The following is a 55,160-nucleotide window of genomic DNA, read 5'->3' as shown; positions in this document are numbered from 1 at the left end:
TTCGGGAAGTAGCTCAGCTTGGTAGAGTACTTGGTTTGGGACCAAGGTGTCGCAGGTTCGAATCCTGTCTTCCCGATATTATTGAAAGGTCATATGACCTTTTTTGTTTTGTAAAGAAAAAAGGCCATTAGGCCTTTTATTTTATAAGAGTTGGTATTCATCAATCAGCATGATGGTTTCTCGTCCTTTGTTATCAACGATTCTGACTTGTCTTGGGTAGTAAGGGTCGAAAGGGATAAGGAAATCTACAGCGATTTCTAAGGGGAAGTCTTTTTGACTGAAGCGCAGGGTTGTTTTCCCTTTTCGATTGATGAGTTCAAATTTTAAAACGGGATTTAAGGGATAGACATGTTTAAGGTAGTTGTCAATGACAAACCAGAAACTATCGATGATATCATCCGGTAAGCTGGTTACGACCCCAAAACTTGCATAGCGGCCTCTTGTATTTGTAAACGCCATAGTGTCTCCCTTCCTGTTTTTATTAAGTACATAGTACTTGTTTTACTTGGATATTGCAAGTATTAAGTTCGAAAAAAAGAGCTTTCGCTCTTTTCAACTTTATTTATTTCGCAGTTCAACATAACGGTTGTACCAAATTTTAATGTATTCCTCAGAGAATGGACCTAACTGGTTGTTAATCCAGTCTACAAGGATTTTGACATTTTCTTTTAGGATAAAGTCAATGTCATCTGAATAGTTCATTTTGCGTTTGTGCTGTTCGTATTCTTCTACGTCCAGCAGTTTCTTATCACCATCTGGAAAGACTTTGACATCAAGATCATAATCAATATACTTTAGTGCCTCTTGGTCCATATAATAAGGACTGGCAAGATTACAATAATAGGATACTTCATTATCTCGGATCATAGCAATGATATTAAACCAGTACTTCTTATGAAAGTAGACGATTGCTGGCTCTCGTGTAATCCATCTTCTACCATCGCTCTCTGTAACGAGAGTATGATCATTGACGCCGATAAGTGCGTTTTCCGTAGTTTTTAGTACCATGGTGTCCCGCCAGGTTCGGTGGAGACTTCCATCATGTTTATAACTTTGAATTGTAATAAAGTCGCCTTCTTTAGGTAGTTTCATAACTTACCAACTTTCTACAATCTAAGTACATCCTCTATATTGTATCATATTTTCATGAAAATAAGGGATTTTCATGTGATTTTTTATTTAAAGGAATTCGCGAAGTGCTGTAGAAATGTCTGAGTAGTCGTATCCCTTGCGCGCAAGGGCTTGAGTGAGGCGTTGTTTAAGCTCGTAGCCCTCGTATTTTCGGGAGTATTTCCGGTGCTGTTTTTCTAGTTCCTTCATAATCAGGTCAAGAGTTTGTTCCTCGTCTTGTTCGATATCTAATTGGTGATAGGCTTGCTTGGCAACTTCATAACTAAAGCCTTTATTGATAAGAGTTTGTGTGATTTTATCTTTTAAGGCTCTTGGTGGAAGTTTCTTAACGTATTGCTTAGCCAGTTTCTGGGCAGTTCGTTTAGCCACCTCGGAAAAATCAAATTCTGAGGTGATTTGGTCGATATAGTGGGAAGAGACACCTTTTTGAATGAGCTTTTGCTTGAGGAGATAGGGGCCCTTGTCTCCTGAGAGGTGATTGGATTGAAAGATAGCGCGAGTATAGGCAAGGTCATCGATCCATTTGTCTTCTTTTAGGGTGTTAATGACGGTTTCGATGGTAGATTCGTCGATTTCGTGCTTGATTAAATAGTCTCGAACCTCGCGAGCTGTTCGTGCCTTAAAGGAAAGGTGATAGAGGGCCAAGTTTTTAGCATGGGAGAGCTGGGCAAAGGTTTGAATTTCCTTGAGTTCTTCCTGGCTAATTTCCTTGTCTCGTGAGAGCATGAAGCGGACGATGGTGTCTTCTGTAATGTAGAGGGATTCGGCTTGATCCAGCTCTAGAAGGTAGAGACGTTTTTTCTTTTCTAATTTGGTAATTTTCATAGGTTTCCTGTTTCGTTTGAGTTTTATTGCGGTAAATGATCAGTCTTTCTCTTTATATTATTCGTGGTCCTTTTGAGAAATGGTCCCTGATTCCTTGTTTTTCTTTTCAATTCTATCATATTCTAAACGAATGAGAAACTACATGGTATAATAGACATATGGATTTAAAAGTTAAACAAAGAATTCCTTTGAAAATCAAGCGAATGGGAATTAATGGAGAAGGGATTGGCTTTTACAAGAAGACCTTGGTCTTTGTACCTGGAGCCTTAAAGGGCGAAGATGTCTTCTGTCAAATTACGGCGATTCGGAAGAATTTTGCAGAAGCCAAGCTCTTGTCCGTCAACAAGGCTTCCAAGTATCGGGTAACGCCAACCTGTGATATTTATGAGACCTGTGGGGGCTGCCAAATCATGCATCTGAAGTACAGCAAGCAGTTGGAGTTCAAAACAGACTTATTGCAGCAGGCCTTGAAAAAATATGCTCCTAAAGGCTATGAAAATTATTTGATTCATTCGACGCTTGGGATGAAAAAACCTCAGTATTATCGGGCTAAGCTCCAATTTCAGACGCGTAAATTTAAGGGGCAGGTAAAGGCTGGTTTATACGCTCAAAATTCCCATTATTTGGTGGAATTAAGGGACTGTCTGGTCCAGGATCCGGTCATTCAGGAAATTGCTAATCACGTAGCTGAGCTATTGACCTACTACCAGATTCCGATTTCAGATGATCGGAAGCAATTGGGAGTTCGAACCATCATGGTGCGTCGGGCTCGTAAGACTGGACAGGTCCAAATGATCGTGGTGACGAGTCGACAAATTAATTTAACAGACTTGGTCGCAGACCTAGTAGAAAAATACCCTGAAATTGTAACGGTGGCAGTCAATCTGAACACTTCTAAATCAAGCGAGATTTATGGGGAGAAGACGCAGATTATTTGGGGACAGGAGACCATTCGTGAAGGGGTCTTGGATTATGAATTTTCCTTGTCTCCTCGGGCCTTTTACCAGTTAAATCCTGAGCAAACTGAAGTCCTCTATAGTGAGGCTGTCAAGGCCTTAGATGTATCACCAGAGGATCATTTGATTGATGCATACTGCGGGGTTGGAACTATTGGTTTTGCCTTTGCGGACAAGGTCAAGAGTGTACGGGGGATGGACATTATCCCTGAAGCGATTGAGGATGCTAAATACAATGCTAAGCAGATGGGATTTGATAACACCCACTACGAAGCTGGGACGGCTGAGGAAATCATCCCTCGCTGGTACAAAGAAGGCTATCGGGCGGATGCAGTCATTGTGGATCCACCACGGACAGGACTGGGTGTTCAATTGATTGATACCTTGTTGCGCTATGCTCCTCAAAAGATGGTCTATGTCTCTTGTAATGTTTCGACCTTGGCGCGAGACCTTGTAGACTTGACCAAGGTGTATGATGTTGTCTACATCCAGTCAGTAGATATGTTTCCCCATACAGCTCGGACAGAGGCTGTGGTGAAGTTAGTCAAGAAAGCTTAATAGAACAGGAATCAACAATGGATATTTGGGAAATCATGTATGAAAAGGCCAAGGCCCTCTATCGTCCCCATGAAGTATCTGATTTTGTCTATGCGCAACACGTGGTTGCAGCTATTGAGGCAGAGGACGGGCAAATCTATACAGGCTTTTGTATGGAAGGGACCTGTGGAGTCTTCCATTTGTGTGCGGAACGAGCGGCTCTCTTTAATATGTACCAAGCATCTGGTCAAACCAAGGTAAAACGAATTTTAGCCTTCCGAGATCGACCACCTTATGGCGGCGGCTCTGGAATGCCTTGTGGGGCTTGTCGAGAGTTCTTAATGGAACTTGATCCAGCCAATAGCCAGTTGGAGTTTATGGTCGATTATGAGAGTCGAAAGACTATTACTCTGGGAGAATTGATGCCCTTTTGGTGGGGAGAAGAACGGGCCAATCAGAGGGCTGAGGAGCTTCCCCAGGAGGAGTCTTAGTTTCCCAGGAGCTAAGATGAGAGAAGAAATGTGAGAGTGAGAGATGGACAATAAAATTGATGTATCGATTCCAGTGGCTCAAGTCATTGACCAACATCCAGAAGTATTGGATTTGTTGGTGGAATTGGGCTTTAAACCCTTAGCCAATCCGATCATGCGCAATACAGTTGGGCGCAAGGTTTCTTTGAAACAAGGATCAAAATTAGAGGGAACTCCCATGGAAAAGATTGTGCGAACATTAGAGGCCAATGGCTATGAAGTAGTGGGGCTAGACTAATGAGCGATGAACGAATTCATGTCTTGAGAGACATCTTATTAGACCTTCATCATGGAGCCTCTCCTGAGTCGGTCCAAGAGCGCTTTGATGCGACCTTTAGCGGGGTATCTGCGATTGAGATTTCCCTCATGGAGCATGAACTGATGAACTCCGATACAGGTATCACCTTTGAGGATGTCATGGAGCTATGCGATGTCCATGCTAATCTCTTTAAGAACGCTGTACAAGGGGTCGAAGTGGCAGATACCGACCATCCAGGCCATCCAGTTCAGATCTTTAAACAGGAGAACTTAGCCCTTCGGGCTGCTATGATGCGGGTTCGTCGCTTGCTGGATAATTATGAGACGACAGAGGATCCTGAGATGATCCAGGAGATTCAGAAAGGACTCTTGCGTCAGTTAGGCTTGGTGGGTCAATTTGATCGACATTACCGTCGTAAGGAAGAGTTGATGTTTCCTATTATGGAGCGCTATGGGCATGATTCCCCCCCTAAAGTCATGTGGGGAGTGGATGACCAGATTCGAGAACTCTTTGCGAAAGCGATGGACGCAGCCAATAAACTACCAGATTCGGGTATTTCTGAAGTCAAAGAGAGTTTTGAAGCCTTTGCGCAAGAGTTTGAGGCTATGATCTTCAAGGAAGAATCGATCCTCTTGATGATTTTACTGGAGGCCTTTAGCCAGGATGATTGGCTCTCCATTGCGGAAGAAAGTGATGCCTATGGTTATGCCATCATCATTCCGAGTGAGAAATGGGTGCCGAAACGCGTGGACTTCAAGGAAGAAGGAGCAAGAGAGACAGAAGATTCAACTGAACCACTTCCTTCTTCAGAAGGAGGCGAGGAGCACCGTCAGGTCATTGAGACTCCTGAGGGACAGTTTACGATCATCTTCACACCTAAGAAAAAAGAAGAGAGCTTCGACCGTCAGCAACCACAAGCTTTTGGCCATGGATTCTTATCTGTGGAGCAGGCGAATTTGATCTTGAACCATCTACCGATGGAAATCACTTTTGTCAATAAGGATGATATCTTCCAATATTACAATGATGCAGCGCCCTTTGAGGAGATGATTTTCAAAAGGACGCCGTCACAGGTAGGACGCAATGTTGAGCTGTGTCACCCGCCAAAATACTTGGAGAAGGTCAAAGCCATCATGCAGGGGCTTCGAGAAGGGAAAAAAGACAAGTACGAAATGTGGTTCAAATCCGAATCGCGTGGGAAATTTGTCCATGTCACTTATGCGGCAGTGCGTGATGAAGCGGGAGAATTTCAAGGTGTCTTGGAATATGTCCAGGATATCCAACCTTATCGGGAGATCGATAGTGAATTTTATAGAGGATTGGAGTAAGAATGAGCTACGAAAAAGAATTTATGAAAGAATTTGAGGCCTGGATCAAGACCCAGGTCATGATCAATGAGATGGCCCTGACAGAAAGCAAGAAGGTCTATGAAGAAGATCAGGACGAGCGGGCAAAGGAAGCTATGATCCGCTACGAGAGTCGCTTGGATGCCTATCAATTCCTTCAAGGGAAGTTTGCTAACTACCATGAGGGGAAAGGGTTCCACGATCTTCCAGATGGCTTGTTTGGAGAGAGAACCTATTAAAAGCTCTTTGTGAAGGCCTTTTACTGGCTGGATTTGGCTGAAAATAGTGCAATGACTTGATTTTTCGAGGGATTGTGTTACAATAAAAAAGTTGAACAGACGTCAACGAATTATCGAAAGTAATATTGGTGATGAAACCTTGTTGCCTTAGGGATTGATCACTGGATACGTAGGAGGAAAAATGGCAAAGAAGAACGTTAACCGTGCGAAACAATACAAACATCAAAATAGACATCTTTTGAAAAAAGCTGTCGCAACTGTAGGAGCAGCTGTTAAAGAGGCGCCTAAGAAGGTTGAGAAAGCAGCAAAAGCAGTAGCGAAAGAAGTGAAACAAGCAGCTTCTTCAGTAGAAGAATTCGCTGCAAGCTTGGAAGGTGTAGCACTTGATCGTGCGCAAACATTCTATGATGAAGGTATTCGCTCTGTTGCGGACTTCGCAAATTGGACAGAGAAAGAGTTGTTGGCCCTTAAAGGAATCGGTCCAGCAACCATCAAAAAATTGCAAGAACTTGGAGTCAAGTTCAAATAATTGCTTTTGTGATTTCTTGCTATTTCCAGGAAAACTTGATAAAATGAAGCTGTTAGAGGTGTTTTGAGTCCCACATTATACAGAAAGTGGCGGTGCTGAGAAGTCCACAAATGTGTCAAAACTGGTTGCTAATGGATGAAAATGAAATATTGAAATAGTCTTTTTGCTTCCTTTTAGGACTAGGCAGCGAGTTGCAGGCTGTACTCAAGTACACCAAAGCGAGCTAATGACGTCAAAAAAGAGAAACAAGAAGACGAGAGTTGCGGGCCTCTGCCCGAAATTGGGTGGTACCGCGGATAAACACATTCGTCCCTGTCAGATTAATGACAGGGGCGATTTTTCTTTTACCCCCCTATCCCTAGCTGAAGGAGCTTGTCATGAAACAATCTTTTAAAACCAGCAAACTCTACTATGGTTTTCCGATTTTCATCTTGGGGTATCAGGACCAGAACTTTGGGCACAATATCACGACCTGCAGTTCCTCTTATAGCCTTGGAGATTGGCTCGTCATCGGAGTTGGTGCTGAGGAAAATGCGGCTGACCAGATTAAGCATTATCAACAGTTCACCGTGAACATTCCTGCTGAAAACTTCATGCTTGAGATGGAGCAGGCTGGCTTTATCAGCCATCGGGAGAAATTGAAACACCTGGGGCTTGACTATGAGATTTCTGAACTGACCCAGGCACCGATTTTGGAGGCCTGTCCAGTCGTATTGGATTGCCAGGTAGATCGGATTATCGAGGAAGATGGCATCTGCCATATCTTCGCCAAGATTCTTGAGCGACTAGCTGATCCAGAGCTCTTAGATGACAAGGGACATTTTAAAAATGACCGCTTTGCGCCGACTTACTTTATGGGGGACGGTCATCATCGCGTTTACCGTTATCTAGATGACCGAGTCGATCCCATGGGAAGCTTTATTAAGAAAGCGAGGAAGAAGAATGACAAGAGCTGAACTGCCAGAACGAATCGAAACCGAGCGTCTAGTCTTACGAGTCCGTACAGTGGCGGATGCCGAGGATATCCATGCCTACGCTAGTCTCCCAGAGGTTTCTTACCCAGCAGGCTTCCCACCCGTCAAGACCTTAGAAGATGAGATTTATTATCTAGAGCATATCCTTCCTGAGCGCAATGAAAAGGACAATCTCCCAGAAGGCTATGGAATTGTGGTCAAAGGGACAGATAAAGTTATTGGCTCTGTTGACTTCAACCATCGCCACGAAGACGATGTGCTTGAGATTGGCTATACCTTGCACCCAGACTATTGGGGGCGAGGCTATGTGCCTGAAGCGGCGCGTGTTTTGATTGATTTGGCTTTTAAAGAACTGGGACTTCACAAGATTGAATTGTCTTGCTTTGGGTACAACCTTCAAAGTCAACGAGTCGCTGAGAAGCTTGGCTTTACTCTTGAATCTCGCATAAGGGATCGCAAAGATACCCAAGGCCATCGCTGTGATGATTTGAGATACGGCTTGCTGAAGAGTGAGTGGGAGGTGGATTGATGCATGTTTTCATCATTGGAGCTCCAGCTGCAGGGAAAATGACCATTGGTCAGGAACTTTCGAAACTCACCGGTGCGACTCTCTTTTTCAACCATCAACCAATTGATTTCGCACTCGAAATCTATCAGGATTTTACGGAAGAAATGTGGGAATTTGTTCGTAGCGTTAACTTTTCTTTTCTTGGAACAAGCGCCAGGCATCATCGGTCGGTGATTTTAACAGGTGTAACTGATTTTTCAAATCAATACCATCTGATGTATTTGAAGAATATTCAAGATTTATTAAATGAGTATCATCAAGAGATTCTCTTTGTTGAATTAGAAACGTCTCTTGAGGAGCGCTTACGTCGCAATCGGACGGAGAATCGGTTGAAATACAAACCCTTGAAACGGAATTTTGAGGTATCTGAAAGAGAAATTTTAGAGACTGATAAAACAGATCAACTTAATTCTCAAAAGCAACCGAGTGGTCTTCACCACTACCTGAAAATTGATAATACGAATCTGTCTGCAGAAGAAGTCGCAAAGCAGATTCAAGAAAAAATGAAAACAATAGAGAAAGGACAAACACATGTCTAAAGAACTTTCACCTAAATACAATCCAGCCGAGGTTGAGGCTGGTCGTTACCAAAAATGGCTTGACGAGGATGTTTTCAAGCCTTCTGGCGATAAAAAAGCTAAGCCATACTCTATCGTCATTCCACCACCAAACGTAACTGGGAAACTCCACCTCGGTCACGCTTGGGATACTACTTTGCAAGATATCATCATCCGTCAAAAACGCATGCAAGGTTTTGATACACTTTGGCTTCCTGGTATGGACCATGCTGGGATTGCGACTCAGGCTAAGGTTGAGGAGCGCTTGCGTGGCGAGGGCATCAGCCGTTATGATCTCGGTCGTGAAAAATTCCTTGACAAAGTCTGGGAATGGAAAGACGAGTATGCCACTACTATCAAGGAACAATGGGGCAAGATGGGGCTCTCTGTTGACTACTCTCGCGAGCGTTTTACGCTTGACGAAGGCTTGTCAAAAGCTGTTCGTAAGGTCTTTGTGGACCTTTACAAGAAAGGCTGGATCTATCGTGGTGAGTTTATCATCAACTGGGACCCAGCAGCTCGCACAGCCCTTTCTGATATCGAGGTGATCCATAAGGATGTTGAAGGTGCCTTCTACCACATGAACTACATGCTGGAAGACGGCTCATGCGCCCTTGAAGTGGCAACCACTCGTCCTGAGACTATGTTTGGGGACGTTGCGGTTGCGGTCAATCCAGAAGACCCACGCTACAAGGACTTGATTGGTAAAAATGTTATCCTTCCAATCGCTAATAAATTGATTCCAATCGTTGGGGATGAGCATGCTGATCCTGAGTTTGGTACTGGTGTCGTGAAAATCACGCCTGCCCACGATCCAAACGACTTCTTGGTTGGTCAACGCCATAACTTGCCACAAGTTAACGTCATGAACGATGACGGAACTATGAATGACTTGGCCTTTGAATTTGCAGGTATGGACCGTTTTGAAGCTCGTAAGGCAGTCGTTGCTAAGCTAGAAGAAATCGGTGCCCTCGTTAAAATCGAAAAACGTGTCCACAGTGTTGGTCACTCAGAGCGTACAGGTGTTGTGGTTGAGCCACGCTTGTCTACGCAATGGTTCGTGAAGATGGACCAATTGGCTAAAAATGCTATTGCCAACCAAGACACAGAAGACAAGGTAGAATTCTACCCACCTCGTTTCAACGATACCTTCCTTCAATGGATGGAAAATGTCCACGACTGGGTCATCTCACGTCAGCTCTGGTGGGGTCACCAAATCCCTGCTTGGTACAATGCTGAGGGTGAAATGTACGTTGGCGAAGAAGCCCCAGAAGGTGACGGATGGACTCAGGACGAAGACGTCTTGGATACTTGGTTCAGTTCTGCCCTTTGGCCATTCTCAACCATGGGTTGGCCGGATGTCGACTCAGAAGACTTCAAACGTTACTTCCCAACTTCAACCTTGGTAACTGGTTATGACATCATCTTCTTCTGGGTGTCTCGTATGATCTTCCAATCATTGGAATTCACTGGCCGTCAGCCGTTCCAAAACGTTCTGATTCACGGTCTTATTCGTGATGAGCAAGGACGCAAGATGTCTAAATCTCTGGGTAACGGAATTGACCCAATGGATGTCATCGAGAAATACGGTGCCGATGCCCTTCGTTGGTTCCTTTCAAACGGTTCTGCACCAGGGCAAGACGTGCGCTTCTCTTACGAGAAAATGGATGCTTCATGGAACTTCATTAACAAGATCTGGAACATCTCTCGCTACATCCTCATGAACAATGAAGGCTTGACCCTTGAGCAAGCAACTGCCAATGTGGAAAAAGTGGTTAACAAGGAAGCTGGAAATGTCACAGACCGCTGGATCCTCCACAACCTCAATGAAACGATCGGAAAAGTCACTGAAAACTTTGATAAGTTTGAGTTTGGTGTTGCTGGACACATCCTCTATAACTTCATCTGGGACGAGTTTGCGGACTGGTATGTTGAGTTGACCAAGGAAGTCCTTTATAGCGATAACGAAGAAGAGAAAGTCATCACACGTTCTGTTCTCCTTTACACTTTGGACAAGATCCTTCGTCTCCTTCACCCAATCATGCCATTTGTGACAGAGGAAATCTTCGGACAAATCTCAGAAGGCTCTATCGTGACAGCAGAATACCCAACTGTTAACCCAGCCTTTGAAGACTTTGCAGCTCACACTGGTGTCGAAAGCCTCAAAGACTTGATCCGTGCTGTTCGTAATGCGCGTGCGGAAGTAAACGTTGCTCCAAGTAAGCCTATCACCATCCTTGTGAAGACAAGTGATAGCGATTTGGAAGCCTTCTTTAACAGCAATGTTAACTACATCAAACGCTTCACAAATCCAGAACACTTGGAGATCGCATCAAACATCCCTGCACCTGAACTCGCGATGTCAAGCGTCATCACAGGAGCAGAAATCTACTTGCCGCTGGCAGACCTCCTCAATGTCAAAGAAGAATTGGCTCGTCTCGACAAGGAACTAGCTAAATGGCAAAAAGAACTGGATATGGTCGGTAAGAAGCTCTCTAACGAACGCTTCGTAGCCAATGCAAAACCAGAAGTCGTCCAAAAAGAACGCGACAAACAAGCCGACTACCAAGCTAAATACGACGCGACCGTAGCTCGTATTGATGAGATGAAGAAGTTGGTGAAATAAACACAGAAACACGGCGGAATGCCGTGTTTTTTTGGTATAATGGTGAAGAGAAACTTTCACTATATTGAAAGATATTATTACACAATAATAAATAAGTGAAAATCATATATTATTAACTATAAATTAGGTGGAATTATAGTTTTAAACTATGAAGAAAATAATATTTTGTTATAAAGGTAGGACAATATTATGTACAAGCTTGAAGATTACACAGACGTTCAATCGTATATTGAATTGTTGATTAATAATAAAAACAAAGAATATTCAAAAAATGATATCCTAGATCTCCCTATTGAACGTTATAAAGATTTTTTAAAAGAAGGGGATTGCCCCCAAGAAGCATGGAAAGAATTAGTAGAAGAGTTTTTTAAGCTATATGAAGATATAGATATTGTTAAATTAGGGAGAAATCGATCTGAAATAAGAATACCTACAAATAGAGGTTCTAGTTGGAAAAATTATGAATCTAGACTGAAAAAGCAAGGATGGAATTTGAATAGTATCGAGACTCTTAAAAAATCTACTGTAGAAATACTTAGCTACTTAAGCAATTCGAAAGAGAATAGTGGAATTTCGAAAGGTTTGGTTCTAGGAAATGTACAGTCTGGAAAAACTGCAAATATGTCCGGGGTTATTTCTATGGCTGCAGATTTGGGATATAATTTCTTTATTATCTTATCTGGAACTATTGAGAACTTGAGGAACCAGACTGCAAATCGCTTGTATAATGACGTTAAAGATACAAGAAATTTGAATTGGAGATTAGTAGATAGACCAAACTTAAAAAACAACATCGCTGATCATAAAATATCAACATTTTCATTGGAAGAAAATGCTAGAGATAGGTATTTAACCGTATGTCTAAAAAATAAAAGTCGCCTTGAAAATCTAATACGTTGGCTTTACTCAGATGAAAACAAGTCTAGACAATTAAAGATTTTAGTGATTGATGATGAAGCTGACCAAGCAAGTATTAATACTAATAATATCGAAGAACAAGATCCAACAACAATAAACAAACTAATTAGAAAATTGGTTAACAAAGATAATGTAAAAGCAATGAACTATATTGCTTATACAGCAACTCCATATGCAAATATATTAAATGAAACTACTGGAAATTCCCTCTATCCAAAAGATTTTATTGTTGTATTGCCTCAATCAAGTGACTACATTGGTCCTGAAGAAATGTTTGGAACATCAGAACCGGAACAAGTACAAAAAATTGATATCGTTAGAGAAATTAGTGATGATGATGTTCAAATCATTAGAAGACTAGGAAAAGGTGAAGAGATTCAAATACCAAAATCTTTAGAATTAGCTATTAATTGGTTTATCATTTCAACCGGTGCAATGCGTCATCTAGGATATAGAAAACCGATTAGTATGCTAATACACACCTCTTTTAAAGTTAGTGAGCATGAATTGATTGCTAATGTAGTTGCCTACTATATTAGAAAAGTTCGAAAGAATCCTTGTAAATTTTTCAAAAATCTAAAGAATCTCTATAATAATGAAAAAATAGACTTTAGTAAAGAGAAATTTTTAGAGAATATGAATAATTATAGTTCCCCAGGAGATGTACCGTCTTATCCTGAGTGGAAAGACATCAGAGAACAGATTGAGAGAATTTTCCGTTTGGATGATGATGAGTATCTAAGTCATGTTCAATTAACCGATGAAGGCGTTCCTAAATATCACGAAGGTTTTCATATTGCAATTGATAATAGCAAAATGACATCTGCTGATGAAATGATTAGATTAGTTTATCCAAATTCTATAAATGCTACTAAACTAGCTCCTGCTTTCATTGTGATAGGAGGAAATACTCTATCTAGAGGATTAACTATCGAAGGGTTAGTATCTACGTTCTTTTTAAGAAAAACTAATCAAGCAGATACTTTAATGCAAATGGGACGGTGGTTTGGCTATAGAAAAGGGTATGAAATATTCCCTAGAGTATGGATGGAGTACGACGCGTATGAACGGTTTCAATTCCTATCTCAACTAGACTATGAATTGAGGTCGAATTTAGTAGAGTATTCTAAAAGAAATCTTACTCCAATAGAAGTTGCTCCAAAAATAAAAAATTCTCCAGACTATCAGTTAGTCAGGATTACTTCAGTTAATAAAATGCAATCTGCTATTTCAGCTGAATTTAATTTTTCTGGCTTTAATTCTCAAACTGTTTTTTTTAAAGACGATATGGAACAATTAGCTCATAACTTCCGTTTAACTGAAACATTTCTAAATTCACTTGGAACACCTCAAAAGTCTACAGCTTCAGATTCTAAACTAGTTTGGAAAGATATTGACTCAGTCCAAGTTGAAAATTTTTTACAAGAATATCAGGTTATTTCCGAAGATAAACGGATGGCAACAATAAATAATCTAATTGAATGGTTGAAAGAAAATAATCATACAATTAATGACTGGAATATTGTATTATCAAGTAAAGGTAAAATTGAATTGGCAGATGTTGATAGCGATTGGAATATTCATGGTTATAATCCTAAGGGAGTAACACGGACGAAATTAGTTCCCGGTAGCAAAGGAGAGATTGTTTCAATTGGTGTATTGCGTCAACCTGATGATTTGATTGCTGATATTGATGAACTTAATCCTAATGAGAAGAAAGTTGTGAAAATGGATGATATTCGCGAGTTGAGAAATTCTAAAGGACTTGAGAAAACTCCTTTACTAGTAATTTATAGAATTGATAAGGATAGTGAACCAGCAAATAAACTATCCAAACGAAGAGAGAAACTAAACTTCAGTCATGATATAATTGGGATAAATATTTTGATACCAAGTTTTATTGATGTTTCAACAAAAAATATTACAACTCAATTGATGCCGTTGATTAAATCTATTGATGATTAAGGGAGACAAAATATTGAAAATAAAAATTGCTACAGATGATCCTCAAAGCATGGCTCAGGATGGCGCCTCGATATTGCGATCACTTCAAAACAAATCCATACCATTGCTTGATTTAATAGTGCGCGAATCAATTCAGAACAGTTTAGATGCTGGAATTGACGGTGTAGGAAATACAAGAGTTGATTTTCATTTTGGAGATTTTGATGCGGATAATTTAGCTAGACATCTTGAAGGAGTATCTGATGAACTTTTATCAAACTACTGCAATAGAACAAAATTTTTAGCGATATCTGATAAAAATACTTTTGGATTGACGGGAGCTATATCAGGAGACTATCATGATGATTTGGTAAATTCTAACTTTCACAAACTGGTTTTTGGAATAGGTAAGAATCAGGAGAAAGAAGGTGCAGGAGGAAGTTGGGGATTAGGAAAGACTAGTTTTTTTAGAATAGGAAATGGAATAGTTATTTATTATACCAGAATTAAAACAGCAAATTCTTACGAAGAAAGATTAATAGGTTCTTTAATAGAGAATAGTAAATTGGAAGAAAGATTACTACCGAAGTCAAACAGAGGAATTGCTTGGTGGGGTGAAGAGGGGGTTAATAATCAGATTCTTCCTGTTACAGATCCGGATAAAATAAAGGAGATTTTAAATCTATTTAATCTTAAACCTTATCAAACCAATGAGACGGGAACTACAATTCTTATACCTTATCTTAGAGAAGAAATTTATAATATGCAAGATCACGGCTCGTTACATTATTGGATGAGTGATTTGAAATCATCAATAAAAATGTCTGTTTTAAGATGGTATTTTCCTAGATTAATGAATATAACTTATAAAAGTCATTTTAAGTCCAATATGCTTGTGTGTTCAGTTAATGAAGAAATTATAAATGTCGAATCTGAAGCTATATTTAATATTTTTCAAAAGTTATATAATTCAGCATTATTAGGATATTCTGTGACTGATAAAGTTGTTGTTCATCCCATTAAACTTAGCAGAAAAGCTTGCGAAGATAACAGCAAACCTCTAGGTTTCATAGCTTATATAGAAGCTTCTGAAGAAGACTTAGAAATGGGTCCTCCAAATAATTGTCCTTCTCCTTTAGCATATATAGGCAAAAGTCCGTCGACAGAAGCTTCAACTGAAACTAAGATTTTCTCGTATTGTAGACAACCTGGAATGATTGTAGAATACGACTCAGATAATTCTTGGTTACCTAGTTCCAAAATTCTTGAAGATAGACATATGTTAATTTCAATTTTTGTTCCAGTCTCCAAAGAAAAACTTTCTCCTAGATTTTATCCCAACTTTCCTACTTTAGAGTCTTATTTACGAAGTATAGAAAATGCTGACCATGCTAATTGGCTTGATGAAAATGGGTTTACTCTTATTAAGAGATTAAAAGATGGAATTCGTAATTCTATTCTTACTGATTTTGAAGAAAATGAATTTTCAGAAACAGGAACTGAGACAAGTAGACTATCAAAAGTGTTAGGAAAATTTCTTCTCCCTCCAACAGGATATGGTAAAAATTCAAGTTTAGATATTAATAGCGGAAATCGACAAAGTAGGAATGCTGGACTCAAATGTAGTTTATCCATCGATTCTGTTAATATTGTCGATGGAATGAAAGTGATTTTGAAAGTTAAGGTTAGGGTGCCTAGAAATCATAAAGCAAAGGTCAAGCTTCTCCTTGAAACTCAAGACGGTCATATCGATTATAATAAATGGCATGATGACTTTGAGGATATTCCATATCCATTTAGTATTATATCAGTTAAAGACTTGAATAATTCTTATTTTAAAAATTTAAATGATTTTACAAATCAAGGAGAAGTTATACTTCCGCTTGTTGATCAAGATATTAGGACCGATCTAGAAATTATTGTCCTTAAAAATTCAAATCAGTATAGACCGACGATAATTATCACTCAGTAAAAGGGAGAAACAATATGAATACTTTTAACTTATTTAAACAAATTGATGAAGAGTTAGAAGAAAAAATTGGCCTTAATATCAGTGATTATTTTCTAAATTATGATACTGATGTAGAAAAAAAAGAAATTCTTAACTCTGTTGAGCCAAATACCATTCAAATAATGTCTGACCTTGATAGCAGTTGGACAGCAGATTATGACAACTTAACAATTAAGCAAACAATAAAAATTGAGAATCCTTCATACTTATTCGGGCCCGACGGAGTTACTTTGGAGAAAAACAAGCTTGGAATTGGGGTGCATGTTCATTCCAGAACTTCAATGTTTCAGGAAACTATTGCAATGGCTGAAGTTTGTAAAAATGATATACCTCTGTCATTTGATTTAGTTTATTCATTTCCAAAAGGGAAATTAAGAGGAAAAGTACATATAGAAACATTTTTTTATGTTAAAGAATTAAATGAGACTTATCCTACACATGCAGATTTACAAGGTATGCGAGTTTCTCAAAAGAATATTTCAGAACTCATCTTGATTATCGATGGCGCGGGTTCTATGTTCCCTATTGGAGAATTTGAAGAAAAGAATGGTCCTCTATGGAAATTAAAAATTAACAATTTCAATCCCGCTGAAGATTTATTTTCTACTGACAATATAAATTTGTTACTTAACAAATCCCATAGCCTATTTAAGCAATTTAAAGAACGCAAGACGGCTCTTAGTAGAGGACTTATGTCAGAAATTGTTTCTCAAGCCATGTCTCTCATTATCGACAAGGTCATAAAAGAGATTGAAGATGATGAGATTATTTCGGATTCAGCTGATGGAACTATTCTTTCAATTGTTAATTACTGGATTTCTGTTTTTGAAGTTGAAACTAGTGATAGTGTGCGTATTTCAAACTCATTAAAACTAGCCTTAGAACAAATTTTATCAGAGGAGTAATGAATGATAAATTGGGAACAAATTAATTATGATATTACCAAAGCTACTGTCGAATTTAATTCATTAAATAACATAAATCCAATTGCTATTACAACTAATTTGAGTTCAGAATTTAAATATATTAGGAAACTCTTAATACAAGCTCGAGATGACATTTTTGATGAGTATCATTTAGATGCTGCTGAAAAGTTGGGATATAATTTTGATTTATTGTTTGCAATTAAATTATATGAAATACTAGGGACAAATAATAATTTTTGTAATAGAGTAGCGTCAGATGATGACGTTTGGAGATTTTTATCAATCAGAGTTATTCCAGACATAGTTCATAGCCGATGGGGAATGAATGAAACAAGATATATAACTTCTAGAAGAATTTGGCTAAAAAATATATGGTGGTACATACACTTATCTTGGAATGGCAGTTCGAAAAGAACATATGAGATATTAAAAAATAATACTACAGATACGATTCAGCAATTAGTTGAACGGCCAGGTGTTGGTTACTACGTTTCCTTATATAGAGAAATTATGTTTCAATATTCTACAATCAATGATCCTAGTAGATTTTTGTTTCGAAAGGTTCTTAAGTTAAATACAGCACTTTTACCAGTAACATATCCTGAACTTATTCCAGGCGGTATTAAAAAATATGTAGGATATCTTTTTAGAAAGGTTCAATAGTTTTGCTAATTTTAAATAATATCTTTGAACATATTTTTTTGAAGAACGTTAATCAAATTAAACGAATACGTATTTTAACAGGATATACTTCAGGAATTTTTTTAAAGTTTTTTGTTAAAGAATTTCCCAATATACCTATAGATGTCTATATAGGTATGGCACAACAAGGGATTAAAAAGAATGATCATGATATATACTTAAAACTCTCTAAAGAAAGTAGTTTTAATTTGTACTATCAAGTTGCTGGAAAAGATACTCATATGAAACTATTTGAAATTGAATATTTTAATCATAAAGAGACATATGTTGGTTCAGCAAACTTTTCTTTCTCTGGGATGTTTGAGCAGAATGAGCTAATGACACTAGTAGATTCAGTTTGTGATTCATTATTTTTGGATCAATTTAATAGATCAATAGAAGTAAGTGATCCTAAGGTAGTTGGATTACTCTTAGATTGTGATGAAGATTATACTGGAACAGATGACATTTCAATAACTGATGAAAATCAAGTTAGGTACAGTCGTATCTGCAAACCTTATACTATATCATTTCGTCGTAATTCTGTCTTTTTAAGTAAGTTTCAAGTCCCCCTTGTTACAGATACACTTAACTGTAAAATTTATAATAAAGATGGTAAAACAATTATTTGTTTTCCAAGTAGCTTTAGAGTACGTACGAAGTTTCCAATCAATAAGAGAATTAGCTTATTCTATGAGAATATTGAATTACAATGTCTGGTTTATGGTAAATTCAATGGAAAGTTGCAATTCGAAAATCGAAAATTAGAAGAAATATTAATGGAAAAATTCCAATGTAGTTTGGATATGTTAGAACAAAGATTACTTACTTTAGGTGCTTCGAATTTACTATTTGAGAGGATCAATGAAACAGAGTATATTATCTCTTTTTAAATCAAAAATATAGTAAAAATTATAGGAGGTTTGTGAATTTTGTTAAAAATGATTGAGACATTCAGTGGTATAGGAAGCCAAACGCAAGCTTTAAAAAATTTAGGAATTGAACATAAAGTAGTTGCAATTGCTGAATGGGATATTAATGCAATGTATGCATATGATATATTACATAATGGAAAACAAGATATAAAAAGCTTAAGACACCATACGAAAGAATCGTTAATAAGTATCCTTTCAAAATATAACTTATCTAGCAATGGTAAAAATCCTATAACATTAAAGGCTTTGAAATCAATGTCTGTAGCTCAATTAAAAGCCATATATATTTCTATAAAAAGAAATAATAATTTAGTTGATATATCGGAAATACATGCTCAAGACTTACCAGATGCAGATATTTTGACTTATTCTTTTCCTTGCCAGGATCTATCTGTTAGTGGACATTGGCATAATAATACAAGTGGTATAGATAGAGATGCTGAAAATCGTTCAACGTTATTATGGGAAATCGAAAGAATCTTGAAAGAATATGTTGCATCTCAAAAGAAACTACCACGGTTTCTACTAATGGAGAATGTTAGTAATATTTTGTCAAAAAGGCATATTGATAATTTTAATGAGTGGAAAGAGTTTCTATGCAATATTGGGTATATAAATAAGGTCTACACTTTAGATGCTAGAAATTTTGGAGTTCCACAATCAAGAGAAAGAACGTTTATGGTTAGTATCTTATCCGAAAATTCTAAAGAGAATGAAGTCATAACGGATTATTTAAGTAAGAATGACTTACAAACATATAAAATTGATAAGTGTAGAAATTTACGTGATTTTTTAAGATTGGATTATTCTTTAACAAAATATAAACAAGAAGCAATTGAGAGTACTCCTAGGTTTACTGAATCAAGAAAAAAAATTTACAATGAAAATATTGTACTTGCCATTGGAACTGAAATCATAGAGTCAAATGCCAAAACGGTGACTACAAAGCAAGATAGAAACCCCAACTCCGGTATTATAAAATATGATAAAAATAATTATTTGGTGGAATGGAATACTTATTATAGAAACTTAACTCCTAGGGAGTGTTTTATGTTAATGGGATTTAAAGAAGAACAATTTGATTTGTTGATGTCTAATAATTTTGAGAATAAGAAAGGAACGATGTTTTTAACTATGAGTAAATTGAATAAGATGGCTGGAAATAGTATTGTCGTTCCGATTCTTGAAAAAATTTTTGAGCAACTAGATGATCTTCGGAAAGAAGTATTGTTTTTGAAAAATTATGAAAGTAGGGAAAAAGTATAATTTTAAAAATAAACCCTATTTCAGATACGCATATAGTTTTATTATATATAAATAAGAATTTGGTTTAATATTATGTTCATTTTTATTTGATTGTAATTTTATAGTTGGATGATCAATAGCTACTCAGTTAAGTTATTTAAATTCATGTATTGTTACTTTAAATGGGTAATTAAAGAATTAATCCAAATTCAAAAACGGTGAAATCGGCATTGATTTTATCTGGATTGATGTGGATAATCCTCCTGCAGATGCGATTGGTTGGGTTGCGAAAGCTTCTTCATCCACAGAATACAAAAGAACCTCCTAGTTTATCTAGGAGGTTCTTTTGTATTCTGTGGTGGTACTGTGGCCTAGGTAGGTATAAATCCGTGTCAGTGGAGATTGGGGATGGGTGGAGACGCGAAAGTGAAAGTAGTGGTCACGATGATCGCGACTCTGGGTGTGGTGGAGTCTGAAATAGTTGCGCTGGCCTGTCGACATGGATCTCAGCAGGTCATCTTCTAAAAAGACCAAGGGGGTAGCAGTCGTTGCCAATCGGTAAAAATCGTGCTCGAACTGCTGGTAATTGTCTGAAAAATAATCAAATTGGAGTTCGTGTTTATTCAGGGCTGGTTTCATAGCTAGAATCTCCTGGTTCAATAGAAAAAATAGTCGAAAGAAGGAGAGAGTGGTAGTGGTGGCCATTTTTTATGAGGACCTCGGAAGGGCTTAAGGTATAGACCTGGCCGTAGTAGACGGCGACTTGATTGTCCTGGAGGGTAGAGAGGGAGAGGGGAGTCTCTTGCTGATAAGCCTGCTCGAGGAGGTGACGGATTTCTTGGTTTGAGAGGAGGCGAAGCTCTTCCAGGGAGAGGTGGTTTGTTTGTAAGGCCGTCGAATGCTCAGAGAGGAAGAAGCCGGCCCACTTGGCCATACCTCGGTCTTGGAAGTCGCGTGCCGACTGATAGGGGAGATAAGAACGATCAATCATGCTAAGCCATCTAAACCTCCTGCAGAGTGGCCTCCGGTCAGCTTGCTTCGAGCCAGAGCGCGCGAATTTTCTAATAGGGCAGATCCCTTCTGTAGAGAAGCAAAGCCAAATCGGTCACGGATGTGGTCAATGGTCTCTTGGAGGGCCTCTTCTTTTTGGGTTTGTCCAGGGTCATCAAATAGGGAGATCAGCTGGAAACTCTCCTCTACGAGCTTTCCATAAAAGACTCCGATCTGCCGGATGGCTCCTCCCTGGTAGTGGGAACGAAAGAGTTGGATGACCTCCTTGGTTAATTGAGTGGTAGAGTTGGTCGGTTCAATCTTTCGCTGGCAGTGGATGGAGGGGAGCTGTTCCTGTTTGGAGTAGCTGGCGTGGATGGAGACCAATTGGGTCTTTTTCTTTTCCCGACGCAAGCGGATAGCGACCTGCTCAGCCATCTCCCGAAAGACCAATTCAATATCGCTTTGGCGGTGGTAGTCATGGGGAAGGATTTGCGAATTTCCTAGACCGTGAGACTTTGGCCGATAGGGGCGATGGACATTGCTTTCATCGATCCCATGGGCATGAAACCAGAGCTGGACGCCCATGACTCCAAATTCTTTTTTGAGCTGGTCTGGATTGGCCTGGGCCAGCTCATAGATGGAGTGAATGCCTAGTTTGTTCAGGCGCTTTTCTGTTCGATGGCCAACCCCCCAGAAATCGGTCAGTTTTTTTATCTGCCAGACACGACTGGAGACGTCTTCGTAAGACCAGTTAGCCCGCATGGTTTTCTGGTGCTTGGCTTCGTTGTCCAGAGCCAGTTTGGCCAGGAGCGGATTGGCATTGCTCATCCCGACAGTAGCATAGATCCCAGTTTGCTGCCAAATACGCTTTTGGATCCGAGCAGAAAGAAGATCCAGCTTGGAGCGTCGGTCTAGCTGAGGATCAGGAATAAAGTAGTTGAGAGAGCTGGTCAAATCGATAAAACCCTCATCGATGGAATAGGGGTAGATGTCATCTGGAGCAGCAAATTCTTGAAAGACTTGCTGGATTTCCATGTTGACCTGGATATAGGCATTCATGTGAGGAGGAACGATAAAGGTGCTCTTGGCCCAATTTTCGATATAGTGGACAAAGGCTGGATCTGTAGGTAGACCTTGCTTACGGGCCAGGTAGTAATTGAATTTCCTAGTCTTGAGATCAAAGGGCAGATCATAGCTACGTCCGACATTTTTCTTTCCAAAGACTTGCTTAAAGACGGGGGAACTGGCTAAGATGAGGCCAGCAGAATTGTCGCTCCGACTCATGACACAAAGAGAAGTCGTCAAGGGATTGAGACCGAGGCGGACGCATTCACAACTGGCATAGAAACTTTTCATATCCACAAAAGCAATGTCAGACCGAGGCTCACGTGAATAATCAAAAAGCATGTCTAGACCTCCAGAGGGAGGAAGTGGCCGACCACGATGCCGACGATTTTTGGTTCATCTTCGTAGGGTGCAAAAAGGTCATCATAGGCGGGGTTGATGGACTCTAGGCGGAGGCCCTCCTCTTCCCGATAGACTTTTTTGATATAGGTCTTTCCATTCCACATGAGGGCGTAGACCGCTCCATCATAGTCAAATCCAGTCTGTTTCATCAAGGCAACGGAACCGTTTGGATAGCTTGGTTCCATAGAATCTCCAGAGACCCAAGAGGCAAAGTCGTGTTGGATCTCTTGGTCAAAATAAACGGTCTCGTAGTCGGTCTCATTGTCATAAAAGGTATGACCATGTCCAGCCGCCAAGTCGATAGAGAGGACACGGTAAGGGATCAAAGAGACCACCTTTTCTTGCTCTGCTAAGAGTTGGCTGGCAAAGAAATCAACCTTCTTCTGATGGGGTGGGGTTAGTAAAGGGTAGGTGAAAAGCGCTGAGCTCTTGTCGACAAAGTAGTCCTCTTTAACGGAGAGGCGCTTGGCCAACCTCCTGAGGTTTTTATCGTGTGGCTCTGCTAAGCCATTCTCCCAACTAGAGTAGGTCTTGCGACTAATCTCTAAGGATTCATAGACCTGGGCTTGGGTTAGGCCGAGCTCCAGTCGCCGGTCTTTTAATTTTTTTGCATCAAACATCTGCATTCTCCTATGTAACGTTTTAAAAGTTACGTATAGTATAACAAAAATAAATTCGGACTTCAAGAGAAAAGTGAGAGGATTTTTCTTTAGCAGTGAAAGGGATTTGGTTCAGCAGATCTCAGATTGGAGAGGGTGGGTGTTTTTGTATCTTTTATCCAAATTTTGATATAATAATCTCTATGAAGATTGTATCAGGTACCTATGGAGGGCGTCCTCTTAAGACGCTCGAAGGAAAGACAACGAGGCCCACTTCAGATAAGGTGAGAGGGGCTATGTTTAATATGATCGGTCCTTATTTTGATGGGGGGCGGGTCTTGGATTTATATGCTGGCTCAGGTGGCTTGTCCATCGAAGCGGTATCGCGTGGGATGGAGCAGGCTGTCTTGGTCGAGAAAGACCGCAGAGCCCAAGGGATCATTGCCAGCAATATCCAAATGACCAAGGAAAGCCACAAGTTTCAATTGTTGAAGATGGAGGCTCACCAAGCTCTCGGCCAATTGCAGGGGACCTTTGACCTTGTCTTCTTAGATCCTCCCTATGCCAAGGAGCAGATCGTAGCCGATATTGAAACCTTGGCTGAACGAGACTTGCTGGGAGAAGAGGTCATGGTCGTCTGTGAGACAGACAAGGCAGTGGACTTGCCTGAGGAGATTGCTTGTCTAGGAATCTGGAAAGAAAAAATCTACGGAATTAGTAAGGTGACGGTTTATGTTAGATAAAATCGGATTATTTACAGGTTCATTTGACCCAATGACCTTGGGACACTTGGATTTGATAGAGCGGGCTAGTCGCTTGTTTGATTGCTTGTATGTAGGCATCTTCTTTAATCATGAGAAGAAGGGCTATTTTACCGTTGAGCAAAGAGAGGCCATGGTGACAGAAGCAGTGGCTCATTTGTCCAATGTAAAAGTCATTACTTCGGAGGCAGAGTTGGCTGTAGAAGTGGCTAGACGGTATGGGGTGACCAGCTTGGTTCGAGGCTTGCGCAATAGCCAAGACTTCCTCTATGAAAGCAACATGGACTACTTCAATCACCAGCTGGCTCCAGAGCTTGAGACCATCTATCTCTGTGCCCAGCCCCAGTACCAGGCCTTGAGCTCGACGAGAATTCGCGAGTTGCTGACCTTCCAGCAAGATGTCAGTGCCTATGTCCCAGAGAGTGTTATAAAGGAGATGAAATAAAAGGAATGAATGAATTTGAGAAACAAAGGGCTCAGTTACCAGAAAGCCCATTTGAACCTGTACGCAAAAAAGATAGTGTATGGAGAACCTATCGTTGGCCGATTATTGGGACCTTGCTTCTGATTCTGGCCTTGTTAGCTTTCTTTGTTCCCCTGCCCTATTATTTGGAAATGCCCGGGAGTTCAGAAGATATTCGCCAAGTGATGCGCGTCAACCAGAAAAATGATGAAGCATCTGGTTCGTATGATTTTGTCACTGTTGCCGTCAAGCAAGCGACCTTCTCGGATATAGTCTATGCCTGGGTGACTCCTTTTACAGATATCCACTCTGAACAAGAAATGACTGGTGGCAGTTCCAGTGAGGAATTTTTCCGGATTAATCAATTTTATATGGAAACCTCTCAAAATACTGCCAAATACCAAGGATTAAAAACTGCTGGTAAAGAGACAGAGATGGAATTCTTAGGTGTTTATGTCATGCAAGTAGCAGAAGACTCTACTTTCAAGGGCGTTCTAAATATTGCGGACACGGTTACGGCTGTGAATGACAAAACCTTTAAGAGCTCAAAAGAGCTCATCGAGTATGTTGGTTCCCAAAAAATTGGGGACAAGGTCACAGTGACCTACACAGAAGATGGCCAGACCAAGACAGCTGAAGGAAAGATTATTAAGTTGGTCAATGGCAAGAATGGGATTGGGATTAGCTTGATTGACCGGACAGAAGTGAAGAGTGACGTGCCAATTGAGTTTGCGACAGCTGGCATCGGTGGCCCAAGTGCCGGGATGATGTTTAGTTTGTCCATCTATACCCAGGTAGCGGATCCAGACCTTCGTCAGGGACGCCACATCGCGGGGACAGGGACCATTAACCATGATGGAACTGTCGGAGATATTGGAGGAGTGGATAAGAAAGTCGTGGCGGCAGATCGCGCTGGTGCTGAAATCTTCTTTGCTCCTGATAATCCGGTGACAGAGGAAGTTAAAAAGAACAATCCTAATGCCAAGAGCAACTACGATGAAGCGGTAGAAACAGCTAAAAAAATTAAGACCAAGATGAAAATTGTCCCTGTCAAAACCTTGCAGGATGCTATTGATTATTTGAAAAAGAATTAAGGTAGCTTGCTCGAAAAGAGAGTGGGACAGAAATCGGTCATTCGTTAGAATTCGATTTCGTCGTCCCACCTCCGCACAGTTGAGTAGGGCTGTAAAAGCTGATGAAATCAGCGTAGTAGAGCCCACTCAACCACTGCGTCTTGCTCGACAATCCAAAGAAAACATCGAGGCTAGGACTTTTGTACCAGCCTCGATCTTGGTAGATAGGGATATTCATCTCCCAATTAAATTCAAGTTTTTGCATATCAATCTCTCTATTTTTAGAGAGATTTTTTCTTTATACTAGTGTCAGAAAGTAAGGGAGGTAGTTGAAATGATTGAAAATAGCTTGTTTTCCATTTCAGTATTTTTAGCGGGAGTCTTATCATTTTTCTCCCCATGTATTTTGCCACTGATGCCAGTCTATGTAGGGATCTTATTAGATTCTGAGCATAAAAAAACGGTGCGTATTTTTGGAAGAGATATTTCTTGGTATGGTTTGGTCAAGACCCTCTGTTTTATTGCTGGTCTATCAACCGTATTTCTCATCCTAGGTTATGGTGCGGGTGCCCTGGGTCAGGTACTCTATGCTCCCTGGTTCCGTTACCTACTAGGAGGGATCGTTATTGTACTTGGGATCCATCAGATGGGAATCATCAATCTTCATCAACTGCAAAAGCAAAAGAGTATCCAACTGAAGAAGGACGAAAAACGCAACGAATTCTTCAATGCCTTTCTAATTGGAGTGACCTTTAGTTTTGGGTGGACTCCTTGTGTCGGACCTGTATTGAGCTCCGTTTTAGCGATTGCGGCTTCTGGAGGAAATGGTGCTCTACAAGGAGCGCTCTTAATGCTGGTTTACACCTTGGGCTTAGCTCTTCCCTTCCTACTCTTGGCCCTGGCTTCAGGCTGGGTCTTGCAACGCTTTGCCAAACTCAAGCCTCATATGGGGACCTTGAAAAAAATCGGTGGTGCTCTCATCGTCTTGATGGGCATCTTGCTCATGCTGGGTAATCTCAACAGCCTAGCATCCCTGTTTCACTAATCTTGAATGATTAAAGGAGAAAAATCATGAAAAAAATTCTTGCACTTACTATTGCTACCCTTAGCATCGTCACTTTAGCAGCTTGTTCTGGAAAAAAATCTGATTCAGATATGAAAAAAACGGACGATAGTAGTATGATGAAGAAGGACGATATGAAGGATTCGTCCATGTCCGATGATAAAATGAAAAAAGACGATATGAAAGATTCATCTATGATGTCTGACAGCAGTTCTGAAATGAAAGACGACATGAAAGAAGATAAGATGAAATCGAGCGATTCAGAGATGAAGGACGACATGAGTGACTCATCTGACATGAAATCAGACCAATAAAGGACAATAGGAAGAGGAGGTCGTCTGCTTGGGCGACTTTCTCCCAATTTAGAGAGGAGGAAGACATGAAAAAAATAGCCTTAATAGCGACAGGACTTTTCTGTGTTGGATTGTTAGGGGCCTGCTCCGCCCAGGGGATGGAGTCATCCAATAAAAGCGAGACTAAGCAGACAGCCAAAACGGGAGATTCAGAGCAAGCTGGCAAGAAGGTTCTGGATTTTAGCCTGCAAGGAGTAGACGGCAAGACCTACCGCTTATCAGATTACAAAGGGAAGAAAGTCTATCTCAAGTTTTGGGCTTCCTGGTGCTCAATCTGTCTTTCAACATTAGGTGACACAAATGATTTAGCAAAGGCAGAGGAGGGGAAAGATTATGTAGTTCTAACTGTTGTCGCTCCGACATTTAATGGGGAAAAATCAGCCGATGACTTTAAAAATTGGTACCAGGCTTTGGACTACAAAGATTTCCCAGTCTTGATGGATAGTAAGGGCGACTTGCTCAAAGAGTACGGGATTCGCTCTTATCCATCTGCTCTCTTTATTGCGAGCGATGGAACTATCGCCAAGACCCATATCGGCTATATGAGTAAGGAAGACATCGTCCAGACTCTAAAAGAAATGAAGTAAGGAGGACATAAAATGGAAACAAAATGGAAACTCATTTCCGTTCTTTTAGTGGGCCTGCTTTGTTTTGGACTCTTTTTCCTTATCAAAGGATCCATGGCCTTGGATACATCAGATGCGACGACTGAGCAGATCAAAAAAGCGTCCATGAGTCAGACACCAGTAGCAAACAAAAAGAAGGAAGAAAAAGTCAATCCAGAAGACCAACGAGAAATCTATCTAGCTGGTGGCTGCTTCTGGGGTGTGGAAGAGTATTTTTCCCGTGTTCCAGGCGTCATTGATGCCGAATCAGGTTATGCCAATGGAAAAGGGGATACTACCAAGTATGAACTGGTCAACCAAACAGGGCATGCCGAAACGGTACACATCACCTATAATGTCAAGAAGGTTTCCTTGAAAGAACTGCTTCTACACTATTTCCGGATTATTGATCCAACATCAAAAAACCGTCAGGGAAATGATCAGGGAAGTCAATATCGGACAGGAGTTTATTACACCGATCAAGCAGATTTGCCAACCATAAACCAAGTATTTGAAGAAGTGGCAAAGAAATATGATAAGCCTTTGGCTGTAGAAAAAGAAGAACTTGCTAATTATATCAAGGCGGAAGACTACCATCAGGACTATCTACAGAAATATCCGAATGGCTATTGTCACATTGATGTGAATCAAGCTTCTTATCCGGTTATTGACGCTAGTCGTTATCCAAAACCAAATGATGAAGAGATCAAGAAGAAGTTATCGCCCGAAGAATATGCAGTGACGCAAGAGAATGATACAGAGCGTGCTTTTTCTAACCGCTATTGGGATAAGTTTGAAGCGGGCATCTATGTGGATGTCGTAACAGGAGAGCCCCTCTTTTCCTCAAAAGATAAATTTGATTCTGGTTGTGGTTGGCCAAGCTTTAGCCGGCCGATCAGTCCCGATGTGGCAACCTACAAGGAAGATAAGAGTTTCAATATGACTCGGACAGAGGTTCGGAGTCGAGTAGGAAATTCCCATCTAGGCCACGTCTTTACGGATGGACCTAAGGAAAAAGGTGGCCTTCGCTACTGCATCAATAGTTTGTCAATTAAATTCATTCCTAAAGCAGAGATGGCAGAAAAGGGCTACGGCTATTTGTTGGACTATGTCTGAGACTTTTTGCGACCTACTTTGATATAATGAGTATAACAAGGATAAGTAGGTGAAACACATGTATTCAATCATGATTGTAGAAGACGAAGAGCTGGTTCGGCAGGGACTTACTTCTCTAGTGAATTATGAACAGTTTGGGATGAAGGTCATTGACCAAGCGGAAAATGGGCGAATAGCTTGGGAAAAATTTCAAGCACAACCGGCTGATCTTCTCTTAACTGATATTAATATGCCACAGTTGAATGGCTTAGATTTGGCCCAACTAGTCCGAGAGAAAGCTCCGTCCTGCCATATCATCTTTCTAACAGGCTATGATGATTTTGAGTTTGCTCAGAAAGCCATTCGACTCGGAGCAGATGACTATCTCCTCAAGCCCTTTTCAAAAACAGATATTGAAGAGATGCTGGGGAAAGTTAAGAATAAGCTAGACGAGGAAGGAAAGAAAGCCCAGGTTGAAACCTTGGTGGATCAGGGGCATTCGACAGAATTGGAAGAGGCTATTCATTCCCGCTTAGCGGATTCCCAATTAACCCTCAAGGACTTGGCTCTTCAACTGGGTTTTAGTCCCTCTTATCTGAGCGTCCTAATCAAGAAAAAATTGGGCCTCCCTTTTCAAGAATACTTGATCCAAGAACGGATGAAGAAGGCCAAACTTTTACTCTTGACGACTGATCTCAAGATTTATGAAATTGCAGCCCAGGTTGGCTTTGAAGATATGAACTATTTTTCTCAACGCTTTAAACAAGTAGTCGGTGTAACCCCAAGACAATACAAAAAAGGAGAGTATGAATGAAACGATACCCTTTGCTGATTCAGCTGATTGTCTATGTATTTGTCTTCATTCTCTTGCTCTTGGGTTTAGTCGGTAGTCTATACTATCAAACTAGCTCAGCAACCATTGGCCAACTGACAGAGCGAACAACCCGCAATAGTATCGACCAGAGTAGTCAGTTTATCACCTCCTATCTGAAAAAATTGAAGCAGACCACCTCGATCCTCAGTAAAGAAGAGACCGTTCGTCAGTTTGCTCAAGACAAGGAGGAGAGCCCAGAAGCCGTTCAAAGTCTGATGCGAACCATTATTGAGACAGACCCAGATCTGGTTTCGGCTGTCTTAGTAACTAAGGATGGACGCCTTGTTGCTACGGATTCTCAAATTAGCATGCAGACCTCATCGGATATGATGAACGAAAGCTGGTATCAGGAGGCTATCAAGAAGAGGGCCATTCCTGTCTTGACGCCAGCCCGGAAGGAATCTTTGTCTTCAGAGAAGGACAAGTGGGTGATTTCTATCACCCAGGAAGTGGTGGATGCTTCTGGTCAAAATCTAGGAGTTTTGCGCCTAGATATTGGCTATCAGAGCCTAGAAGCTTATCTGGATCATCTCCAACTGGGCAAAAAAGGCTTTAGTTTCATCATCAATCAGAAGCATGAATTTGTCTACCATCCTAAAAAGACAGTCTATTCTTCTAGTCAGGAAATGCAGGCCATGCAACCCTATATTGCTGTCAAGGATGGCTATGCCCAAAAGGGACAGAACTTTGTCTATCAAATTGCTATACCAGAGAGTGATTGGACCTTAATTGGAGTGGCTTCTCTGGAAGGTCTCCAGATGCTTCAGTCGCAAATGCTCTATTCCTTTATAGGTTTAGGAGCTCTCGTCCTCATCATGTGCTGGCTGGGAATCTGGTTCATTCTGCGCTTGTGGATTAAACCCCTACAAGATTTGCAGGCCGTTATTCTGAAAATAGGAGCTGGTGATTCCCACTTGCGGGCGACTACCAAGGGATCGCCTGAATTGGTAGATCTTGCTCAAGCTTTCAACCGTATGTTGGATCAAATTGAAAACCTTATGCAATTGGTTAAAGAAGAGGAACAAAATGCACGACGCTATGAACTGCGAGCTCTTGCAGCCCAAATTAATCCTCATTTCCTCTATAACACCTTGGATACCATTGTCTGGATGGCTGAGTTTAATGATGGTCAGCGGGTGGTTGACCTGACCAAGTCCCTAGCCAAATATTTTCGCCTTGCTCTCAATCAAGGACAAGAACAAATTAGGCTTCAGGATGAAATAGACCATGTGCGCCAGTATCTCTTCATTCAGAAACAACGCTATGGGGATAAGTTGAATTATGAAATTTTAGAAGAGGGGACGTTGGGAGATTATCAGCTTCCTAAACTGGTCCTACAACCCTTAGTGGAAAATGCCATCTATCACGGCATCAAGGAGATGGATCGGCCGGGCGTGATACGAGTCACTTCGGAAATCAGAGAAGAACAAGTGGTCCTGACGATTTACGATAATGGACGAGGCTTTGCTTTGTCTGAGTCGACAGACCAAACTCTTCTTCGACTAGGAGGAGTTGGTTTGAAAAATGTGGATCAACGCTTGCGGTTACAGTTTGGGGCTAGCTATCATATGGAGATTGATTCTAAGGCTAATAGCTATACGAAAATCACTCTTTATTTACCCCTCACATCACGTGATGAACATTCATAGGAGAGTGGGACAGAAATCGGTCATTCGTTAGAATTCGATTTCGTCGTCCCACCTCCGCACAGTTGAGTAGGGGTGTAAAAGCTAATGAAATCAGCGTAGTAGACCCCACTCAACCACTGCGTCTTGCTCGACAATCCAAAGATAATTGAGAGGCTAGGACTTTTGTCCCAGCCTCCTTTTTATTTTCCGTCTGAGTAAACTTTGAAAAAGACTGCTTTTTTTGATGAGACAGGAAGAAGAGGTAAATTAAATCGTCAGACTTTTTACAGATTTTCTCTTTTCCGTTGAAATTCTATCTAAAGCTAGGGATTTATGATAAAATAAAGTGTTACAACTAAAGGTATGAATAAAGGAAGGCTATGCGCAAAGAAATATCCCCTGAATTATTTAATTATAATAAATATCCTGGACCGGAATTTCGTCTGGTCGGCAATCAAGTGCTAGCAGAACAATTGACATTTGAGCTGGTTGAGAACCAAAATGATGCCTTTGATGCGACGGTCTTTGGTCAGCGTTTTTCAGAGATTTTAACCAAATTTGATTATATTGTCGGTGATTGGAGCAATGAACAGTTGCGTCTACGTGGTTTCTATAAGGACGATCGTCCGGTCACAGATGCAGAGAAAATCAGCCGCCTGGAAGATTATTTATTAGAATACTGTAGCTATGGCTGTGCTTATTTTGTCCTAGAAAATGCAGAACCCCGTCGAGCATCCTTTGACAAGAAATCTTCTCCAAAACAACAGGAAGAGGGCAACCGTTCTGCTAAGCGTGGCAGTCGTCAAAATCGCCGAAATCGCTCCAAAAATCAGCCACGAGAACGTGAACAAGAGCAAAAACAAAAGACTTCTCAACCAAAGAAAAAGAACCGTCAGCGGTCTAGAAAAAAAGATGCACAGGGTGGGCAAGAACGCCACTTTGTCATCCGTCAAAAGTAAAGAGAGAAAAGAGATAAGATGAAACCTTCAATTTATGGCCTGACTCGACAAGAACTGATCGAGTGGGCAGAAGAACATGGTGAAAAGAAATTCCGAGCAACCCAAATCTGGGAATGGCTCTATCGGAAACGTGTCCAGTCATTTGAAGAAATGACCAACCTATCTAAGAGCTTGATCGAAACATTGAATGATCAGTTCGTGATCAATCCTTTGAAACAACGGATTGTGCAAGAATCAGCAGATGGAACTGTCAAATACCTTTTTGAATTGCCAGATGGCATGTTGATCGAGACAGTTTTGATGCGCCAACATTATGGCTTGTCAGTCTGTGTCACCACTCAGGTAGGATGCAACATCGGCTGTACCTTCTGTGCATCTGGTTTGATCAAGAAGCAACGCGACTTGAACAGTGGGGAAATCGTTGCCCAAATCATGCTAGTTCAAAAGTACTTTGACGAGCGTGGTCAAGATGAACGCGTCAGCCACATCGTTGTGATGGGAATTGGTGAGCCGTTTGATAACTACAAGAATGTCTTGAGCTTTGTCCGTACGGTCAATGATGACAAGGGACTGGCTATCGGTGCCCGCCACATTACCGTTTCAACTTCTGGCTTGGCTCATAAGATTCGTGATTTTGCTAATGAAGGGGTTCAGGTCAACTTGGCGGTATCACTTCATGCTCCAAATAATGACTTGCGTTCCAGCATCATGAAAATCAACCGCGCTTTCCCAATCGAGAAATTATTTGCGGCTATTGAGTACTATATTGAAACGACCAACCGCCGGGTAACCTTCGAGTACATCATGCTTAATGAAGTCAATGATGGTGTCGAACAAGCCTTAGAATTGGCAGAACTCCTTAAAAAGATCAAGAAGTTATCTTATGTAAACTTGATTCCTTACAACCCAGTTAGTGAGCATGATCAGTATAGCCGGAGTCCAAGAGAGCGCGTGATGGCCTTTTATGACACCTTGAAGAAAAACGGAGTCAACTGCGTGGTTCGTCAAGAGCATGGTACGGATATTGATGCTGCTTGTGGCCAATTGCGTTCCAATACGATGAAGAGAGACCGGGAGAAAGCCATTGTTGAACAAGTTCAACCGTAACAAGGGGCTGATAGAACAAGGTCAATTAACAAATAAAGGAAGACAACTGCTACTAGGTGGCAGTTTCTTCTATTTTGTCTTGCTCTGTCTCATGTGTTTTCTCCCCCAACGGCCTGAACCAGGAATGGAAACACCTGGTATCCAACATTTTGGGCGAGTAGTCGTATTGCTGGTTCCCTTTAATTCCCTCATCAACCTAGCTCAAGTGACCAGCCTGGTCCAGCTGATCAAGGTGTTTGTACAAAATATAGCCAACATCTTTCTCTTATTCCCTTTGGTCTTTCAGCTGCTTTGGCTCTGGCCTTGGCTAGGCACTCGGAAACGCGTCCTTTGCTTTAGTCTAGGGATGAGTTTATGGATTGAGCTCAGTCAGATTGTCCTAGACCTCTTGTTTGATTTCAATCGGGTATTTGAGATAGATGATCTGTGGACCAATACCCTGGGAGGCTACCTAGCCTATCTGTGTTTTAAATGGCTACAAGCTTCTATGAGTAAGGACAAGCCACCTTAGTTTGGTCCAAAATCCGAACGATTGAAGACGATTTCAAATTTTGGGTTGACAAACGATAGGTAGGAAGCTATAATAGCTTCAAGACATCAGAAAAGTAGAGATTTTTCTCACTTCCAGGGAGCTTGTGGTCATTGTGAACAAGCAGTGGTGGATCTTGAAATGGGCTGATGCGTTTATGATGATGAATTTGAAACAATAAAAATTCGGTGAGCACACCTTATCGTGCAGCCTGTTGCTAGACAGGTCAGAGATGTAGGAGAAAGTATGTTTTCCTACAATTGAGGTGGCACCGCGGTATCGAATCGTCCTCACACAGATTTTTCTGTGTGAGGTTTTTTGTATCTCAAAAGGACCCTGTGAGACTGCAGCTCAAAGGACCAGAGAGAGAAAAAGATCATAAACAGAATTGAAGATATAGAAAAGAGGACACAATCATGACAGAAACAAAAGGCTATTTCGGACAATTTGGTGGGTCTTTCGTACCAGAACCTATTCAAAACTTGCTCGATCAATTAGAGGCAACCTTTGAACAGTACAAAAATGACCCAGAATTTATCGCAGAATACAAGCATTATCTGAAAGATTATTCTGGACGGGAAACACCGCTCTACTTTGCGGAAAGTTTGACAGAGCATTTAGGTGGGGCGAAAATTTATTTGAAGCGCGAAGACTTGAATCACCTAGGTTCGCATAAATTGAATAACGTCTTGGGGCAAATCCTCTTGGCTAAGCGTATGGGCAAAACCCGCGTGATTGCTGAAACAGGAGCCGGTCAACATGGTGTGGCTACAGCAGCTGCGGCAGCTAAGTTTGGCATGGCCTGTGATGTCTACATGGGGGCAGAAGATGTTGAGCGCCAACGTCTCAATGTCTTCCGCATGGAAATGATGGGGGCAACCGTTCATGCCGTTGAAACAGGTACGAAGACCTTGAAAGATGCTGTTGATGCTGCTTTTGGAGCATGGATGGCGGATCTAGATGCTTTTTATGTCTTAGGTTCTGCTGTTGGCCCTCACCCTTATCCAACCATTGTGCATGAATTCCAAAAAGTCATCAGTGAAGAATCGAAACGTCAAATCTTGGAAAAAGAAGGTCGTTTACCGGACTATGTCATTGCCTGTGTCGGTGGTGGATCCAATGCCATTGGTGCCTTCTCCCAATATGTGGGCGATGAGGAAGTCAAATTGGTCGGTGTTGAAGCTGCTGGACATGGCTTGGATACAGACCAGCACGCAGCAACCATGACCAAGGGGACTGTTGGTGTTGTCGATGGGATGAAGACCTATGCTGTTTTTGGTGAAGATGGAAAAGTAGCACCAGTGTACTCGATCTCTGCCGGTTTGGACTACCCAGGGGTTGGACCGGAACATGCCTTCTTTAAAGATTCTGGTCGTGTCGAATATGTGGCAGCGACAGATGATGAAGCCGTTCAAGCCCTTCTTCTTCTCAGTAAGACAGAAGGAATCCTCCCAGCTATTGAGAGTTCACATGCCATTGCAGAAGCCGTTAAACGTGCTCCACAATTGGACAAAGATAAGATTATCATCATCAATGTTTCTGGACGTGGGGATAAGGACGTGGCTGCGATTGCCGATTATCTAGAAGCCAAAGCTACAAAATAAGAAATCTTATCTGCTAAAAATTGTAAAAAACAGTAAAGCCTGATAACTCAGAAAAAGACAGGGAACAAAAGGAATCCGGTCTTTTTCTTTTTTTAAGAGGAAGACCAGGAGACCAATGAGGGAAGCCCCTTGCATGACGAGGAGGACTTGGACAGCTGAGAGGGTCAAAGAAAAAGTAGCTAGTAAGAGAAAGTCCCCTGCTCCAATGCCGATGGAGTAAACAGCTGACAGGACTCCTAAGAAGAGAAAGACTCCCATCAAGAGGGTAGGGCTGGTGAAAAACAGGCAAAGAGCGTGGAGCACCAGCCAGAGGAGAAGCGGATACTCCATGGAGCGCAAATCGTAGATGGCCAAAACACAACTACCAAGCAGAACGAAAAGATGAGAAATAGGAAGAAGGCCCTGATAGCACAGCAAAAAAAGGAGGCCAGACCAGGCTTCAAAGAGAGCATACCAATAAGGAAGCGGGCTCTGGCAATAGCGACAACGGAATCGAAAGAGGACTTGTGAGAGGATAGGAATCAGGTCCAGAGGTCTCAAGGTCTGTTGGCAATGGTCGCAATGGCTTCTTGGACGAATGATGGAGCTTTCTGGAAAGCGGTCGATGACGAGTCCTAAAAAGGAGGCAATACAGGAACCGACTGTAAAAAAATAAAAGTTGATCATACTTATAGTATTCGTAAAAAAGATGACTAATAACGATTAGAAATGAAACAATTTTCTAACTTTTCTTATTTAAGCATTTTCTCTTGCATTTCTTAATTAGAAGGATTATAATATAACTAAATTAGAATAATTCTAAAAAGGAGAATTTATTTATGACAACAATCAAAAAAGAAGCAGCAAAAGATGTAGCAACATTTGCAACCATCAGTGAAGTAAGCAAGAGTTTAACCGATACAAAAGCGGTTTTGAATCAAGTGGTGGCAGACCTTTATGTCGCTCATATTGCCTTGCACCAAGTACATTGGTATATGCGTGGTCGTGGCTTCCTCGTATGGCATCCAAAAATGGATGAATACATGGAAAGCTTGGATGCGACTCTTGATGAAGTGAGTGAACGCTTGATTACCTTGGGTGGTGCCCCATATGCTAGCATGGTTGAGTTCTTGGAACACAGCAATATCCAAGAAGAAAAAGGTTCATTTGAACGCTCTATGGAAGAAAATTTGGGACGTGTCCTTTCTATCTTCCGCTATTTGGTAAGTCTTTATCAAAAAGCCTTGGATATCACAGACGCTGAAGGAGATGATGTGACCAACGATATCTTTGTCGGTGCAAAAGCTGAATTGGAAAAACATATCTGGATGATTGCCGCTGAATTAGGTCAAGCACCAGGTTTGTAATCTGAAAAGAAACAAACGAGCCTTCCTTGATGGGGAGGCTCGTTTTTGCTCGACAGTGATTTTTCCTGTAAATAAAACAGGGACCATCTTGAAAATACTTGAAAGATTTGATAGAATAAGCACATGAAAACCCTGTACGATGTTCAACAATTTCTGAAAAAATTTGGAATCATCATTTATGTCGGAAAACGGCTTTACGACATCGAATTGATGAAGATTGAATTGAAAAGAATCTATGACGCTGGGCTGATGGAAAAGCTAGATTATCTAGAAGCAGAAGCTGTCTTACGCAGAGAACACGCACAGGAATTACGTTATTTAGAAGAGGATAAAGAAAAGTGAGTTTAGTAAATATTTTAGTATGGTTGATTGTTTTAGCAATGTTCGGCTGGATGGGTTACAATTACTTCCGTATCCGTCGTGCTGCAAAAATTGTGGACAATGTAGAGTTTGAAGAATTGATCCGCAAAGGCCAATTAGTAGACCTACGTGATCCAAATGAGTTCCACGCTAAGCATATTTTGGGAGCTCGGAACATTCCATCCAATCAATTAAAAGTGAGCTTGGCAGCTCTTCGAAAAGATAAACCAGTCTTGCTCTATGAAAACAGTCGTGGTTCCCGTGTGACCAATGCAGCCCTCTTCTTGAAAAAACAAGGCTATAAAGATATCTATATCTTGTCCTACGGTTTGGATTCATGGGATGGAAAGGTAAAGACTAGTTAAGATCAAGGAAAATGTTGCTAAAGATGCTTGATGTATCATAATAAAATGATATTAATTTTAAGGAGTTTCTAGAAATTGCAAGAAAAGAACAATGCCTCATTTGTTTTGGGTATCATATCTATCATAGTTGCCTTTATATTTCCATTGATAAGTATTATTTTTGGTGTTTTTGGTTTGGGCTCGGCTATTTTAAATCAAAAAGAGTCTGGACTAGACTATACGACAGAAATAATGCTCTCTATTGTAGGGATTGTGCTTTCTGTAATTTTCTGTTTCGTGTTTATCTCACAACTTTCGGGGATTAATTAAAAAAAAAAAGAGAGTGGAACAGAAATCGGTCATTCGTTAGAATTCGATTTTGTCGTCCCACCTCCGCACAGTTGAGTAGGACTGTAAAAGCTGATGAAATCAGCGTAGTAGAGCTCACTCAACCATTGTGTCTTGCTCGACAATCCAAAGACAATTGAGAGGCTAGGACTTTTGTCCCAGCCTCTTTTTTGTTTTGTCAACTGTTTTCTAAATAGTTTTTAATAATCTGTAATTCATCTTGGTTCAAAGGGCGGTATTGACCCTCTGCTAGCTCTGAATCTAATGTAAAATCCCCGAACTGAACTCGTTTTAGAGCAGTGACCTTAACACCGACTGAGAGGAACATTTTTTTCACCTGATGGAATTTCCCTTCAGATAGGGTGACCAGTGCTCGGCTTTCTTTGGGACTGGAGGTAAGGATTTTTAGTTTGGCAGGCTTACACCTGGTCCCATCTAAAAAAGTGATTCCTTCTTGAAAACGATCGATATGAGCGGGTTCGAGAGGGCCGTTGACTGTTACCGCGTATTCTTTTTCAATATGGTATCGAGGGTGAAGGAGTTGGAAACCGAGAGGTCCATTATCTGTGAGTAAGAGCAGACCGGTAGTATCCCGATCTAGCCGGCCGATAGGATAAGTATTGGGAGTCCGGTCTTCTGCTCGAAGGAGGTCCAGAACTGTAGGATGCTGAGCATCCTTGGTAGCTGTCACCAACCCTTGGGGCTTGTGGAGAAGAAAATAATGATGGGAACAGTCGGTAAGGACCCGATTTTTCCAGCGAACCTCTTGGAGGCCCGTATCTACATTTTGGGATAATTTTGTTGCAGCAAGCCCGTCGACTAGAATCTGCCTTTTAGCCATGCTCTGTTTGATTTCCTTACGAGGAATTTGGTAGTGGGCCAGTAATTGATCTAATCTCATAAAAAACAGGATAGCATGAAATGAAGAGAATCACAAGTATTCGGAAAAAGGGTGAAGAAAAGAGATTGAAGACTTGAAAGATTTTCATGAATAGAGTGGTTAGGAGTGGGAATGAGAAAGAAGATTTTCGAAAGAAAGCATGAAAACATTTACACTTGTCTGAGTTATGCCATTTGCTTAAAATTGTGGTATAATTGCTCAGTTAGAAAATAAATTTTTGAATACTATAGAGGAAATCATGACAAAATTAAGAGAAGATATCCGTAATATCGCGATTATCGCCCACGTCGACCACGGAAAAACAACCCTTGTTGACGAATTATTGAAACAATCTGAAACTCTTGACGCGCGTACAGAGTTGGCAGAGCGTGCTATGGACTCAAACGATATCGAAAAAGAGCGTGGAATCACTATCCTTGCGAAGAATACAGCAGTTGCCTACAACGGAACTCGTATTAATATCATGGACACGCCAGGACACGCGGACTTCGGTGGAGAAGTTGAGCGGATCATGAAAATGGTTGACGGTGTTGTTTTGGTCGTAGATGCTTACGAAGGGACTATGCCACAGACTCGTTTCGTATTGAAAAAAGCCTTGGAACAAGACCTTGTGCCGATCGTTGTCGTTAACAAAATCGATAAGCCATCAGCTCGTCCTGCAGAAGTAGTAGATGAAGTCTTGGAACTTTTCATCGAGCTTGGTGCGGATGATGACCAGCTTGACTTCCCAGTTGTTTATGCATCAGCTATCAACGGAACATCTTCATTGTCAGATGATCCAGCAGACCAAGAAAAGACGATGGCGCCAATCTTTGATACCATTATTGACCACATCCCAGCTCCGGTTGATAACTCAGATGAGCCTCTTCAATTCCAAGTGTCACTCTTGGACTATAATGACTTCGTTGGTCGTATCGGTATCGGTCGTGTCTTCCGTGGGACAGTAAAAGTTGGTGACCAAGTTACTCTTTCTAAATTGGACGGTACAACCAAGAACTTCCGTGTGACCAAACTCTTTGGTTTCTTTGGTTTGGAACGTCGTGAAATCCAAGAAGCAAAAGCTGGTGACTTGATTGCCGTATCTGGTATGGAAGATATCTTCGTTGGGGAAACCATCACTCCAACAGACGCAGTTGAGGCATTGCCAGTTCTTCACATCGACGAACCGACTCTTCAAATGACCTTCTTGGTCAACAACTCACCATTTGCTGGTCGCGAAGGGAAATGGGTGACCTCTCGTAAGGTTGAAGAACGTTTGCAAGCTGAGTTGCAAACAGACGTTTCACTCCGTGTAGACCCAACGGATTCACCAGATAAATGGACAGTTTCAGGACGTGGTGAATTGCACTTGTCTATCTTGATTGAAACCATGCGCCGTGAAGGTTATGAACTTCAAGTATCTCGTCCAGAAGTGATCATCAAAGAAATTGATGGTGTCAAGTGTGAGCCGTTTGAACGCGTACAAATCGATACACCTGAAGAATACCAAGGATCTGTTATCCAAAGCCTTTCTGAACGTAAAGGTGAGATGTTGGATATGGTGGCTACTGGAAACGGGCAAACTCGTTTGGTCTTCCTTGTTCCTGCGCGTGGTTTGATTGGCTACTCAACTGAGTTCTTGTCAATGACTCGTGGTTACGGAATCATGAACCATACTTTTGATCAATACTTGCCATTGATTCCAGGTGAAATCGGTGGACGTCACCGTGGTGCCCTCGTTTCTATTGATGCTGGTAAAGCAACAACCTACGCAATCATGTCTATCGAAGAACGCGGTACGATCTTTGTTAACCCAGGTACTGAGGTTTACGAAGGAATGATCATCGGTGAAAACTCTCGTGAAAATGACTTGACCGTTAACATCACGAAAGCAAAACAAATGACCAACGTTCGTTCAGCTACCAAGGACCAAACAGCGGTTATCAAGACTCCTCGTATCCTGACTCTTGAAGAATCACTTGAGTTCTTGAATGACGATGAATACATGGAAGTAACGCCTGAATCTATTCGTTTGCGTAAGCAAATCTTGAACAAGGCAGAGCGCGAAAAAGCAAACAAAAAGAAAAAATCAGCTGCAGCTGAATAAGAAATAAGAAAGGAGTGACAAAATGGTTTATTTAATTATAGGTATTTTGATCCTCCTTTTTTATCTTTTTGCAGCTCCAAAGAGTATTAGAGGAACTCTGAATGTAGTAACCCTGGTCGTATTGTTGGTCTCTTTGGTGATTCTGCTTTGCTTAGCAATTTTCCAAATCTTCCAATTACCTTCAGAATTTTTTGTTGGTGCCTTCCTTGCTTTTGTAGGCTACCTGGCCCTCGTTGATATCTCGCGGTTGCCAACCAAGTCTTCTAAACGCTTGGATAAATCAGAATAAACTGGAGATTTTCACTCCAGAAATAGAGTCGTTGTGATGTAAAATCATGGCGACTTTTTTATGAAAGAAGGGGAAGAGGTCATTTTTGTAAGGTGTTGCTTCTTTTGCTGTCTTAAGGCTTTTTAAATTGTCTAAAAAAGGGTAAAATAGAAGATGAACAAATTGGAGTAAAAAAGCTATGAACATCATTGAAACATTTAAAAATAAAAAAGTCCTTGTTTTAGGATTGGCGAAATCCGGAGAATCTGCAGCACGTTTACTAGATCGCCTAGGAGCTATCGTAACGGTGAATGATGGAAAAGCCTTTGAAGAAAATCCTGCAGCCCAGAGTTTGCTGGAAGAAGGAATCAAAGTCGTGACAGGAGGACATCCTCTGGAACTCTTGGATGAAGACTTTGCGGTGATGGTGAAGAATCCTGGAATTCCATACACGAATCCCATGGTCCAACGGGCCCTTGAAAAAGGCATCCCTGTTTTGACTGAGGTTGAATTGGCTTACCTCATTTCAGAAGCGCCGATCATCGGCATCACTGGTTCAAATGGAAAGACAACCACCACTACCATGATTGGGGAAGTGTTAACTGCCGCTGGACAAAATGGTCTTTTGTCTGGGAATATTGGTTTTCCAGCTAGTCAAGTCGCTCAAACAGCGACAGCTAAAGACACATTGGTGATGGAATTATCTTCTTTCCAATTGATGGGAATTGAAGCCTTCCATCCAGAAATCGCAGTGATTACTAATCTCATGCCAACCCACTTGGATTATCATGGATCCTTCGAAGGTTATGTAGCTGCAAAATGGGCTATTCAAAAGAATATGACTGCCAAGGATTTTGTGGTACTGAACTTTAACCAAGATCTCGCTAAAGATTTGGCTAAGCAAACGCAGGCTACTGTGGTGCCATTTTCAACTCAAGAAAAGGTGGACGGAGCTTATTTAGAGGATGGTGTCCTTTACTTCCGAGGTGAAGCCGTTATGCGAGCAGATCAAATCGGAGTACCAGGTAGTCACAATGTAGAAAATGCTTTAGCTACCATTGCAGTGGCCAAACTTCGTGGCATTGACAATCAAACGATCCAAGAAACCTTATCAGCCTTTGGCGGGGTGAAGCACCGCTTGCAGTATGTGGCTGAGATTGAAGGGGTGAAATTCTACAATGATAGTAAGTCTACCAATATCTTAGCAACCCAAAAAGCCTTGTCTGGATTTGATAACGCTCATGTCATCTTAATCGCTGGTGGCTTGGACCGAGGCAATGAATTTGATGAATTGGTGCCAGATATTACCGGTCTTAAAAAAATGGTCATCCTTGGAGAGTCTGCTGAACGGGTGAAACGGGCAGCGGATCAAGCAGGTGTGGCCTATCTAGATGCGACGGATGTGGCAGACGCAACGCGCAAAGCCTTTGAATTCGCTGATGCAGGCGATATTGTCTTGCTTAGTCCAGCCAATGCCAGCTGGGACATGTATGCGAATTTTGAAGTGCGGGGCGATGAATTCCTTAAAACAGTAGAAGAGTTGAAAAAATAATATGAAAAAAATAGTATTCACAGGGGGAGGTACAGTTGGCCACGTCACCTTGAACCTTCTCCTTATCCCTCGCTTTATCGAGGACGGTTGGGAAGTTCATTATATTGGAGACAAGAAAGGGATTGAACACCAAGAGATTTTGAAATCTGGCTTGGACATTCAATTCCACTCGATTGCGACGGGTAAGCTACGCCGTTATTTCTCTTGGCAAAACATGTTGGATATCTTCAAGGTCTTCTGGGGCATTCTCCAATCGATTTGGATCATGCTGTGTGTACGGCCACAGGTCTTGTTTTCTAAAGGAGGCTTCGTTTCTGTTCCTCCGGTAGTGGCTGCACGACTTTGTTTCGTTCCTGTATTGGTACACGAATCAGACCGTTCCATGGGCTTGGCCAATAAAATTGCTTATAAGTTTGCGACGAAAATGTTCACGACCTTTGAGCAACCGAAAAGCCTAGTCAAAGCCCAACATGTAGGAGCTGTGACCAAGGTTCATCAGGGGCAAGTTCCAACCCCAGTAGAATTAGAAGCAGTATTTGCTCAATTTGATCCACAGTTGCCAACCCTTCTCTTTGTGGGGGGCTCTGCTGGTGCACGAGTGTTCAATGAGTTTGTTACAAATAATCGAGAAGCCTTGTTGGCAAGCTACAATGTCATTAATTTGACAGGGGACTCCTCTTTAAATGAGCAAGCTCCTCATCTTTACCGCGTGGATTACGTGACGGATCACTATCTTCCATTGCTCCAAAAGGCAGACCTAGTGGTGACTCGTGGCGGTGCCAATACGATTTTTGAACTCTTAGCCATGAATAAGCTACATATCATCGTTCCTCTAGGAAAAGAAGCTAGTCGGGGAGATCAGATCGAAAACGCTCAATATTTCGTTGAGAAAGGTTATGCAGAAACCATCGCTGAACCAGAATTGAGCATGGATCGTTTGCAAAATACGATGGATAAAATGTTCCAAGGGGCAGAAAGCTATCATCAAGCGATGAAGTCTTCGAATGAGCTGCTTTCCTTGGATGAATTTTACAGTCTGGTCCATCAAGAAATTAATAAAAGGAAAAAATGACGGATAAGAAGAACCAAAAAACTCCTAAGGAAGTCACTAAGCTCTCTGAGTGGCAGAGACGAAACCAGGAGTATCAAAAGAAAAAACAATTAGAAGAGCAAGAAGAAAAAGAAAAGAAAGCACAAGAAGAGAAGGAAAGACAGGAACTTCTGAATCAAAAAACTCCCTCTGAAGATCTAGATGCCGTAGAGCAAGATGCCGAGACTATAGATGAAGAGGAAGATGAGAATGTGGCCAATGTAGCTGAGGAGGAATTGCAAGAAACTCTTCCTGAAGAAATAGAAGAAGAGTCTGAAGAAGAAAAAATCATCTACCTAACAGAAGCTTCAGAAGCTATGTTCGAAGAAGAGGTATTAGCGAAGGAGGCTAAAAAGGAAGGCCAAATTGCGAGACGTCACATCTACAGAGCTATTCCAGTTTTGGTTATCAGTACCCTGATTGCTCTCTTTTCTACCTATCTTTTAACGCCCCTAGCGAAGCAAAAAGTGATCGAATTTTCAGGGAATAAAAATGCGGATCAGACCCTGTTGTTCGAAAAAAGTCGTATCCAAGATCGGGATTATACCTTGACAACTTTCTTAAATCGGGATCGTTATCTTGCTAATATGAAGGCGGCGAGTCCCTGGGTCAAGGATATATCAATGACCTATGCTTTCCCTACGACTTTTAAGGTTCAGGTTGAGGAATACCAGGTTTTTGGTTACTATGTGACGGAGGAAGACCACTATCCCATTTTAGAGAATGGAGAAGTCGTGGAGACACCGGTTGCTACGGATCAGCTTCCCAAGTCTTACCTAAGCGTTCGTTTTTCTGATCGAGAATTGGTCCGACAATTTGTCAAACAACTGGGGAAAATACCATCTACTGTACGAGATAAAATTGAGTCAGTGGACTTGACACCGAGCAAGGTGACTAAGGATTTGGTGACGCTAACCATGAAGGATGGCACCAAGGTTTTAGTGCCTGTATCTCAGATCAAGCGTAAATTGCCTTATTACGATAAGATTCGTAAACTGATTGAAGATGACAGTGTCATTGACATGGAAGCGGGTATATACAGTTATAATGCAGAAACAATGGCTACTTTAGCTCAGGAAAAGAAAGAAGAAGAGCAAGGGGAAGGGAACAAAACGGAGGAAGCGGACGCCAACTCGACAGATTCTGATGAGAGTGCAGTCGTAACCGAGCAACACGAAGAAGTTCCCGCTGAGTAAGCCCTCATAAATTATCTGAAATAAATGAAGAAAATATGCCCACTATGGGCATATTTGTGTTATAATAAAATTTGGATAGTTCTAACTAAATGGAGCTATTAACTGACGTATAGGAAAACAAAAGAGAGAGGACTGGTGTAATGGCTAGAAACGGCTTTTTTACAGGTTTAGATATCGGTACTAGTTCAATAAAAGTATTGGTGGCAGAACATGTCAATGGAGAAATGAATGTAATTGGAGTCAGCAATGCGAAAAGTGCTGGCGTCAAAGATGGAATTATTGTTGATATTGAGGCTGCTTCGAATGCGATTAAAAATGCAGTAAGTCAGGCAGAAGAAAAAGCAGGAATTTCAATCAATCTTGTCAACGTTGGATTGCCAGCGAACCTTCTTCAAATTGAAGCAACTCAAGGAATGATTCCTGTAACCAGTGATTCAAAAGAAATTACGGATGCAGACGTAGAAAATGTTGTACGGTCTGCTTTGACGAAGAGTATGACGCCTGACCGTGAAGTCATTACCTTTATTCCAGAAGAATTCACAGTCGATGGTTTCCAAGGAATTCGTGACCCACGTGGTATGATGGGGATTCGTTTGGAAATGCGTGGACTCTTGTATACTGGTCCAAGAACTGTCCTTCATAATTTACGGAAAACAGTTGAACGTGCTGGTTTACAAGTTGAAAACATCATTATTTCACCGCTTGCAATGATTAAGTCTGTATTAAACGAAGGAGAACGTGAGTTTGGTGCGACTGTCATTGATTTAGGTGGAGGACAAACGACAGTAGCTTCTGTTCGTAATCAAGAACTTCAATTTACAAATATCTATCAAGAAGGTGGCGACTACGTTACTAAGGATATTTCTAAAGTATTGAAAACTTCTCAAAAATTAGCAGAAGGTTTGAAGTTCAACTATGGAGCAGCTTATGTTCCTGCAGTTGGTGATGAAGTCTTCCATGTTGAAGTGATTGGTGAAGTAGAACCTGTTCAAGTATCTGAAAAATATTTGGCAGAAATTATTTCAGCTCGGATTAAACACATCTTCGACCAAATCAAACAAGATCTTGAAAGAAGACATTTGCTTGATTTGCCTGGAGGAATTGTCATCATCGGTGGTGGCGCTATTCTCCCTGGTATTGAAGAGTTGGCACAAGAAGTCTTTGGTGTAAATGTGAAATTGTACGTTCCAAATCAAATTGGTATCCGCAATCCAGCTTTTGCTCACGTGATTAGCTTGTCTGAATATGCAGGAAATCTAACAGATGTAGATATTCTTGCTCAGGCTGCTGTACATGGGGACCAACGTCTTCGTCAGCAACCAATTCAGTTCGAACGCCCAACACAGCAACCAGTAGTTCCAGCTTATGTACCGGACGAAATTGAACCTGTAGTAAACGTCGAGCAACAACATCCAGTTGAAGAACAAAAACAAGAAGAAAAAACTACCTTTACAGACCGAATGAAGAATTTAATCGGTAATATGTTTGATTAAGGAGTGTAAGTATTTATGACATTTTCATTTGACACAGCAGCGGCACAAGGTGCAGTTATTAAAGTAATCGGTGTCGGTGGCGGTGGCGGTAATGCCATCAACCGTATGATTGACGAAGGAGTTGCTGGTGTAGAATTCATCGCAGCAAACACAGACGTACAAGCACTTTCAAGTGCAAAAGCAGAAACAGTTATCCAATTGGGTCCTAAGTTGACTCGTGGTTTGGGTGCTGGAGGTCAACCTGAGGTTGGTCGTAAAGCCGCAGAAGAAAGTGAAGAAGTATTGACGGAAGCTTTGCAAGGTGCAGACATGGTCTTCATCACAGCGGGAATGGGTGGAGGATCTGGTACAGGTGCTGCACCAGTTATCGCTCGTATTGCTAAAGCTGTTGGTGCTTTGACAGTAGCCGTTGTGACTCGTCCTTTCGGATTTGAAGGAACCAAACGTAGCAACTATGCGATCGAAGGAATCAATGAGCTTCGCGAGCATGTGGATACTTTGTTGATTATTTCTAACAACAACTTGTTAGAAATTGTAGATAAGAAAACACCACTTCTTGAAGCATTGAGTGAAGCAGATAATGTCCTTCGCCAAGGGGTTCAAGGGATCACTGACTTGATTACAAGCCCAGGATTGATTAACCTTGACTTCGCTGACGTGAAGACTGTTATGGAAAACAAAGGAAATGCCTTGATGGGTATCGGTGTTGGTAATGGTGAAGAGCGTGTGATTGAAGCAGCTCGTAAAGCCATCTACTCACCACTCCTTGAAACAACTATTGACGGTGCGGAAGATGTGATCGTCAACGTTACTGGTGGTTTGGATATGACCTTGATTGAAGCAGAAGAAGCTTCTGAAATTGTTAACCAAGCAGCTGGTCATGGCGTAAACATTTGGCTCGGTACATCTATTGATGAATCAATGAAAGATGAGATTCGCGTAACGGTTGTCGCAACTGGTGTTCGTCAGGACAAAGTTGAAAGAGTTAGTGGAATTGCATCTCATGCACCAAGTTCAGCACGTTATTATCAAACTGGACCACGTGAACAACGTCCACAAACTCCACAATTTGATCGCGAATTCGATTTGAAGGAAGAAATCGACATGCCTACTCCTCAATCACGTGCTAAACAAGAAAAACCTCGTGGATCTGCGTTTGGAGATTGGGACATTCGTCGTGAAAACATTGTACGTCAGTCTGATACTAGCACTGGTCGTCAAGTTGAGCGCTATGTGGATTCTTCTTCAGAAGATGATGAGTTGGAAACACCACCATTTTTCCGTAATCGTTAAGAATGAATCTGATTGAAAATAAAGAGCGTATATTCTCGCAGGTTGCACAAGCAATGGAAACAGCAAACCGCACTGATCAGGTGAATGTAATTGCTGTTACTAAGTATGTCGGTATCGACCAAGCTAAGGCTCTGGTAGATACAGGAGTCCGTCATATCGGTGAAAACCGTGTTGATAAATTTCTAGAAAAATACCAAGCTCTAAAAGGTGAGGGACTTACCTGGCATTTGATCGGTAGTCTCCAACGTCGTAAAGTAAAAGAAGTTATCAATTATGTAGATTACTTCCATGCTTTAGATTCTATGAAGCTTGCCCAAGAAATTCAAAAAAGGGCGAGTCACCCAATTAAATGTTTTATACAAGTTAATATTTCTGGAGAAGAAAGCAAGCATGGATTTGCTCCGGAAGAGCTCGATGCTCTTCTTCCAGAAATGGAAAACTTGGATAACTTACAAATTGTTGGCTTAATGACGATGGCTCCTTTTGAGGCAAGTCAGGACGAGTTGCAAGCCATATTTGCAGCAACTCACCAACTTCAAAAAGAATTACAAAAGAAACAGTTGAAAAATATGCCCTTTACAGAGTTAAGCATGGGAATGAGTCGTGATTATGATGTAGCAATTGCTAACGGTGCGACTTTTGTGCGAATTGGGACCTCATTTTTCAAATAGGAAAGAATTATGTCATTTAAAGATAGATTTGATCGATTGATTGATTATTTTACTGAAGATGGAGATGAGTACGATGTGCAAGAAGCGCCTGCTCAAGCAGTCGGTGCTAGCCAACCTGTATCATCCCCTAAACCAGTACAACCATCATCAAAACCACGTCCAAAAGCTGTGGTAGCTGCCAAGGAGCAGAAACCTACTCCTGTTGCAGCAAGTCGTCCACAAGTAGCTTCTACAGCAGTGGTTGAATCAGCTTCATCTCAAAAATCATCTTCTGAAAATATTACTCGACTTCATCAACGTCAACAAGAGTTGGCAAGAAATCGTTCTGCTGCAGATGAAAAGATTACAATTGATGTCCGCTATCCTCGTAAATACGAAGAAGCAACTGAAATTGTTGACTTGTTGTTGGCAAACGAAAGTATTCTCATTGACTTCCAATACATGACTGAAGTTCAGGCGAGAAGATGTTTGGATTATTTGGATGGTGCTCGCTATGTATTAGCCGGGAATCTGCGTCGTGTTGCAAGTACTATGTACTTACTAACACCAATCAATGTCGTTGTGAATATTGAAGATATTCGCCTTCCAAATGATGTCGAAATTGCTGAATATGACTTTGATATGAAACGAAATCGTTAATATGTTTGTCCTACAATTAGTTAGAAATTTCTTTCAGGTTTTTGAGCTAGTATTAATCATCTATGCGTTGCTTAGTTGGTTTCCAAATGCATCAGAATCGGCTTTAGCTAAAATGGTTCAACGGATCGTCGAACCATTTTTGAGCCTATTTAGAAAGATTCCTTTGCAATTTGGTGGGTTAGACTTTACGGTCATGTTTGCCTTGCTCGCTCTGTCCGTAGTGGAACGATTTGTCCTTCAATTTTTGGTACAATTTATATGACCAAGGGATTTTATCAACACTATAGTCAAGAAGATCACGTATTTATAGATCGAGTCCTAGAATTAGTGGCTCGGGTGGAGCAACAGTATAGTTTTGAACTGACCTCTTTTTTAAATCCACATCAGGTTGATATTTTACAACAAATTGGTGCCCACCACGGTTTGCAGGTATTCTCAAGTTCAGAAATTTATCCAACAGAATATGCACGGGTGATTCTTGCTCCTAGCTACTATGTGTTGGATGCATCTGATTTTGAGATTGCCTTATTAGAAGTTCTCTATCCGGATAAATTCTATCGATTAAGTCATTCTCAAGTTTTGGGCTCGCTTCTCCATCAGCTAGGCTTGGAAAGAAAGTCTTTTGGAGATATCGTGGTTGGGCAGGGGAAAATTCATATTTATGTGGATGCACGTTTCTCTTCCTACTTCAAAGAGAATCTTAGAAAAATTGCAAAAGCCACTGTGAAGATTCGTGAGATCGACTGTAGAGACAGGATTTTTGTAGAAGAACCATCCAAGATCAAAGACCTATTGGTTACTAGTGTACGACTTGATAAGCTAGTAGCTTCGACTTTTAAGCTTGCTCGGTCTGTTGCTGTTCAATTGATTCAGTCTGGCCAAGTAAAGGTAAACTATGCGCCAATTGATAATCCTAGTCGGATGATTCAAGTAGCAGATTTAATTAGTGTTCGAAAATATGGCCGCTTTAAATTTCTATCAGAAAACGGCCAATCAAAAAGCGGGAAATACAAAATAACAGTTGAAGTATTTTCCAGTAGAAAATAAGGAGTAACTATGGCACTTACAGCTTTAGAAATCAAAGATAAACGCTTTTATGTAAAATTTAGAGGCTACGATGCTAAAGAAGTTGAAGAGTTTCAAGACATGGTCTACCGAGACTATGAAAAATTAGTTCGTGAAAAACATGAATTGGAAACAAAAATTAGTGCGTTGGAAGAACGCTTGAATTACTTTGATGAAATGAAAGACTCTTTGAGTCAATCAGTATTGATCGCTCAAGATACTGCGGAACGTGTGAAGCACGCGGCAAATGAGCGTTCAGAAACGATTATTCGTCAAGCTGAGCAAGATGCTCACCACTTAGTCGAAGAAGCAAAAGCGAAAGCGAATGAGATTCTCCGTCATGCTACAGACAATGCCAAGAAAGTTGCTGTAGAAACGGAAGAATTGAAGAATAAAACACGTGTCTTCCACCAACGTTTGAAATCAACTATTGAAAGTCAATTGAGCATCATTGATACACCAGAATGGGATGAAATTCTTCGCCCAACTGCTATGTATATTCAAACAAGTGATGAGGCTTTCCGTGAAGTAGTCGAAAAAGCTTTGGAAGAAACGGTTCATCATAACTACGATGATGAAGCAATTGATTTAACTCGTCAATTCTCACGTGCTGAAATTGAAGAATTGCAAAAACATATTGAAGCTGTAAACCGTGAATTGTCTGCGACTCAAGCTTTTGAAGGATTGAATGAAAAGGTTCAAGAAGCTTTGGAAGAAGCAGAAAAAAATCAAGTAGATCAAGATTCTATTGAAGAAATTGTTGTAGAAACTCCTGAAGTTGATGATATCGACGCTCCAGAAGGGGAAGAACAACGGGAAACTGTTTCAATTTTATAATCTGTAAAAACAGTGACCTTATCAAATAGTTTTAGCGAGCAGGTGATGGTGGAAGACCTGTACTCCCTTTGTTAAGGTAGATCCTTTTACAAATCTTAGTGGCGAAATGAGTAACCACTAACGCTGGTCAGCGTTAGCGACAAAAGAGGAGAAAGAGACTACTCTCTTTCTTGAATGAAGGTGGTACCACGACTTGTCGTCCTTTTTGGCGAGGTCGTGGTCTTTTATTTTGTATCATAATTTTTTATAGGAGACTCCATGAAACTCAAAGAGACACTAAATTTAGGTAAGACAGAGTTCCCGATGCGGGCAGGTCTTCCCACAAAAGAACCAGTATGGCAAAAAGAATGGGATGAGGCAAAGCTTTATCAACGCCGTCAAGAATTGAACCAAGGGAAACCTCATTTCACCTTGCATGATGGCCCTCCGTATGCTAACGGGAATATCCACGTAGGACATGCCATGAACAAGATTTCAAAAGATATCATTGTTCGTTCGAAATCTATGTCAGGATTCTACGCACCATACATCCCAGGTTGGGATACACACGGATTGCCAATCGAGCAAGTTTTGGCAAAACAAGGTGTCAAACGCAAAGAGATGGACTTGGTTGAGTACTTGAAGCTTTGCCGTGAATATGCTCTTTCTCAAGTAGATAAACAACGTGAAGATTTCAAGCGTTTGGGTGTTTCAGGTGACTGGGAAAATCCGTATGTAACATTGACACCTGACTATGAAGCAGCGCAAATCCGTGTCTTCGGTGAAATGGCTAATAAAGGCTATATCTACCGTGGAGCGAAGCCTGTTTACTGGTCTTGGTCATCTGAGTCAGCTCTTGCTGAAGCGGAAATTGAATACCATGACTTGGTTTCAACTTCCCTTTACTATGCAAACAAGGTTAAAGATGGCAAAGGTGTTCTTGATACAGATACTTATATCGTTGTTTGGACAACAACACCATTCACCATCACAGCTTCTCGTGGTTTGACTGTTGGTGCGGATATTGATTACGTCTTGGTGCAACCAGCTGGCGAAACTCGTAAGTTTGTGGTAGCTGCAGAATTGTTGAACAGTTTGTCTGAGAAGTTTGGTTGGGCTGATGTTCAAGTTTTGGCAACTTACCGTGGACAAGACCTCAACCACATCGTGACAGAACACCCATGGGATACAGCAGTAGATGAACTCGTGATCCTTGGTGATCACGTTACAACAGACTCTGGTACAGGTATTGTCCATACAGCCCCTGGTTTTGGTGAGGATGACTACAATGTCGGTGTTGCCAATGGTCTAGAAGTTGCCGTAACGGTTAACGAACGCGGTATCATGATGGCGAATGCTGGCCCTGAGTTTGAAGGTCAATTCTATGATAAGGTTGTCCCAACGGTCATTGAAAAGCTTGGTGATTTGCTTCTTGCTCAAGAAGAAATCTCTCACTCCTACCCATTTGACTGGCGTACAAAAAAACCAATTATCTGGCGTGCGGTACCACAATGGTTTGCCTCAGTTTCAAAATTCCGTCAAGAAATCTTGGACGAAATTGAAAAAGTGAAGTTCCATTCAGAATGGGGGAAAGTTCGTCTTTACAATATGATTCGTGACCGTGGTGACTGGGTCATCTCTCGTCAGCGTGCTTGGGGGGTACCACTTCCAATCTTCTACGCTGAAGATGGAACACCAATCATGACAGCTGAAACCATCGAGCATGTGGCTCAACTCTTTGAAGAGCATGGTTCCATCATCTGGTGGGAACGTGATGCCAAAGACCTCTTGCCAGAAGGATTTACGCATCCAGGTTCTCCAAATGGAGAGTTCAAGAAAGAAACAGATATCATGGACGTATGGTTCGACTCCGGTTCATCATGGAATGGAGTAGTTGTCAACCGTCCAGAACTCAAATACCCAGCTGATCTTTACCTAGAAGGTTCTGACCAGTACCGTGGTTGGTTCAACTCCTCGCTCATTACATCTGTGGCAAACCATGGCGTAGCACCTTACAAACAAATCTTGTCACAAGGTTTTGCCTTGGATGGTAAAGGTGAAAAGATGTCCAAATCTCTTGGGAACACCATTGCTCCAAGTGATGTTGAAAAACAATTTGGTGCTGAAATCTTGCGTCTCTGGGTAACCAGTGTGGATTCAAGCAACGACGTACGTATCTCTATGGATATCTTGAGCCAAGTTTCTGAGACTTACCGTAAGATCCGTAACACCCTTCGTTTCTTGATTGCGAACACATCTGACTTTAACCCAGCTGAGGATGCAGTAGCTTATGAAGAGCTTCGTTCCGTTGATAAGTACATGACTATCCGCTTTAACCAACTTGTCAAGACCATTCGTGATGCCTACGCAAACTTCGAATTCTTGACCATCTACAAGGCTTTGGTGAACTTTATCAATGTTGATTTGTCTGCCTTCTACCTAGATTTTGCCAAAGATGTTGTCTACATCGAAGGTGCGAAATCACTTGAACGCCGTCAAATGCAAACAGTCTTCTATGACATTCTTGTGAAAATCACCAAACTTTTGACACCAATTCTTCCTCACACTGCAGAGGAAATCTGGTCTTATCTTGAGTTTGAAGCGGAAGACTTCGTTCAATTGTCAGAATTACCAGAAGCTCAAACATTTGCTAACCAAGAGGAAATCTTGGATGCCTGGTCAGCCTTCATGGACTTCCGTGGCCAAGCTCAAAAAGCTTTAGAAGAAGCACGGAACGAAAAAGTGATCGGTAAATCTCTTGAAGCTCACTTGACGGTGTATCCAAACGAAGTAGTGAAGACTCTTCTTGGGGCAGTAGATAGCAATGTTGCACAACTCTTGATTGTTTCAGAGTTGACCATTGCAGAAGGTCCAGCTCCAGAAGGCGCAGTGGCCTTCGAGGATGTTGCTTTCACTGTTGAACGTGCAGCTGGCGAGGTTTGTGACCGCTGCCGCCGCATCGATCCAAGTACAGCAGAACGTAGCTACAACGCAACCATCTGTGACCACTGTGCAAGCATCGTAGAAGAAAACTTTGCAGACGCAGTAGCAGAAGGATTTGAAGCCAAATAATAAGAAGTGAAAAAATCGAGAGTGGGACAGAAATCGGTCATTCGTTAGAATTCGATTTCGTCGTCCCACCTCCGCACAGTTGAGTAGGGCTATAAAAGCTGATGTAATCAGCGTAGTAGAGCCCACTCAACCACTGCGTCTTGCTCGACAATCCAAAGACAAAAAAGAGGCTAGGACTTTTGTCCCAGCCTCGACTTTTTCAATAAAGAGGAACTGATGTGGTACCGGAAAGAATTTAAAGAACTAGAACTAAAAGAGTTTTACGAGATCGTTCAATTGCGTTTGGAAACCTTTGTCGTGGAACAAACAAGAATCTACAATGATCTTGATGCTATTGATCTTAGAGCTATTCACCTTTTTCATCAAGATGCGAAAGGACGCGTAGATGCCTATGCAAGGATCTTTGAGACGGGGACTACGATTCATTTTGGCCGAGTTGCTGTAGCCAAAGACAGTCGTGGCCAAGGACTGGGGAGGGCTATGGTGGAGCAGATTTTGGATCTGTGTGAACAGAGCTTTCCTGGGCGGACCATTAAAATTGAGGCCCAAGAACAGGTAGTTGGCTTGTATGAAAAGCTAGGTTTTCAAAGGGTGAGCGAGCCTTTTATCTTGGCTTCTACCCCTCACGTAAAAATGATCTATCAGAAATAAAACATCCGTTCATCTCATTATCGAGGTGAACGGATGTTTTTTTGAAAAAGATAGCAAAGAAAAAAGTAAGGTAGAAGAACCTTACTTAGCAATTGGGAAAGAAATTTCGATCAGTTTATCAGAGTAGAGGGTCTTTATAGCAGATTGGTCAATGATTTGAAGATCAATCTTGCGTTTTAAAAAGAACTCACGAATTTTTTCAACTTCTGTTTCACGAATGGCACGGTGTTTGTTACTAATCAGCAATTCGTAATGTGTAGGAGCTTTGGTAAAGATAACGTCGGTGTTACCAGCTGAATAGACCTCAACAAGGGTAGCATCGGTACTTTCTAATTGACTTTTGACCAGAGTAGCATGACTATTTGTTGTATTCATAAGCTTCATGTGAGATCCTCCTAAGCTCTTTCTCCATTTATTATAGCACTTTTTTTTATTTTGTGAAAGAAGTCGCTTACAATTTTTGGGCAGATTTCCACATTTTGATGCCCCACTTATGACTTCCTCTTTTTAATCTGTCAATGGCTTCGTCGATTGGGAACCAAGCAATGTTATTGAAATCCTCTAGCGGTTTTTGAGCTTCTACAAAGTCAGTTACTTCATAGATATAGGCAGGATTATAGTAGTGGGTGTCGCGGTGACTAGAATAGAAGTACTCGTCTGCTTGGCCATAATACTCGCCGATGGTCGCAGTGAAGCCCAATTCTTCGATCAGTTCGCGCTCGAGTGCCAAGAAATGATCTTCTCCTTCCTCGATTTCACCACCTGGTAGGAACCAAGCTCCATTTGGTGCTTGGACTAGGATGATTTTATCCTTGGTTGGATTTGGAATTACCGCATAGACTCCATAACGATTGACATAGTCAACATTTTCTTCTTTTGTCCCAAAAGTTGCAACAGTCATATTAAAACTCGCTTCTTATTTTTTTATCATTATAACATAGATAGACATAAAAAGCAGTAGGAGATAAAAATAAGAGAGAGGGACAGAAATCGGTCATTCGTTAGAATTCGATTTCGTCGTCCCACCTCCGCACAGTTGAGTAGGGCTATAAAAGCTGA

At 41.2% G+C, this 55,160-nt stretch carries 58 protein-coding genes, 1 tRNA gene and 2 other annotated features; of the genes, 48 read left to right on the top strand and 11 right to left on the bottom strand.

Going from position 1 to position 55,160, the window contains the following annotated elements; all coding sequences use genetic code 11:
• Positions 1–2 precede the first annotated feature (2 nt).
• Positions 3–76: transfer RNA gene (locus tag I2D56_RS08775), tRNA-Pro, on the top strand.
• Between the two features lie 65 nt (positions 77–141).
• Here the strand turns inward: I2D56_RS08775 and I2D56_RS08770 are convergent.
• The 3 genes from I2D56_RS08770 to recX form a co-directional block, all read right to left on the bottom strand.
• Positions 142–459, bottom strand: a complete 318-nt coding sequence (locus tag I2D56_RS08770; protein WP_023022377.1) for a DUF960 domain-containing protein — start codon at positions 457–459, stop codon at positions 142–144.
• Positions 460–558: 99 nt separating this feature from the next.
• The gene (locus I2D56_RS08765) at positions 559–1,092 is read right to left on the bottom strand and encodes a DUF402 domain-containing protein (protein WP_006596828.1); all 534 of its coding nucleotides are present in this window, start codon (positions 1,090–1,092) and stop codon (positions 559–561) included.
• An 87-nt stretch (positions 1,093–1,179) separates the two neighbouring features.
• Entirely contained in the window at positions 1,180–1,956 is a 777-nt protein-coding gene (gene recX / locus I2D56_RS08760; RefSeq protein WP_123159451.1) for a recombination regulator RecX, read from the bottom strand.
• 158 nt (positions 1,957–2,114) lie between these two features.
• Between recX and rlmD the strand changes: the two genes are divergently transcribed.
• From rlmD to dcm, 16 genes are all read left to right on the top strand, one after another.
• Entirely contained in the window at positions 2,115–3,470 is a 1,356-nt protein-coding gene (rlmD, locus tag I2D56_RS08755; RefSeq protein WP_195348389.1) for a 23S rRNA (uracil(1939)-C(5))-methyltransferase RlmD, read from the top strand.
• Between the two features lie 17 nt (positions 3,471–3,487).
• Entirely contained in the window at positions 3,488–3,940 is a 453-nt protein-coding gene (locus I2D56_RS08750; protein ID WP_023022383.1) for a cytidine deaminase family protein, read from the top strand.
• A 43-nt stretch (positions 3,941–3,983) separates the two neighbouring features.
• On the top strand, positions 3,984–4,217 hold the full coding sequence (locus I2D56_RS08745; RefSeq protein ID WP_006596822.1) for a DUF1858 domain-containing protein: 234 nt from the start codon (positions 3,984–3,986) through the stop codon (positions 4,215–4,217).
• Positions 4,217–5,566, top strand: a complete 1,350-nt coding sequence (locus tag I2D56_RS08740) for a DUF438 domain-containing protein (RefSeq protein WP_195348388.1) — start codon at positions 4,217–4,219, stop codon at positions 5,564–5,566. The genes I2D56_RS08745 and I2D56_RS08740 overlap by 1 nt, the downstream gene beginning before the upstream one ends.
• 2 nt (positions 5,567–5,568) lie before the next feature.
• Entirely contained in the window at positions 5,569–5,823 is a 255-nt protein-coding gene (locus tag I2D56_RS08735) for a DUF1912 family protein (protein ID WP_006596820.1), read from the top strand.
• 181 nt (positions 5,824–6,004) lie between these two features.
• Positions 6,005–6,352, top strand: a complete 348-nt coding sequence (locus tag I2D56_RS08730) for a helix-hairpin-helix domain-containing protein (protein WP_048715836.1) — start codon at positions 6,005–6,007, stop codon at positions 6,350–6,352.
• Positions 6,353–6,729: 377 nt separating this feature from the next.
• Positions 6,730–7,308: a flavin reductase family protein gene (locus I2D56_RS08725; RefSeq protein ID WP_048715834.1), complete on the top strand. Its 579-nt coding sequence runs from the start codon at positions 6,730–6,732 to the stop codon at positions 7,306–7,308.
• Complete coding sequence (locus I2D56_RS08720; RefSeq protein ID WP_048715832.1) at positions 7,295–7,855, top strand: GNAT family N-acetyltransferase; 561 nt, start codon at positions 7,295–7,297, stop codon at positions 7,853–7,855. The genes I2D56_RS08725 and I2D56_RS08720 overlap by 14 nt, the downstream gene beginning before the upstream one ends.
• Entirely contained in the window at positions 7,855–8,433 is a 579-nt protein-coding gene (locus I2D56_RS08715) for an AAA family ATPase (protein ID WP_048715830.1), read from the top strand. The genes I2D56_RS08720 and I2D56_RS08715 overlap by 1 nt, the downstream gene beginning before the upstream one ends.
• Entirely contained in the window at positions 8,426–11,077 is a 2,652-nt protein-coding gene (locus I2D56_RS08710) for a valine--tRNA ligase (RefSeq protein WP_195348387.1), read from the top strand. Before I2D56_RS08715 ends, I2D56_RS08710 begins: the two co-directional genes overlap by 8 nt.
• A 189-nt stretch (positions 11,078–11,266) precedes the next feature.
• Positions 11,267–13,960, top strand: coding sequence for a Z1 domain-containing protein (locus tag I2D56_RS08705; protein WP_195348386.1), 2,694 nt, complete (start codon positions 11,267–11,269; stop codon positions 13,958–13,960).
• 13 nt (positions 13,961–13,973) lie between these two features.
• Entirely contained in the window at positions 13,974–15,911 is a 1,938-nt protein-coding gene (locus tag I2D56_RS08700) for a hypothetical protein (RefSeq protein ID WP_229050207.1), read from the top strand.
• 14 nt (positions 15,912–15,925) lie between these two features.
• On the top strand, positions 15,926–16,855 hold the full coding sequence (locus I2D56_RS08695) for a hypothetical protein (protein WP_229050206.1): 930 nt from the start codon (positions 15,926–15,928) through the stop codon (positions 16,853–16,855).
• Between the two features lie 3 nt (positions 16,856–16,858).
• Positions 16,859–17,539 carry a hypothetical protein gene (locus I2D56_RS08690; protein ID WP_195348384.1) on the top strand — a complete coding sequence of 227 codons (681 nt, stop codon included), beginning with the start codon at positions 16,859–16,861 and terminating at the stop codon, positions 17,537–17,539.
• A gap of 2 nt (positions 17,540–17,541) precedes the next feature.
• Positions 17,542–18,450: a phospholipase D family protein gene (locus I2D56_RS08685; protein WP_195348383.1), complete on the top strand. Its 909-nt coding sequence runs from the start codon at positions 17,542–17,544 to the stop codon at positions 18,448–18,450.
• A 48-nt stretch (positions 18,451–18,498) separates the two neighbouring features.
• Positions 18,499–19,758, top strand: a complete 1,260-nt coding sequence (gene dcm, locus I2D56_RS08680) for a DNA (cytosine-5-)-methyltransferase (protein ID WP_195348390.1) — start codon at positions 18,499–18,501, stop codon at positions 19,756–19,758.
• A 312-nt stretch (positions 19,759–20,070) separates the two neighbouring features.
• On the opposite strand, the gene I2D56_RS08675 is transcribed toward dcm, so the two are convergent.
• The 4 genes from I2D56_RS08675 to I2D56_RS08660 are packed head-to-tail and all read right to left on the bottom strand — an operon-like array spanning position 20,071 to position 22,817.
• Positions 20,071–20,376 (bottom strand): DUF5960 family protein, encoded by a 306-nt coding sequence (locus I2D56_RS08675; protein ID WP_195348382.1) that lies wholly within the window; start codon positions 20,374–20,376, stop codon positions 20,071–20,073.
• Positions 20,357–20,728: a hypothetical protein gene (locus tag I2D56_RS08670; RefSeq protein ID WP_195348381.1), complete on the bottom strand. Its 372-nt coding sequence runs from the start codon at positions 20,726–20,728 to the stop codon at positions 20,357–20,359. The genes I2D56_RS08675 and I2D56_RS08670 overlap by 20 nt, the downstream gene beginning before the upstream one ends.
• Positions 20,725–22,137 carry a Y-family DNA polymerase gene (locus I2D56_RS08665; RefSeq protein WP_195348380.1) on the bottom strand — a complete coding sequence of 471 codons (1,413 nt, stop codon included), beginning with the start codon at positions 22,135–22,137 and terminating at the stop codon, positions 20,725–20,727. Before I2D56_RS08665 ends, I2D56_RS08670 begins: the two co-directional genes overlap by 4 nt.
• 2 nt (positions 22,138–22,139) lie before the next feature.
• Positions 22,140–22,817, bottom strand: coding sequence for a helix-turn-helix domain-containing protein (locus I2D56_RS08660; protein WP_195348379.1), 678 nt, complete (start codon positions 22,815–22,817; stop codon positions 22,140–22,142).
• A 182-nt stretch (positions 22,818–22,999) separates the two neighbouring features.
• On the opposite strand from I2D56_RS08660, the gene rsmD reads away from it, so the two are divergent.
• From rsmD to trpB, 13 genes are all read left to right on the top strand, one after another.
• Entirely contained in the window at positions 23,000–23,539 is a 540-nt protein-coding gene (gene rsmD, locus I2D56_RS08655) for a 16S rRNA (guanine(966)-N(2))-methyltransferase RsmD (RefSeq protein ID WP_123159467.1), read from the top strand.
• Positions 23,529–24,002 (top strand): pantetheine-phosphate adenylyltransferase, encoded by a 474-nt coding sequence (gene coaD / locus I2D56_RS08650; RefSeq protein ID WP_195348378.1) that lies wholly within the window; start codon positions 23,529–23,531, stop codon positions 24,000–24,002. The genes rsmD and coaD overlap by 11 nt, the downstream gene beginning before the upstream one ends.
• 5 nt (positions 24,003–24,007) lie before the next feature.
• Positions 24,008–25,114 (top strand): SepM family pheromone-processing serine protease, encoded by a 1,107-nt coding sequence (locus tag I2D56_RS08645; protein WP_061563661.1) that lies wholly within the window; start codon positions 24,008–24,010, stop codon positions 25,112–25,114.
• A 313-nt stretch (positions 25,115–25,427) separates the two neighbouring features.
• The gene (ccdA2, locus tag I2D56_RS08640) at positions 25,428–26,138 is read left to right on the top strand and encodes a thiol-disulfide oxidoreductase-associated membrane protein CcdA2 (protein ID WP_195348377.1); all 711 of its coding nucleotides are present in this window, start codon (positions 25,428–25,430) and stop codon (positions 26,136–26,138) included.
• Positions 26,139–26,164: 26 nt separating this feature from the next.
• Positions 26,165–26,470 (top strand): hypothetical protein, encoded by a 306-nt coding sequence (locus I2D56_RS08635; RefSeq protein WP_023026435.1) that lies wholly within the window; start codon positions 26,165–26,167, stop codon positions 26,468–26,470.
• A gap of 65 nt (positions 26,471–26,535) precedes the next feature.
• Positions 26,536–27,096 (top strand): TlpA family protein disulfide reductase, encoded by a 561-nt coding sequence (locus I2D56_RS08630; RefSeq protein WP_195348376.1) that lies wholly within the window; start codon positions 26,536–26,538, stop codon positions 27,094–27,096.
• 12 nt (positions 27,097–27,108) lie between these two features.
• On the top strand, positions 27,109–28,230 hold the full coding sequence (gene msrB, locus I2D56_RS08625; RefSeq protein ID WP_195348375.1) for a peptide-methionine (R)-S-oxide reductase MsrB: 1,122 nt from the start codon (positions 27,109–27,111) through the stop codon (positions 28,228–28,230).
• Between the two features lie 58 nt (positions 28,231–28,288).
• Positions 28,289–29,023 carry a response regulator transcription factor gene (locus I2D56_RS08620; protein WP_123160008.1) on the top strand — a complete coding sequence of 245 codons (735 nt, stop codon included), beginning with the start codon at positions 28,289–28,291 and terminating at the stop codon, positions 29,021–29,023.
• Positions 29,020–30,732 (top strand): cache domain-containing sensor histidine kinase, encoded by a 1,713-nt coding sequence (locus I2D56_RS08615; protein WP_123160009.1) that lies wholly within the window; start codon positions 29,020–29,022, stop codon positions 30,730–30,732. The genes I2D56_RS08620 and I2D56_RS08615 overlap by 4 nt, the downstream gene beginning before the upstream one ends.
• A 359-nt stretch (positions 30,733–31,091) precedes the next feature.
• Positions 31,092–31,670: a YutD family protein gene (locus tag I2D56_RS08610; RefSeq protein ID WP_195348374.1), complete on the top strand. Its 579-nt coding sequence runs from the start codon at positions 31,092–31,094 to the stop codon at positions 31,668–31,670.
• 18 nt (positions 31,671–31,688) lie between these two features.
• Entirely contained in the window at positions 31,689–32,777 is a 1,089-nt protein-coding gene (gene rlmN, locus I2D56_RS08605) for a 23S rRNA (adenine(2503)-C(2))-methyltransferase RlmN (RefSeq protein WP_023022438.1), read from the top strand.
• On the top strand, positions 32,755–33,288 hold the full coding sequence (locus tag I2D56_RS08600) for a VanZ family protein (protein ID WP_195348373.1): 534 nt from the start codon (positions 32,755–32,757) through the stop codon (positions 33,286–33,288). The genes rlmN and I2D56_RS08600 overlap by 23 nt, the downstream gene beginning before the upstream one ends.
• A gap of 77 nt (positions 33,289–33,365) precedes the next feature.
• Positions 33,366–33,601: a binding site (T-box leader), on the top strand.
• Between the two features lie 121 nt (positions 33,602–33,722).
• Positions 33,723–34,910, top strand: a complete 1,188-nt coding sequence (trpB, locus tag I2D56_RS08595; protein WP_123160011.1) for a tryptophan synthase subunit beta — start codon at positions 33,723–33,725, stop codon at positions 34,908–34,910.
• A 6-nt stretch (positions 34,911–34,916) separates the two neighbouring features.
• Here trpB and I2D56_RS08590 read toward each other — a convergent pair whose 3' ends face one another.
• Complete coding sequence (locus I2D56_RS08590) at positions 34,917–35,576, bottom strand: prepilin peptidase (RefSeq protein ID WP_042507437.1); 660 nt, start codon at positions 35,574–35,576, stop codon at positions 34,917–34,919.
• A gap of 152 nt (positions 35,577–35,728) precedes the next feature.
• On the opposite strand from I2D56_RS08590, the gene I2D56_RS08585 reads away from it, so the two are divergent.
• The 4 genes from I2D56_RS08585 to I2D56_RS08570 all read left to right on the top strand — a co-directional run bounded on the left by I2D56_RS08585 (position 35,729) and on the right by I2D56_RS08570 (position 37,290).
• Positions 35,729–36,256 (top strand): Dps family protein, encoded by a 528-nt coding sequence (locus I2D56_RS08585; RefSeq protein WP_006596795.1) that lies wholly within the window; start codon positions 35,729–35,731, stop codon positions 36,254–36,256.
• Positions 36,257–36,379: 123 nt separating this feature from the next.
• Positions 36,380–36,598, top strand: coding sequence for a YqgQ family protein (locus I2D56_RS08580; protein ID WP_023022447.1), 219 nt, complete (start codon positions 36,380–36,382; stop codon positions 36,596–36,598).
• Positions 36,599–36,636: 38 nt separating this feature from the next.
• Positions 36,637–36,981 (top strand): rhodanese-like domain-containing protein, encoded by a 345-nt coding sequence (locus I2D56_RS08575; protein WP_042507500.1) that lies wholly within the window; start codon positions 36,637–36,639, stop codon positions 36,979–36,981.
• 75 nt (positions 36,982–37,056) lie between these two features.
• Complete coding sequence (locus I2D56_RS08570; protein ID WP_117745078.1) at positions 37,057–37,290, top strand: hypothetical protein; 234 nt, start codon at positions 37,057–37,059, stop codon at positions 37,288–37,290.
• 196 nt (positions 37,291–37,486) lie between these two features.
• On the opposite strand, the gene I2D56_RS08565 is transcribed toward I2D56_RS08570, so the two are convergent.
• Entirely contained in the window at positions 37,487–38,209 is a 723-nt protein-coding gene (locus I2D56_RS08565) for a 16S rRNA pseudouridine(516) synthase (RefSeq protein ID WP_195214151.1), read from the bottom strand.
• A 238-nt stretch (positions 38,210–38,447) separates the two neighbouring features.
• Between I2D56_RS08565 and typA the strand changes: the two genes are divergently transcribed.
• The 14 genes from typA (at position 38,448) to I2D56_RS08495 (ending at position 54,101) form a co-directional block, all read left to right on the top strand.
• The gene (gene typA / locus I2D56_RS08560) at positions 38,448–40,295 is read left to right on the top strand and encodes a translational GTPase TypA (protein WP_123159429.1); all 1,848 of its coding nucleotides are present in this window, start codon (positions 38,448–38,450) and stop codon (positions 40,293–40,295) included.
• A 22-nt stretch (positions 40,296–40,317) separates the two neighbouring features.
• Entirely contained in the window at positions 40,318–40,584 is a 267-nt protein-coding gene (locus I2D56_RS08555) for a DUF3165 family protein (protein ID WP_023026447.1), read from the top strand.
• A gap of 178 nt (positions 40,585–40,762) precedes the next feature.
• Complete coding sequence (gene murD, locus I2D56_RS08550; RefSeq protein WP_195214150.1) at positions 40,763–42,115, top strand: UDP-N-acetylmuramoyl-L-alanine--D-glutamate ligase; 1,353 nt, start codon at positions 40,763–40,765, stop codon at positions 42,113–42,115.
• A gap of 1 nt (position 42,116) precedes the next feature.
• Entirely contained in the window at positions 42,117–43,187 is a 1,071-nt protein-coding gene (locus tag I2D56_RS08545) for a UDP-N-acetylglucosamine--N-acetylmuramyl-(pentapeptide) pyrophosphoryl-undecaprenol N-acetylglucosamine transferase (protein WP_023022463.1), read from the top strand.
• Positions 43,184–44,401 (top strand): cell division protein FtsQ/DivIB, encoded by a 1,218-nt coding sequence (locus I2D56_RS08540; protein ID WP_195348372.1) that lies wholly within the window; start codon positions 43,184–43,186, stop codon positions 44,399–44,401. Before I2D56_RS08545 ends, I2D56_RS08540 begins: the two co-directional genes overlap by 4 nt.
• Before the next feature lie 140 nt (positions 44,402–44,541).
• Positions 44,542–45,894: a cell division protein FtsA gene (ftsA, locus tag I2D56_RS08535; protein ID WP_023022469.1), complete on the top strand. Its 1,353-nt coding sequence runs from the start codon at positions 44,542–44,544 to the stop codon at positions 45,892–45,894.
• 15 nt (positions 45,895–45,909) lie between these two features.
• Positions 45,910–47,187, top strand: coding sequence for a cell division protein FtsZ (ftsZ, locus tag I2D56_RS08530; protein ID WP_023022471.1), 1,278 nt, complete (start codon positions 45,910–45,912; stop codon positions 47,185–47,187).
• A gap of 2 nt (positions 47,188–47,189) precedes the next feature.
• Entirely contained in the window at positions 47,190–47,858 is a 669-nt protein-coding gene (locus I2D56_RS08525) for a YggS family pyridoxal phosphate-dependent enzyme (protein ID WP_042507438.1), read from the top strand.
• A gap of 9 nt (positions 47,859–47,867) precedes the next feature.
• Positions 47,868–48,497, top strand: coding sequence for a cell division protein SepF (sepF, locus tag I2D56_RS08520; protein ID WP_023026451.1), 630 nt, complete (start codon positions 47,868–47,870; stop codon positions 48,495–48,497).
• Position 48,498: 1 nt separating this feature from the next.
• Positions 48,499–48,759, top strand: a complete 261-nt coding sequence (locus I2D56_RS08515; protein WP_006596781.1) for a YggT family protein — start codon at positions 48,499–48,501, stop codon at positions 48,757–48,759.
• Positions 48,756–49,544 carry an RNA-binding protein gene (locus tag I2D56_RS08510; RefSeq protein ID WP_117745072.1) on the top strand — a complete coding sequence of 263 codons (789 nt, stop codon included), beginning with the start codon at positions 48,756–48,758 and terminating at the stop codon, positions 49,542–49,544. Before I2D56_RS08515 ends, I2D56_RS08510 begins: the two co-directional genes overlap by 4 nt.
• Before the next feature lie 9 nt (positions 49,545–49,553).
• Positions 49,554–50,399 (top strand): DivIVA domain-containing protein, encoded by an 846-nt coding sequence (locus I2D56_RS08505; protein ID WP_023022479.1) that lies wholly within the window; start codon positions 49,554–49,556, stop codon positions 50,397–50,399.
• Positions 50,390–50,606 (top strand) — a binding site (T-box leader). Its footprint overlaps the gene before it by 10 nt.
• 51 nt (positions 50,607–50,657) lie before the next feature.
• Positions 50,658–53,450 (top strand): isoleucine--tRNA ligase, encoded by a 2,793-nt coding sequence (ileS, locus tag I2D56_RS08500; protein WP_195348371.1) that lies wholly within the window; start codon positions 50,658–50,660, stop codon positions 53,448–53,450.
• A gap of 216 nt (positions 53,451–53,666) precedes the next feature.
• Positions 53,667–54,101 (top strand): GNAT family N-acetyltransferase, encoded by a 435-nt coding sequence (locus I2D56_RS08495; protein ID WP_195348370.1) that lies wholly within the window; start codon positions 53,667–53,669, stop codon positions 54,099–54,101.
• 81 nt (positions 54,102–54,182) lie between these two features.
• Here I2D56_RS08495 and I2D56_RS08490 read toward each other — a convergent pair whose 3' ends face one another.
• Both I2D56_RS08490 and I2D56_RS08485 read right to left on the bottom strand, forming a co-directional pair.
• Positions 54,183–54,485, bottom strand: a complete 303-nt coding sequence (locus tag I2D56_RS08490) for a DUF1827 family protein (protein ID WP_006596776.1) — start codon at positions 54,483–54,485, stop codon at positions 54,183–54,185.
• 67 nt (positions 54,486–54,552) lie between these two features.
• The gene (locus tag I2D56_RS08485) at positions 54,553–55,002 is read right to left on the bottom strand and encodes an NUDIX hydrolase (protein WP_023022485.1); all 450 of its coding nucleotides are present in this window, start codon (positions 55,000–55,002) and stop codon (positions 54,553–54,555) included.
• Between the last annotated feature and the right edge of the window lie 158 nt (positions 55,003–55,160).

The sequence above is a fragment of the Streptococcus australis genome, assembly GCF_015553625.1.
GTDB lineage: Bacteria > Bacillota > Bacilli > Lactobacillales > Streptococcaceae > Streptococcus > Streptococcus australis_B.
This window is presented reverse-complemented; position numbering and strand designations above follow the sequence as displayed.

What these genes read in the sequence shown, in the direction of transcription:
- ileS (WP_195348371.1), top strand. Translation starts at nt 50,658, where the DNA reads ATGAAACTCAAAGAGACACTAAATTTAGGTAAGACAGAGTTCCCGATG.
- I2D56_RS08670 (WP_195348381.1), bottom strand. Translation starts at nt 20,728, where the DNA reads ATGATTGATCGTTCTTATCTCCCCTATCAGTCGGCACGCGACTTCCAA.
- I2D56_RS08485 (WP_023022485.1), bottom strand. Translation starts at nt 55,002, where the DNA reads ATGACTGTTGCAACTTTTGGGACAAAAGAAGAAAATGTTGACTATGTC.
- I2D56_RS08720 (WP_048715832.1), top strand. Translation starts at nt 7,295, where the DNA reads ATGACAAGAGCTGAACTGCCAGAACGAATCGAAACCGAGCGTCTAGTC.
- I2D56_RS08575 (WP_042507500.1), top strand. Translation starts at nt 36,637, where the DNA reads ATGTTCGGCTGGATGGGTTACAATTACTTCCGTATCCGTCGTGCTGCA.
- typA (WP_123159429.1), top strand. Translation starts at nt 38,448, where the DNA reads ATGACAAAATTAAGAGAAGATATCCGTAATATCGCGATTATCGCCCAC.
- sepF (WP_023026451.1), top strand. Translation starts at nt 47,868, where the DNA reads ATGTCATTTAAAGATAGATTTGATCGATTGATTGATTATTTTACTGAA.
- rlmD (WP_195348389.1), top strand. Translation starts at nt 2,115, where the DNA reads ATGGATTTAAAAGTTAAACAAAGAATTCCTTTGAAAATCAAGCGAATG.
- I2D56_RS08715 (WP_048715830.1), top strand. Translation starts at nt 7,855, where the DNA reads ATGCATGTTTTCATCATTGGAGCTCCAGCTGCAGGGAAAATGACCATT.
- I2D56_RS08580 (WP_023022447.1), top strand. Translation starts at nt 36,380, where the DNA reads ATGAAAACCCTGTACGATGTTCAACAATTTCTGAAAAAATTTGGAATC.
- I2D56_RS08705 (WP_195348386.1), top strand. Translation starts at nt 11,267, where the DNA reads ATGTACAAGCTTGAAGATTACACAGACGTTCAATCGTATATTGAATTG.
- rsmD (WP_123159467.1), top strand. Translation starts at nt 23,000, where the DNA reads ATGAAGATTGTATCAGGTACCTATGGAGGGCGTCCTCTTAAGACGCTC.
- I2D56_RS08540 (WP_195348372.1), top strand. Translation starts at nt 43,184, where the DNA reads ATGACGGATAAGAAGAACCAAAAAACTCCTAAGGAAGTCACTAAGCTC.
- I2D56_RS08750 (WP_023022383.1), top strand. Translation starts at nt 3,488, where the DNA reads ATGGATATTTGGGAAATCATGTATGAAAAGGCCAAGGCCCTCTATCGT.
- I2D56_RS08555 (WP_023026447.1), top strand. Translation starts at nt 40,318, where the DNA reads ATGGTTTATTTAATTATAGGTATTTTGATCCTCCTTTTTTATCTTTTT.
- rlmN (WP_023022438.1), top strand. Translation starts at nt 31,689, where the DNA reads ATGAAACCTTCAATTTATGGCCTGACTCGACAAGAACTGATCGAGTGG.
- I2D56_RS08695 (WP_229050206.1), top strand. Translation starts at nt 15,926, where the DNA reads ATGAATACTTTTAACTTATTTAAACAAATTGATGAAGAGTTAGAAGAA.
- I2D56_RS08615 (WP_123160009.1), top strand. Translation starts at nt 29,020, where the DNA reads ATGAAACGATACCCTTTGCTGATTCAGCTGATTGTCTATGTATTTGTC.
- ccdA2 (WP_195348377.1), top strand. Translation starts at nt 25,428, where the DNA reads ATGATTGAAAATAGCTTGTTTTCCATTTCAGTATTTTTAGCGGGAGTC.
- I2D56_RS08730 (WP_048715836.1), top strand. Translation starts at nt 6,005, where the DNA reads ATGGCAAAGAAGAACGTTAACCGTGCGAAACAATACAAACATCAAAAT.
- I2D56_RS08545 (WP_023022463.1), top strand. Translation starts at nt 42,117, where the DNA reads ATGAAAAAAATAGTATTCACAGGGGGAGGTACAGTTGGCCACGTCACC.
- I2D56_RS08505 (WP_023022479.1), top strand. Translation starts at nt 49,554, where the DNA reads ATGGCACTTACAGCTTTAGAAATCAAAGATAAACGCTTTTATGTAAAA.
- I2D56_RS08565 (WP_195214151.1), bottom strand. Translation starts at nt 38,209, where the DNA reads ATGAGATTAGATCAATTACTGGCCCACTACCAAATTCCTCGTAAGGAA.
- I2D56_RS08735 (WP_006596820.1), top strand. Translation starts at nt 5,569, where the DNA reads ATGAGCTACGAAAAAGAATTTATGAAAGAATTTGAGGCCTGGATCAAG.
- I2D56_RS08770 (WP_023022377.1), bottom strand. Translation starts at nt 459, where the DNA reads ATGGCGTTTACAAATACAAGAGGCCGCTATGCAAGTTTTGGGGTCGTA.
- I2D56_RS08620 (WP_123160008.1), top strand. Translation starts at nt 28,289, where the DNA reads ATGTATTCAATCATGATTGTAGAAGACGAAGAGCTGGTTCGGCAGGGA.
- I2D56_RS08590 (WP_042507437.1), bottom strand. Translation starts at nt 35,576, where the DNA reads ATGATCAACTTTTATTTTTTTACAGTCGGTTCCTGTATTGCCTCCTTT.
- trpB (WP_123160011.1), top strand. Translation starts at nt 33,723, where the DNA reads ATGACAGAAACAAAAGGCTATTTCGGACAATTTGGTGGGTCTTTCGTA.
- I2D56_RS08765 (WP_006596828.1), bottom strand. Translation starts at nt 1,092, where the DNA reads ATGAAACTACCTAAAGAAGGCGACTTTATTACAATTCAAAGTTATAAA.
- I2D56_RS08585 (WP_006596795.1), top strand. Translation starts at nt 35,729, where the DNA reads ATGACAACAATCAAAAAAGAAGCAGCAAAAGATGTAGCAACATTTGCA.
- coaD (WP_195348378.1), top strand. Translation starts at nt 23,529, where the DNA reads ATGTTAGATAAAATCGGATTATTTACAGGTTCATTTGACCCAATGACC.
- I2D56_RS08525 (WP_042507438.1), top strand. Translation starts at nt 47,190, where the DNA reads ATGAATCTGATTGAAAATAAAGAGCGTATATTCTCGCAGGTTGCACAA.
- recX (WP_123159451.1), bottom strand. Translation starts at nt 1,956, where the DNA reads ATGAAAATTACCAAATTAGAAAAGAAAAAACGTCTCTACCTTCTAGAG.
- I2D56_RS08510 (WP_117745072.1), top strand. Translation starts at nt 48,756, where the DNA reads ATGACCAAGGGATTTTATCAACACTATAGTCAAGAAGATCACGTATTT.
- I2D56_RS08635 (WP_023026435.1), top strand. Translation starts at nt 26,165, where the DNA reads ATGAAAAAAATTCTTGCACTTACTATTGCTACCCTTAGCATCGTCACT.
- I2D56_RS08630 (WP_195348376.1), top strand. Translation starts at nt 26,536, where the DNA reads ATGAAAAAAATAGCCTTAATAGCGACAGGACTTTTCTGTGTTGGATTG.
- I2D56_RS08710 (WP_195348387.1), top strand. Translation starts at nt 8,426, where the DNA reads ATGTCTAAAGAACTTTCACCTAAATACAATCCAGCCGAGGTTGAGGCT.
- I2D56_RS08495 (WP_195348370.1), top strand. Translation starts at nt 53,667, where the DNA reads ATGTGGTACCGGAAAGAATTTAAAGAACTAGAACTAAAAGAGTTTTAC.
- msrB (WP_195348375.1), top strand. Translation starts at nt 27,109, where the DNA reads ATGGAAACAAAATGGAAACTCATTTCCGTTCTTTTAGTGGGCCTGCTT.
- ftsZ (WP_023022471.1), top strand. Translation starts at nt 45,910, where the DNA reads ATGACATTTTCATTTGACACAGCAGCGGCACAAGGTGCAGTTATTAAA.
- ftsA (WP_023022469.1), top strand. Translation starts at nt 44,542, where the DNA reads ATGGCTAGAAACGGCTTTTTTACAGGTTTAGATATCGGTACTAGTTCA.
- I2D56_RS08725 (WP_048715834.1), top strand. Translation starts at nt 6,730, where the DNA reads ATGAAACAATCTTTTAAAACCAGCAAACTCTACTATGGTTTTCCGATT.
- I2D56_RS08675 (WP_195348382.1), bottom strand. Translation starts at nt 20,376, where the DNA reads ATGAAACCAGCCCTGAATAAACACGAACTCCAATTTGATTATTTTTCA.
- I2D56_RS08665 (WP_195348380.1), bottom strand. Translation starts at nt 22,137, where the DNA reads ATGCTTTTTGATTATTCACGTGAGCCTCGGTCTGACATTGCTTTTGTG.
- I2D56_RS08645 (WP_061563661.1), top strand. Translation starts at nt 24,008, where the DNA reads ATGAATGAATTTGAGAAACAAAGGGCTCAGTTACCAGAAAGCCCATTT.
- dcm (WP_195348390.1), top strand. Translation starts at nt 18,499, where the DNA reads ATGATTGAGACATTCAGTGGTATAGGAAGCCAAACGCAAGCTTTAAAA.
- I2D56_RS08515 (WP_006596781.1), top strand. Translation starts at nt 48,499, where the DNA reads ATGTTTGTCCTACAATTAGTTAGAAATTTCTTTCAGGTTTTTGAGCTA.
- I2D56_RS08490 (WP_006596776.1), bottom strand. Translation starts at nt 54,485, where the DNA reads ATGAAGCTTATGAATACAACAAATAGTCATGCTACTCTGGTCAAAAGT.
- I2D56_RS08610 (WP_195348374.1), top strand. Translation starts at nt 31,092, where the DNA reads ATGCGCAAAGAAATATCCCCTGAATTATTTAATTATAATAAATATCCT.
- murD (WP_195214150.1), top strand. Translation starts at nt 40,763, where the DNA reads ATGAACATCATTGAAACATTTAAAAATAAAAAAGTCCTTGTTTTAGGA.
- I2D56_RS08690 (WP_195348384.1), top strand. Translation starts at nt 16,859, where the DNA reads ATGATAAATTGGGAACAAATTAATTATGATATTACCAAAGCTACTGTC.
- I2D56_RS08745 (WP_006596822.1), top strand. Translation starts at nt 3,984, where the DNA reads ATGGACAATAAAATTGATGTATCGATTCCAGTGGCTCAAGTCATTGAC.
- I2D56_RS08660 (WP_195348379.1), bottom strand. Translation starts at nt 22,817, where the DNA reads ATGTTTGATGCAAAAAAATTAAAAGACCGGCGACTGGAGCTCGGCCTA.
- I2D56_RS08740 (WP_195348388.1), top strand. Translation starts at nt 4,217, where the DNA reads ATGAGCGATGAACGAATTCATGTCTTGAGAGACATCTTATTAGACCTT.